This is a genomic window from Paenibacillus vortex V453, from assembly GCF_000193415.1.
In the GTDB taxonomy this organism is placed as follows: Bacteria; Bacillota; Bacilli; order Paenibacillales; family Paenibacillaceae; genus Paenibacillus_AQ; species Paenibacillus_AQ glucanolyticus.
On sequence record NZ_ADHJ01000042.1, the window covers coordinates 1 to 57,671 of the forward strand.

At 50.6% G+C, this 57,671-nt stretch carries 47 protein-coding genes and 2 pseudogenes (1 of these 49 running past the window's edge); 11 read left to right on the forward strand and 38 right to left on the reverse strand.

What is annotated here, in order from left to right; all coding sequences use genetic code 11:
* Window positions 1-466: 466 nt before the first annotated feature.
* From PVOR_RS22720 to uvrA, 7 genes and pseudogenes are all read right to left on the reverse strand, one after another.
* A complete protein-coding gene (locus PVOR_RS22720) occupies window positions 467-1,036 on the reverse strand; it encodes a helix-turn-helix domain-containing protein (protein WP_006211849.1) in 570 nt (189 codons plus the stop codon).
* Between the two features lie 33 nt (window positions 1,037-1,069).
* Window positions 1,070-2,038, reverse strand: coding sequence for an NAD-dependent epimerase/dehydratase family protein (locus PVOR_RS22725; RefSeq protein WP_006211850.1), 969 nt, complete (start codon window positions 2,036-2,038; stop codon window positions 1,070-1,072).
* Between the two features lie 18 nt (window positions 2,039-2,056).
* On the reverse strand, window positions 2,057-3,247 hold the full coding sequence (locus PVOR_RS22730) for a glycine C-acetyltransferase (protein WP_006211851.1): 1,191 nt from the start codon (window positions 3,245-3,247) through the stop codon (window positions 2,057-2,059).
* Between the two features lie 373 nt (window positions 3,248-3,620).
* Entirely contained in the window at window positions 3,621-4,523 is a 903-nt protein-coding gene (locus tag PVOR_RS22735) for a LysR family transcriptional regulator (protein ID WP_006211852.1), read from the reverse strand.
* A gap of 487 nt (window positions 4,524-5,010) precedes the next feature.
* Complete coding sequence (locus PVOR_RS22740; RefSeq protein ID WP_006211853.1) at window positions 5,011-5,400, reverse strand: tautomerase family protein; 390 nt, start codon at window positions 5,398-5,400, stop codon at window positions 5,011-5,013.
* A 164-nt stretch (window positions 5,401-5,564) separates the two neighbouring features.
* A pseudogene (locus PVOR_RS22745) lies at window positions 5,565-7,333 on the reverse strand (ABC transporter ATP-binding protein).
* A 30-nt stretch (window positions 7,334-7,363) separates the two neighbouring features.
* Entirely contained in the window at window positions 7,364-9,865 is a 2,502-nt protein-coding gene (gene uvrA / locus PVOR_RS22750) for an excinuclease ABC subunit UvrA (protein ID WP_006211857.1), read from the reverse strand.
* A gap of 303 nt (window positions 9,866-10,168) precedes the next feature.
* Here uvrA and PVOR_RS22755 point away from each other — a divergent pair, with 303 nt between their 5' ends.
* Complete coding sequence (locus PVOR_RS22755) at window positions 10,169-10,870, forward strand: MerR family transcriptional regulator (RefSeq protein ID WP_006211858.1); 702 nt, start codon at window positions 10,169-10,171, stop codon at window positions 10,868-10,870.
* Between the two features lie 125 nt (window positions 10,871-10,995).
* On the opposite strand, the gene PVOR_RS22760 is transcribed toward PVOR_RS22755, so the two are convergent.
* The 4 genes from PVOR_RS22760 to PVOR_RS22775 all read right to left on the reverse strand — a co-directional run bounded on the left by PVOR_RS22760 (window position 10,996) and on the right by PVOR_RS22775 (window position 15,201).
* Window positions 10,996-11,889, reverse strand: a complete 894-nt coding sequence (locus PVOR_RS22760; protein WP_006211859.1) for a DUF4097 family beta strand repeat-containing protein — start codon at window positions 11,887-11,889, stop codon at window positions 10,996-10,998.
* 126 nt (window positions 11,890-12,015) lie between these two features.
* Window positions 12,016-13,377 carry an ABC transporter substrate-binding protein gene (locus tag PVOR_RS22765; RefSeq protein WP_006211860.1) on the reverse strand — a complete coding sequence of 454 codons (1,362 nt, stop codon included), beginning with the start codon at window positions 13,375-13,377 and terminating at the stop codon, window positions 12,016-12,018.
* Between the two features lie 76 nt (window positions 13,378-13,453).
* Window positions 13,454-14,278 (reverse strand): carbohydrate ABC transporter permease, encoded by an 825-nt coding sequence (locus tag PVOR_RS22770; protein ID WP_006211861.1) that lies wholly within the window; start codon window positions 14,276-14,278, stop codon window positions 13,454-13,456.
* Window positions 14,275-15,201, reverse strand: a complete 927-nt coding sequence (locus PVOR_RS22775; protein WP_006211862.1) for a carbohydrate ABC transporter permease — start codon at window positions 15,199-15,201, stop codon at window positions 14,275-14,277. Before PVOR_RS22775 ends, PVOR_RS22770 begins: the two co-directional genes overlap by 4 nt.
* A gap of 304 nt (window positions 15,202-15,505) precedes the next feature.
* On the opposite strand from PVOR_RS22775, the gene PVOR_RS32305 reads away from it, so the two are divergent.
* Window positions 15,506-15,694, forward strand: coding sequence for an HXXEE domain-containing protein (locus tag PVOR_RS32305; RefSeq protein WP_006211863.1), 189 nt, complete (start codon window positions 15,506-15,508; stop codon window positions 15,692-15,694).
* Window positions 15,695-15,931: 237 nt separating this feature from the next.
* Here the strand turns inward: PVOR_RS32305 and PVOR_RS22785 are convergent, their stop codons facing one another.
* From PVOR_RS22785 to PVOR_RS22815, 7 genes are all read right to left on the reverse strand, one after another.
* A complete protein-coding gene (locus PVOR_RS22785) occupies window positions 15,932-16,591 on the reverse strand; it encodes a class II aldolase/adducin family protein (protein ID WP_006211864.1) in 660 nt (219 codons plus the stop codon).
* A 104-nt stretch (window positions 16,592-16,695) separates the two neighbouring features.
* Complete coding sequence (locus tag PVOR_RS22790; protein WP_006211865.1) at window positions 16,696-17,976, reverse strand: TRAP transporter large permease; 1,281 nt, start codon at window positions 17,974-17,976, stop codon at window positions 16,696-16,698.
* Entirely contained in the window at window positions 17,976-18,476 is a 501-nt protein-coding gene (locus PVOR_RS22795; protein ID WP_006211866.1) for a TRAP transporter small permease, read from the reverse strand. Before PVOR_RS22795 ends, PVOR_RS22790 begins: the two co-directional genes overlap by 1 nt.
* 29 nt (window positions 18,477-18,505) lie before the next feature.
* Window positions 18,506-19,492, reverse strand: a complete 987-nt coding sequence (locus PVOR_RS22800) for a TRAP transporter substrate-binding protein (protein WP_006211867.1) — start codon at window positions 19,490-19,492, stop codon at window positions 18,506-18,508.
* Window positions 19,493-19,568: 76 nt separating this feature from the next.
* A complete protein-coding gene (locus PVOR_RS22805) occupies window positions 19,569-20,594 on the reverse strand; it encodes a zinc-dependent alcohol dehydrogenase (protein WP_006211868.1) in 1,026 nt (341 codons plus the stop codon).
* Window positions 20,595-20,649: 55 nt separating this feature from the next.
* Window positions 20,650-21,306, reverse strand: a complete 657-nt coding sequence (locus PVOR_RS22810) for a GntR family transcriptional regulator (RefSeq protein WP_006211869.1) — start codon at window positions 21,304-21,306, stop codon at window positions 20,650-20,652.
* 22 nt (window positions 21,307-21,328) lie between these two features.
* Window positions 21,329-22,720, reverse strand: a complete 1,392-nt coding sequence (locus PVOR_RS22815; protein WP_006211870.1) for a four-carbon acid sugar kinase family protein — start codon at window positions 22,718-22,720, stop codon at window positions 21,329-21,331.
* A gap of 243 nt (window positions 22,721-22,963) precedes the next feature.
* Here PVOR_RS22815 and PVOR_RS22820 point away from each other — a divergent pair, with 243 nt between their 5' ends.
* The 3 genes from PVOR_RS22820 (at window position 22,964) to PVOR_RS22830 (ending at window position 27,958) form a co-directional block, all read left to right on the forward strand.
* Window positions 22,964-24,157 (forward strand): oxalate decarboxylase family bicupin, encoded by a 1,194-nt coding sequence (locus PVOR_RS22820; RefSeq protein WP_006211871.1) that lies wholly within the window; start codon window positions 22,964-22,966, stop codon window positions 24,155-24,157.
* A 183-nt stretch (window positions 24,158-24,340) separates the two neighbouring features.
* Window positions 24,341-24,772 (forward strand): MarR family winged helix-turn-helix transcriptional regulator, encoded by a 432-nt coding sequence (locus PVOR_RS22825; RefSeq protein ID WP_006211873.1) that lies wholly within the window; start codon window positions 24,341-24,343, stop codon window positions 24,770-24,772.
* Between the two features lie 18 nt (window positions 24,773-24,790).
* Window positions 24,791-27,958: an MMPL family transporter gene (locus PVOR_RS22830; RefSeq protein WP_006211874.1), complete on the forward strand. Its 3,168-nt coding sequence runs from the start codon at window positions 24,791-24,793 to the stop codon at window positions 27,956-27,958.
* 272 nt (window positions 27,959-28,230) lie between these two features.
* Here PVOR_RS22830 and PVOR_RS22835 read toward each other — a convergent pair whose 3' ends face one another.
* Complete coding sequence (locus PVOR_RS22835) at window positions 28,231-28,905, reverse strand: O-methyltransferase (RefSeq protein ID WP_006211875.1); 675 nt, start codon at window positions 28,903-28,905, stop codon at window positions 28,231-28,233.
* A gap of 132 nt (window positions 28,906-29,037) precedes the next feature.
* Here PVOR_RS22835 and PVOR_RS22840 point away from each other — a divergent pair, with 132 nt between their 5' ends.
* Window positions 29,038-29,925, forward strand: coding sequence for a LysR family transcriptional regulator (locus tag PVOR_RS22840; RefSeq protein WP_006211876.1), 888 nt, complete (start codon window positions 29,038-29,040; stop codon window positions 29,923-29,925).
* 468 nt (window positions 29,926-30,393) lie between these two features.
* Here PVOR_RS22840 and PVOR_RS22845 read toward each other — a convergent pair whose 3' ends face one another.
* The 15 genes and pseudogenes from PVOR_RS22845 to PVOR_RS22910 all read right to left on the reverse strand — a co-directional run bounded on the left by PVOR_RS22845 (window position 30,394) and on the right by PVOR_RS22910 (window position 49,829).
* Window positions 30,394-31,647, reverse strand: coding sequence for a right-handed parallel beta-helix repeat-containing protein (locus tag PVOR_RS22845; RefSeq protein ID WP_006211877.1), 1,254 nt, complete (start codon window positions 31,645-31,647; stop codon window positions 30,394-30,396).
* Between the two features lie 871 nt (window positions 31,648-32,518).
* Complete coding sequence (rhaS, locus tag PVOR_RS22850) at window positions 32,519-33,568, reverse strand: rhamnose ABC transporter substrate-binding protein (protein ID WP_006211878.1); 1,050 nt, start codon at window positions 33,566-33,568, stop codon at window positions 32,519-32,521.
* Between the two features lie 85 nt (window positions 33,569-33,653).
* The gene (locus PVOR_RS22855; RefSeq protein WP_006211879.1) at window positions 33,654-34,643 is read right to left on the reverse strand and encodes an ABC transporter permease; all 990 of its coding nucleotides are present in this window, start codon (window positions 34,641-34,643) and stop codon (window positions 33,654-33,656) included.
* 4 nt (window positions 34,644-34,647) lie between these two features.
* Window positions 34,648-35,700 carry an ABC transporter permease gene (locus tag PVOR_RS22860; protein WP_006211880.1) on the reverse strand — a complete coding sequence of 351 codons (1,053 nt, stop codon included), beginning with the start codon at window positions 35,698-35,700 and terminating at the stop codon, window positions 34,648-34,650.
* Between the two features lie 17 nt (window positions 35,701-35,717).
* Window positions 35,718-37,232 (reverse strand): sugar ABC transporter ATP-binding protein, encoded by a 1,515-nt coding sequence (locus PVOR_RS22865; protein ID WP_006211881.1) that lies wholly within the window; start codon window positions 37,230-37,232, stop codon window positions 35,718-35,720.
* Between the two features lie 320 nt (window positions 37,233-37,552).
* The gene (locus PVOR_RS22870) at window positions 37,553-38,311 is read right to left on the reverse strand and encodes a DUF899 domain-containing protein (protein ID WP_006211883.1); all 759 of its coding nucleotides are present in this window, start codon (window positions 38,309-38,311) and stop codon (window positions 37,553-37,555) included.
* 230 nt (window positions 38,312-38,541) lie between these two features.
* Window positions 38,542-40,170 (reverse strand): response regulator transcription factor, encoded by a 1,629-nt coding sequence (locus tag PVOR_RS22875; protein ID WP_006211884.1) that lies wholly within the window; start codon window positions 40,168-40,170, stop codon window positions 38,542-38,544.
* A gap of 18 nt (window positions 40,171-40,188) precedes the next feature.
* Window positions 40,189-42,009: a cache domain-containing sensor histidine kinase gene (locus PVOR_RS22880; RefSeq protein WP_006211885.1), complete on the reverse strand. Its 1,821-nt coding sequence runs from the start codon at window positions 42,007-42,009 to the stop codon at window positions 40,189-40,191.
* Complete coding sequence (locus PVOR_RS22885; RefSeq protein ID WP_006211886.1) at window positions 41,999-43,051, reverse strand: autoinducer 2 ABC transporter substrate-binding protein; 1,053 nt, start codon at window positions 43,049-43,051, stop codon at window positions 41,999-42,001. The genes PVOR_RS22880 and PVOR_RS22885 overlap by 11 nt, the downstream gene beginning before the upstream one ends.
* Before the next feature lie 203 nt (window positions 43,052-43,254).
* Complete coding sequence (locus PVOR_RS22890) at window positions 43,255-44,184, reverse strand: carbohydrate ABC transporter permease (RefSeq protein ID WP_006211887.1); 930 nt, start codon at window positions 44,182-44,184, stop codon at window positions 43,255-43,257.
* Entirely contained in the window at window positions 44,184-45,095 is a 912-nt protein-coding gene (locus tag PVOR_RS22895; protein ID WP_006211888.1) for an ABC transporter permease, read from the reverse strand. Before PVOR_RS22895 ends, PVOR_RS22890 begins: the two co-directional genes overlap by 1 nt.
* Window positions 45,096-45,105: 10 nt before the next feature.
* Window positions 45,106-46,723 (reverse strand): annotated as a pseudogene (locus PVOR_RS22900) (ABC transporter substrate-binding protein).
* 338 nt (window positions 46,724-47,061) lie between these two features.
* A complete protein-coding gene (locus PVOR_RS32310) occupies window positions 47,062-48,393 on the reverse strand; it encodes a helix-turn-helix domain-containing protein (RefSeq protein ID WP_234973073.1) in 1,332 nt (443 codons plus the stop codon).
* Window positions 48,394-48,431: 38 nt separating this feature from the next.
* Window positions 48,432-49,337: a cache domain-containing protein gene (locus PVOR_RS32315; protein ID WP_234973074.1), complete on the reverse strand. Its 906-nt coding sequence runs from the start codon at window positions 49,335-49,337 to the stop codon at window positions 48,432-48,434.
* A gap of 147 nt (window positions 49,338-49,484) precedes the next feature.
* Window positions 49,485-49,829: a winged helix-turn-helix transcriptional regulator gene (locus PVOR_RS22910; RefSeq protein WP_006211889.1), complete on the reverse strand. Its 345-nt coding sequence runs from the start codon at window positions 49,827-49,829 to the stop codon at window positions 49,485-49,487.
* Window positions 49,830-50,028: 199 nt separating this feature from the next.
* Here PVOR_RS22910 and PVOR_RS22915 point away from each other — a divergent pair, with 199 nt between their 5' ends.
* The 4 genes from PVOR_RS22915 to PVOR_RS30810 are packed head-to-tail and all read left to right on the forward strand — an operon-like array spanning window position 50,029 to window position 52,228.
* On the forward strand, window positions 50,029-51,198 hold the full coding sequence (locus PVOR_RS22915; RefSeq protein WP_006211890.1) for an MFS transporter: 1,170 nt from the start codon (window positions 50,029-50,031) through the stop codon (window positions 51,196-51,198).
* Window positions 51,199-51,206: 8 nt separating this feature from the next.
* A complete protein-coding gene (locus PVOR_RS30805; RefSeq protein ID WP_006211891.1) occupies window positions 51,207-51,344 on the forward strand; it encodes a hypothetical protein in 138 nt (45 codons plus the stop codon).
* Window positions 51,345-51,359: 15 nt separating this feature from the next.
* Window positions 51,360-52,106 (forward strand): cupin domain-containing protein, encoded by a 747-nt coding sequence (locus PVOR_RS22920; protein ID WP_006211892.1) that lies wholly within the window; start codon window positions 51,360-51,362, stop codon window positions 52,104-52,106.
* Window positions 52,088-52,228, forward strand: coding sequence for a hypothetical protein (locus PVOR_RS30810; protein WP_160164029.1), 141 nt, complete (start codon window positions 52,088-52,090; stop codon window positions 52,226-52,228). Before PVOR_RS22920 ends, PVOR_RS30810 begins: the two co-directional genes overlap by 19 nt.
* 72 nt (window positions 52,229-52,300) lie before the next feature.
* Here the strand turns inward: PVOR_RS30810 and PVOR_RS22925 are convergent, their stop codons facing one another.
* The 4 genes from PVOR_RS22925 to PVOR_RS22940 are packed head-to-tail and all read right to left on the reverse strand — an operon-like array spanning window position 52,301 to window position 56,973.
* Window positions 52,301-52,999, reverse strand: coding sequence for a metallophosphoesterase (locus tag PVOR_RS22925; RefSeq protein ID WP_006211893.1), 699 nt, complete (start codon window positions 52,997-52,999; stop codon window positions 52,301-52,303).
* Window positions 52,996-54,075, reverse strand: a complete 1,080-nt coding sequence (locus PVOR_RS22930; protein WP_006211894.1) for an ABC transporter ATP-binding protein — start codon at window positions 54,073-54,075, stop codon at window positions 52,996-52,998. Before PVOR_RS22930 ends, PVOR_RS22925 begins: the two co-directional genes overlap by 4 nt.
* Window positions 54,076-54,129: 54 nt before the next feature.
* Window positions 54,130-55,842, reverse strand: a complete 1,713-nt coding sequence (locus tag PVOR_RS22935; protein ID WP_006211895.1) for an ABC transporter permease — start codon at window positions 55,840-55,842, stop codon at window positions 54,130-54,132.
* A gap of 9 nt (window positions 55,843-55,851) precedes the next feature.
* On the reverse strand, window positions 55,852-56,973 hold the full coding sequence (locus tag PVOR_RS22940; RefSeq protein WP_006211896.1) for an extracellular solute-binding protein: 1,122 nt from the start codon (window positions 56,971-56,973) through the stop codon (window positions 55,852-55,854).
* A 164-nt stretch (window positions 56,974-57,137) separates the two neighbouring features.
* On the opposite strand from PVOR_RS22940, the gene PVOR_RS22945 reads away from it, so the two are divergent.
* Window positions 57,138-57,671, forward strand: partial view of a LysR family transcriptional regulator gene (locus PVOR_RS22945; protein ID WP_006211897.1) — the 5' portion only. The gene runs 390 nt beyond the window's last position; only the first 534 of its 924 coding nucleotides appear in the window; it begins with the start codon at window positions 57,138-57,140; its stop codon lies off the right edge, out of view.

Genomic DNA, 57,671 nt, shown 5'->3' on the forward strand with positions numbered 1-57,671 from the left:
CCGCTGCTGCCACGGTAGTCACCTTGACGCTGGTGGATGAACATACCACCGAGGCTTAACGGACCTCAGGTACGTTATTCACCCGATTTATGCCCATCCGACTTTCTAACGGACTCCACAGTCGCAATTCAGCTTGAAAACGGCCAAAATGACGTCTGTTTTAGAGAATAACGGCTCTCGTGTCCATTAGATCCGCCGAAACCTCTTTTTCCAGGAAATAGGGTGTCCTGGGTCCGTTAAACTGCTGGAGTCATCCGATTACCTGCTACCCCCGCGCACTGCTCGGACAATTGCCTACCTTCTGACCCATCACGCTACCCGGACACTCGTCCACTATCCTGACCCAGCAACATGCCCGGATACTCGCCTACCAGTTGAGCCACCAAAAGGTTGAACAGCACCCTGCAGGTCCGCTTGGTCATTCACCGCCCCCGAAGGAACGGCTACCCCAAGCAGCACGTGGTGATCACCCCCGGGCTGCGGCGTCCGCGTAGAAAATAATGGTGTAGAACTTCGTTGTCTCTTTGCCTGGATTGACGTAACGATGCGGCCGGTTGGCAGAGAAGTGAACGGAACTTCCGGCAGGAACGGTATAGCTCTCGTCTTCGCGCCAGAGTTCCAACTCTCCCTGGTGGACAAAAATATACTCCTCCACGCCTTCATTATGTGCTTCAGATCCATGGTCGCAGCCCGGATCCATCATAACCATATACGACTCGAATTTAGTGCGCAGGTTGTAAGAGAACAGCGGGTACACCCGGTACGCGCCCTCTGCCTCGTGAAAAGGCTCCAGGTCATCCGGAGATACCACGGTCACCTCGGTTTCCGTCTCTTCAATGAGTGTGGTGAATGAAATGCCAAGACCGCTAACGATGCGCCACAGCACGGAGATCGTCGGGTTGGAATCACCGCGCTCGATCTGTCCCAGCATGGCTTTGCTTACGCCGGTTAACTCGGCTACGTTATCGAGGCTGAGGCCTCGGGATTTACGAATGGCTTGCAGATTTCTCCCTACCTTTTTATGAATGGGTTCCAAGTGTAACAATATCCTCCTTCTGATGCTAAGCCGTTAACTGATCTTGCTCTGATCAGCCTGCGACTTCTCCATAAGCTTTGACACCATATCATCGGTCATATGGTTCAAATCATATTGTACATCAAAACCCCATTCTTCGCGTGCTGCAGTTGCATCGATTGAATCCGGCCACTCGTTTGCAATCGCTTGGCGGACAGGATCCACCTCATAGCCAAGGCTAAAATTCGGTATATGACGGCGGATGCTGGCCGCAATACATTCAGGATCGACACTCATCGCCGTTACGTTGAAGGCATTGCGGTGCTTTAATTTTGCTGGATCGGCCTCCATTAATGCAATGACAGCCCGAATCGCATCCGGCATATACATCATATCAAGGTACGTCCCTTGATTAATGTAGGAGATATAGCTGCCTTTATGGATGGCGGCACCAAACATCTCAACCGCATAATCCGTGGTACCTCCTCCCGGAGGCGCGGAGTGGGAGATCAGTCCCGGAAAACGCAACCCCCGGGTGTCCACTCCATATTTGTGATAATAGTAGTCACACAGTAGTTCACCTGACACCTTGCTGACTCCATACATCGTGTGCGGACGCTGCAGGGTGTCTTGCGGTGTTGCGCTTTTTGGGGTATCTGCCCCGAATGCCGCGATAGAGCTAGGCGTAAAGAATTGGCAGGATAATGCGCGAGCCGTCTCCAGGGCACTTAACAGTCCGCCCATGTTCAAGTTCCAGGCAAGCGCCGGATTGGATTCAGCTTTAGCCGACAACAGGGCTGCGAGATGAATGATCGTATCGGCCCGATGCGCTTGAGCCGCCTCGTGAAATGCATGATGATCGGTCACATCCAGTATTCGGAACGGTCCTGACTGTACCGTTTCATGCTGGATCTGTCGTATGTCTGTTGCAAGAACCGCCTCTTCGCCGTAAATCTGCCGCAATGTTGCTACCAGGTCTGAACCAATCTGACCGAGTGCACCCGTTACCATAATTCGTTTCATTGTTCGTGCCCCCTTAAGTTAGATCAGACCCAGTTCGCGTCCGATGGTTTCATATGCCGAAAGTGCACGGTCCAGCATCTCCTGTGTATGGATAGCGGTCGGCATGTTGCGAACTCTTCCCGTGCCCTTTGGCACCGTCGGGAATACAATCGCTTTGGCATACACGCCTTCTTCGTACAATCTTGTGCTGAATTTCTGTGTCGTTGCTTCATCTCCAATGATGCACGGTGTAATCGGGGTTTCCGTCCGTCCGACAGAGTAGCCAAGATTCTTGAGTCCTTCTTGCAGATACCGGGTATTCTCCCAAAGCTTCATTTGAAGCTCTTTGCTGTTCTGCAGGATGTCGATGGCCGTAATGCAGGCCGCTATGCTGCCTGGGGGCAGCGCTGTTGAGAACAGGAACGGCCGACTGCGGACCTTGAGCCAATCCACCAAATCACGGGATCCTGCAACATACCCTCCGACAACACCAACTGCCTTGGACAAGGTTCCAATCTGAAAATCCACTCTATCCGACAACCCAAAATGCTTCACTGTACCTGCACCGCCGCCAAGAACGCCCGAGCCGTGCGCATCATCCACATAAGTGATCAGATCATAGCTTTCGGCGATTTCCACGATTTCAGGAAGCTTTGCAATGTCGCCATCCATCGAGAATACACCATCCGTAATAACCATAATTTTGCTGTATAACCCGGACTCTCTCGCTTCTTTTGCTTTTGAACGCAAATCTTCCATATCCGAGTGGTTAAAACGAATCACCTTCGCCTTGGTCAAGCGACAGCCGTCAATGATGGAGGCATGGTTCAATTCATCCGACAGGATAGCATCTCCTGCTCCCATCACCGCTGAGATCGCCGCCATATTACAATTGAAACCGGATTGATACGTAAGCACCGCTTCCGTTCCTTTGAATTGAGCAAGCTTCTCTTCAAGTTCAATATGAAGCGCAAGCGTTCCGTTGATGGAGCGAACTGCCCCGCTTCCGGTTCCGAAATCGGTTGTTGCCTGAATTGCAGCTTCCTTCAGTCGCTCATCATTTGCTAGACCAAGATAGTTATTGGAAGATAAATTCACAAATTCACGGCCCTGAATAGTAATAATCGGACCATTCGGACTTTCAAGAGGCTGGATGGTATTATAAAGTCCTTGCTGCTTGAGTTCTGTTAGATTATCCTGTAAGAAAGCGCTTAACGAGTTGCTGGCCATATAAATTCCTCCCGTGGATCCGAAGTTCTGAAACGTACATAACATTTACCATTCCATTGTATGCAAAAAGTCACACCTATGCAATATCCCGCACATAAATATGCTATATTAGATTTTTCGGTAAAAAAAATCCCTTCAGCATTCATAGGAAAACATCTGCCTATGATTAACTTGAAGGGGCAATAAGTCATTACGATTTTCAGATCTGGTCTGCTATTTCTTTAATTAAAACTCAGTTTTTTCTGCCTCTATGGTTTCTCTACCTCACCCGAAAATAATCTCTCTGTTAAGATAGGTATACCATATGGATGCTGCTCTATAGTAAATCCAATAAACTATAGCCAGTTATAGTAAGAAGCTATATCGTACAAAATCAAGTTGTTATCGCTTGATGGAGCGCCTCCACATAAGCTGTTGCCAGCTTGGACAGCGATGCATTTTTATGGCTGATCCAGCCCACCTTGATCGTCTCATCACAATCGAGCGGAACCGGAATAATCTCATTCCCGTTCAGGTCTGCACTTAGCACCCCGGTGGAGATGGTATAACCGTTCAGCCCGATCAGCAGATTGAACAGCGTCGCGCGGTCATTGACCCGGATGCTCTTTTTGTGCGACAGTGTGCTGAGGATCTCCTCGGAGAAATGAAATGAATTATACTCCCCCTGCTCGAAGGACAGATACGGATAATTCTGCAACGCATCAATCGTGACGATGGACTGCTTGGCGAGCGGATTGTTGATGCTTATAAAAATATGCGGCTTCGCGGTAAACAAGCTGGTGAACTGCAAGCCCGCGTCCTTCAGCAGCTTATTGATTACCTTCGCGTTGAATTCATTGAGATAGAGAATGCCGATTTCACTGCGCAGCGTTTTGACGTCCTGAATGATTTCGTAGGTCTTCGTCTCCCGCAGAGCCAATTCGTATTCATCCTGACCGTATTCCTGAACGAGGTTTACAAAGGCGTTCACCGCGAATGCATAGTGCTGGGTCGATACGGAAAAATGCTGCGGGGACGGCTTGGCGTTCAGGTAACGCCCTTCCAGAAGCTCCGCCTGTTCTACTACTTGCCGTGCATAACTCAGAAACTCGGCTCCCTCTTTGGACAGTGAGATGCCTTTATTGGTTCGCTCGAAGATCGTGATGCGCAGTTCCTCTTCCAGATCCTTTATCGCATTGGACAGGCTGGGCTGGGAAATAAATAATCGTTTGGCCGCCTCATTCATGGAACCACGGTTGGCTACCTCGATGGCATATTTTAATTGTTGTAAGGTCAATGTGATCCCCCTCATCAAAACTTCATGCTTCTCTATGAAGCTGGTCGTTCATGTTTCTATATCTCTATTATACAGTCTACAGCATGAAGGAATCTGATTCATTACCTGAATCGCTCACCTTATACAAGCCCATTAGGGACAAGCCAAGATCAGATTACTCAAATTTCAAGCTGCTCCTGTCTCCCAATTAACATAGAACTGTACACAAAAAAAGGACAGCCGTATTGACTGACCTTTAAGTGTCTTCCGTGTCTTCCGTGTCTTCCGTGTCTTCCGTGTTTTCTATGCCTTATGTGTCTTCCGTGTCTTCCGTGTTTTCTATGCCTTACGTATCTTACGTGTCTTATCGTGTCTTACTTGTCTTACTTGTCTTATTTATCTTACCTATCTTCCATTTATTCCGTTTAATCCATGTATTCCATGCTATTCCGTGTCTTAAAAACACTCACACGTCTTCCATTCTTGCGTATCAGAAATAGCTGCACTCTTAAATATTCACCTGATACCCTAATGTCAGTTCATCGCCGGGAAGGCCACGGATTCCCCAATTGTGCTGCGGCGTTTCGAATATCGTGATCTCCACATCCCGGGAAGAGATGTGCAGCGCATGCTGAATCCGTTCGAACAACAGTCGAATCAACTGTTTCTTGGCTTCCACGGTCCGGCCTTCAAATATGCTAATCTCGATCACGGTGTAACGATCCGTCCTCCCCTCAGGAAAGTAGAAATCCTCCCGGTTCATGGGGAAAAAGCGATGGAATTTTTTATCAACGGGAAGTCCAAACGCTTCAACCACACACGAATGGATCACTTCCGATAATTCTTCCTTCACAGGGTTCAGGCGCTCCCTGACGCCATAAATCTTAATCTGTGTCACGCTCATCTCATCTCCTCTGTTCTCATCTAAGCTCAAGCTATGTTACCTATTATTTCTATTCGTTCGGGCTGTCCGAAAGCCCTTCTTATATCGGTGAATTTGTTGAATACGGTATACGGATCATTCTCCCCAATCCGGTTGTTCCCCGATTTCTATTACTACCTCTATTCACCGGTCTGGAACTGCTTCTTCGCCCATTCCACATAGGATGGGTGGCTCTCGATTAATTCCTCGTGCGTACCGCTCCCCGTAATATGACCCTTCTCAAGGACGATAATCTGATCGGCCTCAACAACGGTAGATAACCGGTGGGCGATGACCACGGTCGTGCGCTCCACCATCAGATTATTCAAGGCCTTCTGCACTTCATGCTCGGAATCACTGTCCAGACTTGCCGTTGCCTCGTCCAGAAGCAGAATATCCGGCTTCCGCAAGAGTCGCCCTGGCAATTGCAATCCGTTGACGCTGGCCTCCCGACAACTGGATGCCTCTCTCGCCAACCTCCGTGTCATACCCTCTTGGCAAAGCTTCGATAAATCCCTCGGCATAAGCCAGTCTTGCCGCCTCAGCTATTTCTTCCTCGGAGACTGGCTCCTCCCTTCCATAAACGATATTGTCCCGAATCGTTCCGGTCATCAGCGGGCTGTCCTGGGAGACATACCCGAGCTTTCGCCGCCAGGAGTCCAGCGTATAATCGCGAATCTCGTCCGAACCAAACCAAATCTCCCCGCCGGAAGGCGTATAAAAACGTTCAATCAGGGAAAAAACCGTCGTTTTTCCGCTGCCGCTCGGCCCAACCAGGGCGGTTACCTTCTTGGCAGGTATCGCGAACGAGACGTCGGACAGGATCGTCTCCCCTTCATGATAGGCAAACCCAACCTTTTTAAATTCAATGTTCCGATGCCCTTGCGGTGCAAGACGTATGGCTCGATCATCGGTTTCCGGCTTGAATTCGAGAATAAGCCGCAATCTCTCGGTAGCTGCCATTACCTTCTGCAGCTGGGAATAGAACGTAGCGAATTGGCTGAACGGAAACATGATCTGGAACAGCAGCAGGATAAACGACACCAGTTCACCTGCGCTGAGCGCACCGGAAGAGACGCGAACGCCGCCGTACCCGATAATAACGACCAGCAGCACGACCATAGACCATGGACATCAACGGGATCAGGACCGAGTTGATTTTGGCTTCCTTCATACCGAAGCGGTACAGGCTGTCCATGTCGTCGTAGCCGCTTTTCTCCTCCTTCCGCTCGGCATTGGATGCCTTCACCAGTCGGATCTCGCCGATCACCTGGGTCAGCATGGCCGACAACTGGGCAAGCTGTCCATACATGCTGATGGAGATTTTGTACATTTTACCGCCGATGGGCATTAAGATTCCGAACCCTACCGGGACTGCGATGAGGATAATGAGGGTCATCCGCCAATCCAGATAAAACAGGATCGCAACGGCACCGATCACGGTCAGCAGATTCGAACAAAAAGCGATCAGATGATCCGTGATCAGCGTCTTCACTTCATTCGTATCGTTGGCCACCCGGCTCATCGTATCCGCCGAGCGATGCTTGTCAAAGAACGGAACCGGCAACGCCAGCACTTTGCTCCAGAGCCGTTTGCGAATCTTGTTCACCGTCTGGTTTCCGACAAAGGCAAGCATATAATACGAGAGTCCGCTTGCTACGGCTTCCAGCAGGAACAGAATCGCCAGAAATCCGACCGTGCGGACATTAAACGAATCCGCTGCAAAATTATCGATCAATTGGCCGGTGATGAGCGGGACGACCAGTCCGGTCACCGCCCCGACCATACTTAGCAGAATGGCAAGAAAGAGCACCAGCTTCGGAATACCCGCGGAACGCAGCAGTTGGATAAAATAGCGAATCGTGGTCTTCGTTACCTTGCCTTTCTCTTCTTCTACGGTTTGCTCCATATCGAATCCCTCCTATCTCTTTCGCTATGATCACATATAGATTTCTTGGATGAAACGGCCGGTAAACGATGCTTCCACTGCCGCCACTTCCTCAGGCGTTCCCGCTGCAACCACCGATCCGCCGGAGGCTCCCCCGCCAGGACCAATATCAAGAATCCAGTCGGAGTTCCAGATCAGGTCCAGATTGTGTTCAACCAGAATGACGGTGTTTCCCGCATCCACCAAGCGGTTCAACAGAAGCAGCAATTGCAACACATCTCCTGGGTGCAAGCCGGTTGAAGGTTCATCCAGCAAATATAGCGTGTGGTTCCTCGTCTTCTTGCTCAGTTCCTTCGCCAGCTTAATCCGCTGACCCTCGCCGCCGGACAACGTTCGAACCGATTGACCCCACTTCAAATAACCAAGTCCGACATCGCAGAGCAGTTTGGTCAACTCCATGATTTTCGGCCGCTCCTCCAGCAGCGTCAGGCTCTCTTCAATTGTCATATCCAGAATATCGGAGATCGTATAACCGTTGTAAGTCACGCGCAGAACCTCTTCCTTGAAGCGCCTCCCTCTGCAATCCGGGCAGCGCACTTCCAGCTCCGGCAGAAAATGCATATGCACCGAGACCACGCCAAGACCTTGGCAGGTCTCGCATCGGCCGCCTGGTGTATTGAATGAAAAATGCTTCGCTGTCAGCTGGCTTTGTTTGGCTTCCGTCATAGCGGCATACCAGTTTCTAATATGGGTATACACATCCGTGTAAGTGGCAATGTTGGAGCGCTGCATGCGGGATACCGGAGATTGGTCAACTGTAATGAGTTGTCCCACGGAATCCCAGCCCGTAATCGCTTTGCAGCCGGTTGGAGTTGATTGATCGCTTCCGGATTCCGCCAGAAGGTCAAACAAGAGCGTGGATTTGCCTGATCCCGACACACCTGTCACCGATATGAGACAGCCGAGCGGGAACGATGCGGTTATGTTCTTCAAATTCCTTAAATGCGCCTCCTCGATCGTAAGCAGGCTGCCGTTGCCTGTCCTGCGCCGGCTCGGTGCCGCAAGCATTCCATTCTCGCGGAAATACGATCCGGTAACGGAGTCGGAGCTGTGGATTAATTCCTCCAGTGTTCCCTGACCCACCACCGTACCGCCCATCGTTCCCGCACCCGGTCCGATGTCGATGATATGATCTGCGGCACGCATGACTTCTTCGTCATGTTCGATCACAAGCACCGTGTTGCCCAGATCCCTCAGTTGTTTCAGAACCTGAATGAGTCCACGGGTATCTTTGGGATGAAGCCCGGTCGTCGGTTCGTCCAAAATATACAGGACCCCCGTAAGCCCCGATCCCAGAATCGATGCCAGTCTAAGCCTCTGGGCTTCTCCGCCCGACATCGTCACTACTTGTCTATCCATGGACATATAGCCAAGGCCGACATCCATAATGCGTTTCAGTCTCACTACGGAATCATAGATGAGTGGTTCCACGATCATTAACTGATCCAAGGATAGCTTTCCGAGTAATGCTTCCATCCAAGCGAGTGCATCCCCAATCGACCAGGCATTGACCTCATGGATAGCCGCCCCGGCAACAAGGACCCGGCGGCTGCCTTCTTTCAGTTTCGTTCCATGACAATCCGGACATTGCTGCTCCTGAAACAGAACCGCCTCACCGGATTCGCTCCCCTTCTCCCGGTACCTTCTCCATATTCCGGTTACAACACCTTCGTATTTGCCTTGCCCTACGGACTTCGGCGGCTTCACTTCCGGAAAATGCCGAATGAACTGCTCACTCTCAACGCCGTAATACAGAAGATCACGCTGAACTTCGTTATAGTCCCGCAGCGGCAAATGATCATCGAACATGAAGCCATAATGTTGCGCGGCTGCTTTCATCGTACTCGTGTGATACTCAACTAAAGCGTTGAACCATGGCTTGACCGCACCGTCTCTTATACTCAGTTCCTGATTGAACACGGCATCCATATTCAGGCTGACCGTTTGGCCGAGTCCGCTGCAGGTTTCGCAGGCGCCTTCCGGCTTGTTAAAGGAAAAATGCGACATCGTTAACTTATCAAGACTGTGACCGCATCGCCTACAATGAACCGTCTCGTGGGAGTCGCTGATCTCTTCCGCGTCCGACGGACCTCGACACGTTTCCCCCTCCACATTCGGCGTGACCGTGTCCCCGCAGGAAGGACAGGTACGCTCACCAAGCTTGGCAAATAAAATCCGCAGCAGCGTGTAGATATCCGTCACCGTTCCGATGGTCGACCTCGGGTTCCGGTTCGTAATGTGCTGACCCACGCTGATCGACGGGGAGAGACCTTCAATCGAATCCACCTTCGGCTTGCTGACCGAGTCCGACACCATGCCCATGGATTCCATATACTGCCGCTGGCATTCACGCTGAAGAGTGTCCATTGCGAGTGTGGACTTACCCGATCCTGAGGGGCCCGTCATGACAACCAGTTTGTACTTCGGGATTTCAAGCGAGACATTCTTCAGATTGTTCTCCCGCGCACCGCGAATCTTAATCGTTCCATTCATAATTCCAACCTCCTTCGATTTACAAACCCATCTTACAACATTGATGCAAGTCTAAAATTCCACAATTAAAAAGGTTGATCCATCACCGTTTTCAAAGGCGTAATCCGTCACATCACTTTAAGGTTTATGTATAATGTTTGTTGGCGGTTTATCCGTGTACCATCGCACGGACTAGATAATGGGCTATAAATAGTTCGTTTCGTTATTTTCCCATCAGGCTTCTTTTCTTTGACCCTTACTTCATGATACAATCCCCCAGAAAAAAGGATTATGGCAGATCCGCGTAAGGCAAGGGGGACCATTATGGGCATCAGACCGATTGATATAGCAAAAAAGCTGGGGATTACCACAAGTGCACTAAAGCACTATGAGAAATGGGGAATTGTCCCTCCTGCTGAACGTGCCCCGAACGGATACCGGGTATATACCGAGGAGCATGCCGCTTATTTTGAATGCATCAGGGCCATGTTTCCCGGTTTCGGTGTAGATGTTACTAAGAAAGTGATGGTCAAACTGCAGGAACAAGAAGTGGATGAAGCGCTTTGGATCGTAAGCGAGGTACAAGCCCGCCTTCAACAGGATAAAATCCTTGCAGAGCGGACGATCCGCATTCTGGATACCGAGCAGCTTGATATTGTAGATGCCCGTGGCCGGAAAAAAGAGCTGACGATCGGTGATGTTGCCGCTGAAACCGGCGTTCCCACCTCGGCCATCCGCCACTGGGAGAAGGAAGGCATTCTTAACCTGCCTCGAGATCAGGACAACGGTTACCGGAAATTCGATGATGCTCAGATCCGGCAGATTATGATCATTCGTATTCTCCGCTCGGCCAATTACCCGCTGGAGGTCATCAAGGATGTATTACAAGAACTCGAGCACCATCATGTCCATAACGCCAGGCGGGTACTGAAGGACACGCTGGTGTATCTGAATTACCGCAACCACAACCAAATGCGCGGCGTACACTACCTATACCAGTTATGCCGAGTATTGAAATTAGTGTAATTCCAGTTCCCTTTCATATTGTGGTGTACACATACAACAAACCAGCACGGATGGAACACATCCGTGCTGGTTTGTTTCTTGCATTCTATGACCTTATGATTCCTGTGACCGTATGCACACGATTTCTATGGATTAACCTTAATGGAGCCCACCGAGGTCGATAGGGATATCGCAGCTCCGCCACCGTTCACGTCGCTCTGACCCCGGCTTGCGCCTGTAATCTGCCCAAGCTCGGTTTGGGTATCCAGCGTATACTTCATCTGCGGCGCAAACGTGGTCGTGATGCTCCCTGCCGACGTGTTGACCGCCAGGGTGCTGTCCTTATCGATCTCCTCAAGCAACATCTTGACGCTGCCGGCTTCGGTTACGATTTTGGAATTCCCCGTAATTTCCGTTTTGTTGAGCTGAATCTCCCCGGTCCCTAATCGAAGATCAAAAGCCCCCTTCAAATCGTTCACAAGGACCTTTCCGACATCATTATTCATGCGAACCTCTTGAAGGGCTTCCGGCACTTCGATCACATAATCAATCATGAACCCGGAGTCGCCAAACTGCTTCTGCGACCAATCCCACAAACTCGTGCTTGAGTCCTCTTTAGGATGGGTTCTTAATTCCAGCATGCCGTCCTTGAGTGTAAAGGAGCTGGCCGCCTGCTCTGTAACCTGGGTACGGATGTTATCGTTCTTAAAGAAAGCTTCGTTAAACCACACGGTTGTTTTTACTTTGATCTCGCTGTCGGATGCTGCGATGAGCTCGATATTGCCCACGGCATGGTCAACAACTAATCCCTCGGCTGTGCCGATTTCCTGGGCCGCCGTCAATTCGAATTCTTTCCCCTCCCGCTTGACATGATCGCTGATTGCCACCGCGGAATCTCCTGCAAGGTTCCCAACCTGTGCTAATTTATCAAGCTCCTGAATGACGGCTTCATCTGCGTTGTTGGCTGCATCACACCCGACCAGCACGGCAAAAACCATTAGCGATGCGATTTTAACCGCCATCGTTCTTTGCTTTTTCATGTTATGATCCTCCCAGTCCATTCCTGTTTATGTATAAATCCATTATAACTGGATGGCAGGATTTAACACGCTTCCCTGGACTGGTTGCTTCCTGGACTTTAGTCGGGGGCAAATGATTGAAAGTACCTACTTCACGGTTCGATTATAGTCCTGAATTTTAGCCGTGATTTCTTTGGCGGCATCATCTAGTGCCTGCTGCGGAGACTTTTTGTTGTTAAGCACTTCTTCGATTGCACCTTCCACGATCTGCCTCGCTTCCGGAAAAACCCCCATCACCGCACCTTGTGTCGCCTTGACCAGTTTCGTCTGATGCAGCTGATCAATCGCGGTTTGGAACTGCGGGAATTTCTCCAGATTTTCCTTCACGCTGTCCTCCTCATACGCCTTCGTTGTGATCGGAAAATACCCGGTATTGATATGCCAGTACGCTTGCTGAGATGGAGAAGTCAGAAATTTAATAAACTCCCATGCGGCCTTTTGCTCTGTGTCAGGACGACTGTTCATCATCCACAAGCTTGCTCCGCCAACGATTACTCCTCCTTCAGCCGAGCCTGCAGGCTTGGGAAGGAACCCCGTTCCCACCTCGAATTTCCCCTCCGCACTGTCAACCAGTCCTTTCAATGCCGCAGTCGAATCCAGAATCATGGCAACTTGGCCCGCCGAGAAAGCCTTTTTGGAATCGTCGGTCTTGCGTCCCAGATTGTTGGCAGCCTTCGAATCAATCAAATTCTTCCACCAGGTTAACACCTTTACTCCAGGTTCCGTGTTTACTAGTGATTCCGTTGCCAGATCATCACGGCCATTCCCATGATTCACGTATTCAGCACCTTGGCTCGCGAATAGCTGCTCCATGAACCAGCCGTAAATCGCGAAATTAGCGCCCACGGCTTTCCCCTTTTTCGATATCGTTTCGGCCGCAATCGTCAACTCTTCAAACGTCTTCGGAGGATTCTCCGGGTCTAGTCCGGCATCCTTGAACAAGTCCTTGTTATAATACAATATAGGATTGGATGAGTTGAACGGCATCGAGTACAGTTTGTTCTCGAATGTATAATAGCCGCTGATATTCGGTTCAAGTTGAGCCGCATCCCATTGGTCCGCATCAATGAAGTCCTGCATGGGGGTAATCAGTTTGGAATCAATCATAAAACGGCTGCCAATCTCGTACATCTGCACAACGGACGGCCCCTCGTTTGTACCCATCGACGCCTTTAATTTGCTTAACAAATCATCATAAGTCCCCTGATACACCGCTTCAACCTGTACCTTATCCTGGGACTCGTTAAAGTTGGCGACAAGCTGGTCAACCACCTTGGTTGTCGCTCCACCCATCGCATGCCAGAACACAACCTTTTGCACGCCAGCTTCTGTCTTGCTGCCAGTATCCGTCCCCTTCGCCGGCTCCTCCCCCATATTAACGTTGCATGCACTCAGCAGCACCATGACCGCAGCCAGCACCACACCAATCATCCTGATTCTTCTCTTCATCACACCAATGCCCTCCCTTTTCTATTCAAAATGACAACCTATGATAAGCCTGCATAAGTGCAAGCGCACCACTTCATTAGCCCTTCAACGCACCTGCCGTAATTCCGCGAACCAGTTGTTTTACTCCAAAAGCGAGCAGCACAAACGACGGGATCAGCACAATCGTCACGCCCGCCAAAATCAGATTCCATGACATCACTTCGGCATGCTGGAGCATGGCGACCCCGATCTGTACCGTGCGCATCGATGCCTTGTTCGTAATGAGCAGCGGCCACAGGAAGTGATTCCAATGGGTAAGGAATGTATACACTGCCAGCGTGGCAATGGACGACCGGGACAACGGGAGCACCATGGAGAAATAACAACGAATATGACCGCATCCGTCGATCTTGGCCGCGTCAAACAGCTCGCGCGGAAGCTGCAGGAAGAACTGACGGAGCAGAAACACCCCAAAAGCACCCGCCATGAAAGGTACGATCAACCCTTGGTAGCTGTCCATCCATCCCCAATCCTTAATTGTCAGATAGTTAGGAATAATCGTCACTTCCCATGGAATCATCATCGTGGACAGGAAGAGTCCGAACAGCACGGCCTTCCCCTTAAAATTCAAAAATGCGAATGCGTAAGCCGCCAGACTCGAAGTAATAACTTGACAGAGCATGATAGCGGTAGAAACAATAAAGCTGTTCAGAATAAAGCGGACGATGGGAAACCCTGAAATGGCTTCCGCGAAATTGCCCAGGTAGAAGCTCGACGGGAACAACGGCGGCGGAAAATTAGCTACCTCCTTCTCCGTCATAAAGGAAGAGAACACGGTAAAGATAAGCGGATACAACACGACCAAAGACAAGAGCAAAAGCAGCAGATACGTGAATGCGGACGCAGCTCTTCGCAGGATCATTGATAATGCACCTTCTTCTCCAGTACTTTGAACTGCAGCAGAGTCAAGAGCAGAATAATCGCAAACAGAATCAAAGCCTGCGCGCTGCCAATGCCAAATCGGAAATTAACGAACGCATCCTGATAGATGGAGTAAACCATCACATTGGTGGAATTGATCGGACCGCCCTTCGTCAAAATGTGAATTTGCCCAAACGCCTGAAATGCACTGATAACCGAAACGATCAAGGCGAAGAAGATGGTCGGTGACAGCAGTGGCAGCACAATTTGCAGAAATGTCCGAATCGGCCCGGAGCCGTCCATTCTAGCGCTTTCGTAAATCTCTTCCGGCACCCCTTGTAATCCGCTTGACAGCAGAATATACAGGAATCCCATGTTCATCCAGATGGTCATGATGGAAATGGAGATAAGCGCCCACGAAGGATCGGTTAACCAGGGAATCGGCCCGACATGAACGAGACTTAGAAAATAATTCAGCATCCCTGCCGTGGGATGGAACAACAGAAACCAAATGATCGAGCCGGTTCCGACCGAAATCACGATGGGCAAGGAGAAGATAAACTGAAACACCTTCATGCCGCGCAGCTTGTTGTGGGTAATGGCAGCCAGGAATAGCGACCAGATTAAGGAGGTAGGGACCGTGAACAGTATAAACATCAAGGTGACACCCAAATTTTTATAAAATTGTCCTGTCGATAAGAGCCGGATAAAGTTCTCCAGCCACACAAATTCGACCACTTGACCTCGGGGATCGGTAATGGTCATGCTAAGATAAACTGATTTCAACATCGGATAGAACAGAAACATCATAAATACGATGACGGAGGGTGCCAAAAATCCATAGGCTAAAGCTTGCTCTTTCCAAACTCTTTTTCTTACCTCCTTAGATTTTCTGTCATTTAAAACGCTTTCATAATTAGGCAATTGCCATTCCCCTTTCTTTGGGATATTCCCCTCAAACCGAAATGGAAAGCAAAATTCCGCAAAAAAAGAGAACAAAAAAATCACAAAACTGCATGCCTAAACAGACAAGCAATGATGTGATTCTCCTGTTCTCCATCACATATGTAGCTGCTCCTATATTACAATCGGCTCTCAAATATTGTCAACGAATATTCACATATGCATATAATCCCATGTATTGTAATTTTCGGTGGGACAAGAACATCACCCTGCAATTTACATGGGCTGTACTTCTGATCGGCTCTGACTCACCAGTATTACCTTCGTGACTGCCTTGCACTTTGAACCCGACAGCGGCCTAAATGCCCTGTTTACCGGCTTTGTTGCAGTATTCCTGCTGGACGGAGTGAAGCAGGTAGGAGCTTCTATCGCGCTTAAAGCGTATACGCCCGGTGTCATTACGGCAGCGCTTCTGGAAATCCCATATGGCATTTATACCTTTATCGCTTCCTGAACGAAGATTTCGTTGAACCTGCTGCACTCCCAATTGGAACTATGATTTCCTTACCCGTCGTACTTTGTTTGGTATGGTTTGGTCTAACGCTTCCGGAAGCAGATTGCGCCCATTCGCAGAGATTGTTAAACGTTCGAAGTTGATGCCTACTGGTGTTTTTTTAAAAAAAATGCCGCCGGATCTCATCATCCGGCAGCATTACATTACTTATTCATCATGTTATCCAAAGCTCTGTGTTTAGCTCCAGTTACGTCTAGGCTTGTATCCGGCTTTCTCCAGGAATTCCAGCTCCGTCTCCGGGCCAAGTCCCTGGATGCCCACCTTCGCGCTCATCGAAGTAATCAACATACGGCTGGCAACCTCCAGCGTCTGCAGTGCCATCCGGGCTTCGCGGATGGTGGTATCATAAACAACCACGCCATGGTTCTCAAGCAGCAGCACATTGGCAAGCTTGGCCTTTTTCCGGACGCCTTCACCCAGCGCATCACTTCCTGGATGGCAATACGGCACTCGTTCTATTCGCTCCAGGTAATACATCGTCTCAACGAACATGTTCGAAGGAATTTCCAGATCTGAACACGCAATAAGCGTCGTATAGAACGGGGAAGCATGGAGCACGGCTCCGATCTCCGGACGACTTTCGTAAATCGCTCGATGCATGGGGGTTTCTTTGGACGGTTTACGTCCCTTGGCTCCATACACATTCCCGGACAGATCGCATTCGATCAAGTCCGCCTCCTCCAGTTCTCCGAGGAAGGTACCGCTGGCCGTGACCACGTAACGATCACCTTCGCTCCTGGCAGAGATGTTGCCTGCATTTCCCCAAGCCAGATCGTATTGCATCATATATTTACCGGTATGCTGCAGTTCTTTTCTAATCGTCTCCACGTTAGCCATGAGATCGACCTCCTGAATCAGTTTATATTTTTCACTTGAGATTCCCTTACTAGTACACGTTGACTTCTACACGTTGACTTCTACACGTTGACTTCGTGAGTCCCTTATTTACCGCCCAACAAGTTTGGCAGGAACATCGACAATTGCGGAAGAAACGTAATCAACAGTAAGTCTATAATCAGCACAATATAGAACGGCACCATGCCTTTGCTGATCTGATCCAGCCGGATTTTTGCAATCTGCGCGGATATAAACAGGTTGATGCCAAGCGGCGGCGTACACATCCCAATCGCCAGGTTGACGATCATGATAATCCCAAAATGGGTTGGATCAATACCGAACTCGGCAGCTACTGGAGCCAGCAGCGGCGCTAAAATAATAATCGATGCATTGGACTCCATGAACATTCCTACGATGAGCAGGAATACGTTAACCAACAGCAGGAATACGATTGGATTATCGGATATGTTCACGAAGAAGCCAGCAACTGCCTGTGGAATTCCTTCGCGCGTCATAATCCAGCTGAACAATCCGGCGCTTGCAATGATGAACATAATGACAGAGGTCGTAATCGTAGATTGCGTCAGAATGTTAATCAGCTTGGAGAATTTAATCTCTTTGTAAACGAATACGCCAACGATGAAGGCATAGGCTACAGCAACGCCCGCGGCCTCCGTTGGCGTGAAGATACCGCCATAGATTCCGCCAAGGATAATGATTGGCATAAGAACTGCCCAGAACGACTCCTTGAAAGCCTGCCATACCTCTGCGCGCGTCTTTCTTTTTTCCCGTGCGTAGCCTTTGCGCTTAGCAATCATGTAAACGGCTATCATCAGCGACAATCCAATCATCAGTCCCGGAATAAGTCCCGCCATAAACAGATCACCGATTGAAGTCTCCGCCGCTACCCCATATAGAATCAATGGAATACTTGGCGGAATGATAACCCCCAGCTCACCCGATGTTGCCTGAAGGGCGCCCGTGAAGTTCTTATGATATCCTCGGGAGATCATCGCAGGAATCAGAATGCTGCCAAGTGCTGCCGTTGCAGCAGCGGAAGAGCCTGATATCGCAGCAAAGAACATCGACGTTACAATCGTTACAAGTCCAAGTCCGCCGGGTAAATGACCTGTCAGTGCATTGGCCAGATTCACGAGCCTTCTTGAAATTCCGCCAAATTCCATTAATGTCCCTGCAAATACGAAGAATGGAATCGCCATTAAGGGGAATGAATCCGTTGACGTGAATGAACGCTGAACCAGAACAAGCAGCGGCGTGCCGCCTTCCCACCAGATCGCCACCGCCGAAGCCATTCCCATTGAGACGGCTATCGGTACGCTGATAGCGAAGAAAAGGATCAGACATCCGAATAGTATGATAGGCATTATAATCCTTCCTCCTTCGCTGGCGGTAGTTTCTCGGAAACAATCGTTTCCAGAATGACCGCTACCGCATTGATAATGAGCAGCATCGCCCCGACAGGAATCGCCGCATAAGGGATCGACATGCTGAGTCCCATGGCTGCCGACGACTGCACGGATACCCGATTCAGAATATCAATGCCCTGGACCAGCAAAAGAACAAAGAACACAATGCATATCACCATCACGGTAATGCGGATAACCTTCTTGTTTACTTCACTCACCAGCTCCGGCAGCAGCTCGATCGCAACCAAACGGTGATGCCGCAGTGCAAGCGAGGAACCCAGGAATACGAGGTAAACCATCAAATATCTCGCAAGTTCCTCGGACCAGTGAAGTGGATAACCGATAATCCGGTAAATAATCTGCATGATAATCAGGATGGACATTACACCCAGGATCATGGCCACTGCGATGCCCACGAGTTTGTTGAGCGCGTCGATCGCTTTTAATGTCTGCCGCATGGCTTATCCCCCCTATTGAGAAAAAATGGTTATGGCGTATTAATAATTTTGTCGTAAAGCTCTCTTCCGTACATGTTGGCAAAGCGTTCATGCACGGATTTGGCAGCGGCCTCGAATGGGCCTTTTTCAACCTCAACGAACTCGGTTCCAAACTCCTTCAGTTGATTGATGATCTGCTCTTCCTGTTCAAACACCAACTGATTCTCATATTCGGTGGCTTCCTTGGCAGCCTCTTCAACCGCTTGCCGCTGGAACTCATTCAAGCGTTGGTACGTCACTTCACTCATAGCAAGCATCACGTAGCCGTATACATGATCCGTCATCATCATATATTTCTGGACTTCCTGAATTTTGGAGCTTGCCGTAAAAGCAACCGGATTCTCCTGTGCATCGATGACTCCGGTTTGAAGCGAGGAGTACACTTCTCCGAAGGCCATTGGCGTCGGCGTAGCGCCCATCGCTTCCCAAGCTGCAATGGAAGCCGGAATCTCGGGCACGCGGATTTTCAAACCGCGCAGATCGCTTGGCGTTTCAATTTTCTTGTTCGCGGTCAACTCGCGCGGGGTTCTCATCCAGAACTCCAAGCCACGGACCTCGGCATTATCAAGCAAGCTCTGCTTCAGTTCGTCTCCGACATCGCCATAGAGCACATTCTCCAGATGCTGCTTGTCGCGGAACAAATATGGCAGCTCCAGAATTGCATAAGGACTATAGAAATTGGATAATACGCCGGCCGGCAGTGCAAAATCCACCGACCCTATCTGCATGCCTTCGATCAGGTCTCGGTCATTCCCAAGCATGGAGCTGGCATAAACTTCGACCTCAATCTCTCCGTTCGTTTTCTCCTTGACCAGTTCCGCAAATTTAAGCGCACCGAGATGCCATGGATCGGATTCGCCCGTAATATGGCCGAGTCTCAGCTTGATCGGACCATCGCTCGTATTGGGCTTGGTTATAAATAAAGCGCTTACAATGAGCAGTGCAACCACCATGACAACTGTGATTCTTTTCCACATTTGCCGTTCCCCCAATCTGATATGAAGTTCCTGCGGCTTCCGTCCCTAGAAGCAGAAGCCGCGGGGAATATGCTGATTATTCAAAGGTGACAATGACTTTCAGAGATGAATCTTCTTTCTTGTCCACTAGACGGAAGCCTTCCGCCGCCTCTTCATAAGGCAGACGATGGGAAATGACTGATTTGACATTCACCGCCCCGCTGGACAACAAATCAATGGCCGAAATGGTATCTTCACGCGTATAGGTCATGCAGCCCACAATTTCTTTCTCTGTTTGCTGCAAATTTACGATATCGAAGGTTTGCGTGCCATGGAACATCGCAATCGTTACGCAGCGGCCGCCTTTGCGAAGCAAGGAAAGGGCATCATCCACGATTCCCGGAACGCCGGCCGCAATCAGCACCTTATCAAATTCGCCTGCAATGTCTGCCTTGGCTTCCGCTGTCCAATGATCCTTGCCGTGAATATTTAAGGTGTGAGTCGCTCCCATCTCCTTAGCGGATTCAAGCGCGTAATCCATCACATCGGTAACCATCAGCGTTGTAGCCCCTGCCGCCTTGGCTGCCGTCATGGCGAGCAGCCCGATCGGACCGGCTCCAAGAATGGCAACTTTGTCTCCAATTTCAATTCCGGCTTTCCTTACCGCATGAACCCCTACCGCAAACGGTTCAACGAGCACACCCAGCTCATGGTCCAGATGATCCGGCAGTTTGAACACACACGTCTCCGGGGCGGCAAAATATTCAGCCATCGAGCCATACCAGCCCTTCAGGCCAGGCGCTCCCCGCTCCGCGCAATAATTCGTTCTGCCGGTAAGGCAGTAATCGCATTTGCCGCAGCCCACCTGCGGCTCAACGGTTACCCGGTCCCCCGGCTTGAAGGAGGTGACGTCCTTGCCGACCTTCACGACTTCACCGGACAATTCATGTCCGATAATGACCGGCGGCTTCCGAAACAGATGCAATCCCTTATAAGTATGAATATCCGAACCGCAAATACCGGCAGCTTTTACCTGTATCAATACTTCCCCCGTCCCGATCTCCGGTATATCCACGTCTTTAACGACAACTTTGTATGCATCCTCCACATATACAGCCTTCATTGTCTCTCCCCCTTGTTGTAATTCAAGCTTCACGGAATGATTTCGTATCTCTCTGTTATATAAAAAGCGCTTGCTTTGATTCCTGCAAATGACGGCGCATCACGTCCGCACTGCTCTCCTTGCCGGTCTTCAGCGCTTCGTAAATCTTCCAATGATCCTCCAGGAACTTCTCCATCCGATGCGGATCCTTCCGCAAATGTCGGCGCGTGATCCGCTGCAGATGATCATGGTAGTTCAGCAGCACCCGGTGAATCTCCTGATTGCCCGTGCATTCGCAGATAATCAGGTGGAAGTCATGGTCGGCCTGGGCAAAATTCTTCACATCAAGTCGGCTGACGATTTCTGCCGTTTCTTCCAGATTGCCTTCCAGCTCCTTCTCCTGTTCAGGCGTGAGTCTGGTTTCGATCTGCTGGCAGTTGAACGTCTCAAGCGCAATCCGCAAATCATATATATCCACAATCCGGTTCACGGACAGATCATTAATGATGATGCCCTGCTTCGAGGAAACGGTGACAAACCCCTCGGTCTCCAGCCGTGTCAGTGCCGCTTTAATCGGCGTCTTGCTCATCCCTAGCAGCTCAATCAATTCCCTCTCGGACAAAAATCGGCCCGGCTCAAATTTCTCATTCAGAATGCTTTCCTTGATTTCATTGTAGGCCACATCCTTTAACAGAAGAGAAGATGCTGCCCCTTTGCTTTTATCCATCGTCATTCGTGTATTCTCCTATCTTGGGCTATTCATCCGGTTCAAGCGAACCGGCATCCCGCACGTTAATAAAATAATCCGGTGATCCCAGCTGCCCACCCTTAAGCGCCAGTTCCAGACCGGCAAGTCTGGCATCGTCTGAATATACCCTGCACAGTGGAGCGCCCGGTGAAACATCCCATATCATCTCCAGCCCGTATACACCCATTTCACTGGTGACAAAACCGGAGGTATCTCCTCCAGCAATGACAACACGGCGAAGGCCCGGGTTCTGATCCATGATCCGTTTGGTCAGCTTGCCAAGCCGTCTCCCGATAAACTCACCGGTTTCCGCTCCGGACAGCCCAAGCGAATTCAACCTGCTGCGTGTCTCTCCGATGGCTTCATCCTCAGGACCAAGTGCAGTGTACAGCACCACGCTCTGTCCTTCAGCGAGCTTGTCCGCTGCTTGATGGATCCATTCCGACAGGGTCGTTTCATCCGTATTCTGCATCATGTCCGGCGTTATGCGTATTCCATGAAAACCTTCGGCTATCGCCCGCTCAATCTGAAGCTGAGTGACAGGCGATGCACTCCCTGACATAACCAGAATTGTATCGGTTGGCTGAATACGGGCATCAGGTCCGTTGTTCTCCGATGAGTGCGAGCTAAGTCCAAGCTCATCCCAATGAGCAGCAAGAGCATATTCAACGCCAGAGGAACCGACAACAAACGTTCCCGCCCCTTCCGGCTTATCCTGAATGAGCTCCCCACATCGCTTGAGCCTGTCTTCATCCAGAGCATCAAATAACAGAATTCCCGGTTTCTCTACCAGTTTATCATGATATCGGTGATGAACCGTATCCTGGTCTCCGTCAAGCTCTACGATATCCATCAAAGCGATCACTTCCGAGGTCTGCTCGGCAAGGTGAAGACGCAAATCCGCCTCATGCATCGGAGTGGAAGGATGCTGCGACATCACGGGATGCCGATCCAAACGGTACACCGTATCATGCATTTTCGCAAAATGCTGGCCAAACAGCGTATAACGTCCGAGACGGGGCGCGCCGACCAGCAGCGGAACCGTAACCTGGTCAGGAAAATAGTCTCTTGCCACCCTAATCGCATGGCCTATGCTGCCAACCTCTGGAGAAGAATCGAAGGTTGAACATGTCTTATAGTGAACGAGCGGTGCGCCGCTCATGGACAGCTTCTCGAATACAGGCCGAAGCTCGGCCTCCATATCCTCTGGAGATTTGGCTCTGCTTGTACCTGCTACACCTACACAGCGAATGCCTTCAAACTTCTTCAGCCGCTCAAGCGAAGGTGCTTCCAGAAACAATACCGTGCGGAAACCGCTTCGGGCCAGTGCCTCCATCGCATCCGTCGAACCGGTGAAGTCATCACCATAGAAAGCAAGCAGCAGCTCATTGTTGTTCATGCTTGTCCCTCCTGAATCTATGATAGATCTATCATAGATCTATTTGAGACCTATTGTATGTGCAGCGCTTTCAAAAGTCAACAATCTTTTCGTTTGCAAGTGATAAACATCATGGCATAGGGGTTCATCGTGTGCCGCATTTAACCCTCATATTAGTCAAGCACCCCCTCATAATCATAAAAGATAGCAGTTTTAATCGGATGTTCGTAGATAAATGAACACGTGGAGGGAGAAACAAAATTCATGGGGAATCAGAGCCATAACCAAAAGAATCAGCATCATGTGCCTCAGCCAATACGCAGTGACGGAGCCGGCGGGCCTGACTATGGCCCGCGGGACGTGATGAGGGATATCGAGAATCCCGACTTGCTTGTGCCTCCAGCTACGGATGCGGGCTTAATGCCCAATCTGAAAATGTCCTTCTCCGACACGCATATGCAGCTCAATCATGGTGGCTGGTCGCGGGAAATTACGGTGCGGGACCTGCCGATTGCCACCACACTTGCCGGCGTCAATATGAGCCTTACGCCCGGCGGCGTGCGGGAGCTGCATTGGCATCAGCAGGCGGAATGGGCCTACATGATCTGGGGCAGCGCCAGAATTACGTCCGTGGATCAAAACGGAAGAAATTTCATCGCAGACGTGGGTCCAGGCGATCTGTGGTATTTTCCCGCCGGTCTCCCCCACTCCATCCAGGGACTGGAGGAGGGCTGTGAATTCCTGCTTGTGTTTGACAACGGCCACTTCTCGGATCTCAATACCTTGTCGATTTCCGATTGGTTTGCCCATACCCCCAAGGATGTGTTGTCTGCCAACTTCGGCGTACCGGAGAACGCATTTGACCATATCCCGGACAAACAGGTCTACATTTTTCAGGATCAGGTTCCGGGCTCGCTTGAAAGCCAGGAGGTCCAGTCGCCTTACGGGAACGTGCCGCTCAGCTTCAAGCACCGCCTGCTGGCGCAAGAACCGATCGTAACCCCTGGCGGAAGTGTAAGAATCGTGGACTCCAGTAATTTCCCGATCTCCAAAACCATTGCTGCTGCCCTCGTCGAGATTAAACCAGGCGCCATGCGGGAGCTCCATTGGCACCCGAATCAGGATGAATGGCAGTATTACCTGTCCGGACAGGGACGCATGACCGTATTCGCGGGCCACGGCACGGCACGGACCTTTGATTACAGAGCCGGTGATGTGGGATATGTTCCATTTGCTTTTGGCCACTACATCCAGAACACAGGCACGGAATCGCTATGGTTTCTGGAAATGTTCAGAAGCGACCGGTTCGAGGATGTATCCTTGAATCAATGGATGGCATTGACTCCTCGGGACCTAGTCCAGGATAACCTGAGAGTCGGACCCGATGTAACCGATGCTTTACGTAAAGAAAAATGGCCTGTTGTAAAATATCCGGGATTCTCGTATTACCCAAGGTAAAGTTCTAACTCCTGTTTGAACGGGGCCGGTTCTTCAACAGTTACATAATACAGACCTGCCAAGGAGACTCCTTCATGGCGGTCTGTTTGCTCCCATTCTGACATTTGACTTTTCTTTCCTTCTGCCATATAGTTCATTAATGAAACTATTTCACACGTGAACTATTCGAAAGGAGAACTATTCTTGAACGATAAGGCAAAGCAATGGATCGACCGGTATGTGGACGTCTACCTGCTGGTAACCCGCCGGATCAACGCCCAGATTCGGGAGCATCTCGGAGAGGATCTGACCCATGACCAGTTTCAGGTTGTGCGTTTGATCAACAGCATCGATCACTGTACTTCATCCCATTTGGCTGAGACGCTTGCCGTTGGTAAGAGCTCGATCACCGCCATCGTCAATCGTCTGGTGGATGCAGGCATTATTGACCGAACCCGGGACGAAGCGGACCGAAGGCTGGTGTATTTGTCGTTAACGGAATACGGCAATTCCATTTTTGAGTCAGCCCAGGAGCAGGTGCGGGAGATCATCTCCCCTTACTTGCAGCATTTTGAAGAAAAAGATATTGAAATGTTCATCGTCGATGTTCGAGAAGCTGGGGCAGTTGATGTTTGAATCAGGAGGGAGAAAAAATTGAAAGCCATACTGAAAGCAAGATGGGCAATCATCGTTCTATGGCTGGCAGCAGCTGTTGTGCTGTTTATGCTCGCGCCTTCCATGTCAGACCTGGTTCGGGAGAAGGGTCAGCTATCCGTACCTGACGGATACAGCTCGTCGCGGGCCACAGAAATTCTCAAGGAAGCATCAGGCGGAGAAGGCGGAGAAACCCTGCATCAGGTTGCACTTGTCTTCAACAAGCCCGACGGGCTAAGCACCGCGGACAAGGATAGTATCCGGCAAGGCGTTCAAGCCTTAAACGACAATAAAGAAAGCCTCCACATCGATTCCATCAATGAACCGTTCACGCAGACGGAGCTGGAAGACACCCTGATTGCAAAGGACGGCAAGACCATCATGGTCGCACTGCAGGTCAGCGGGGGCCAAGAGGCTGTAAAGGCACTTCCCGATAAGGTCAATGAGGTGCTGGAGGGCGTTCAAGCCGATCATTACCTGACAAGTGAAGGCCTCATTAATGAAGATACCATCGTCAGCTCCGAAGAAGGCCTGAAGAAAACGGAATATATTACGGTTGTCTTTATTCTCCTCATTCTATTCGTGGTATTCCGTTCCTTTGTAGCGCCATTCGTTCCACTGTTGACCGTAGGACTCAGTTACATTGTGTCACAATCGGTTGTATCTTTTCTCGTGGACCAGTTTAACTTCCCGATATCGAGCTTCACCCAGATCTTCATGGTCGCCGTCATGTTCGGGATCGGAACCGACTACTGCATCCTGCTGATCAGTCGGTTCAAGGAAGAACTGACGGCATCAGAAGATACGCAATCGGCTATCATCGAGACCTATCGGAAAGCCGGAGGGACCGTGCTTTATTCCGGGCTTGCCGTATTTGTCGGTTTTGCCGCCATCGGTTTATCGAAATTCATTCTCTACAAATCCGCGGTTGCGGTTGCAATCGGCATCGCGGTTATGCTTCTAGCGTTGGTTACGGTCGTACCGTTCTTCATGGCGGTGCTTGGCAAGAAACTGTTCTGGCCGTCACGCGGCAAGCTTGAGCACAGCGAGAACAAACTATGGGGAGCAGCAGGCTCCTTCTCTCTCAAGCGTCCTTGGGCTGCACTGCTGGTCGTGGCTGTCATCGTAGCCCCTTTCCTTGTTACGTACAGCGGCAAGCTGTCGTTTAACAGTCTGGAGGAGATCGGTCCAAGTTACGCTTCGGTCAAGGGCTTTAACATTATCTCGGACAGCTTCGGTCCAGGGCAATCGCTGCCCTCCACGATCGTAATCAAGAATGATGATCGAATGGATACGGCGGAATATATGGGACTCGCGGAGAAAATCAGCCGTGAGGTGGAAAAGGTTGATGGGGTATCCAGCGTCCGCAGTCTCTCCCGTCCAACCGGCGAGCAAATTAATGATTTCCTCATCCCAACGCAGGTCAAAACGTTAAATGAAGGGTTGGGAGAGTCCAAAGACGGACTGACTCAAATTCAGAATGGATTATCCGAAGCGGGCAAACAGCTCAGCGAAAATACGCCTAAACTGAATGAAGCCGCAGCGGGGGCCAAAGAACTGACCAAGGGAACCGCCGATCTTAAGGACGGCATTACCGAACTTGGTCAAGGTCTCAGCGCCATTCAAAAAGGTATTCAGAGCGGAAGTGCGGGCGCCGGCGAACTTAAATCCGGACTTGCGCAAGCTGCGCAGAGCGCTAAAGAGTTAGCTGCCGCAAATGCCCAGCTGCTCCAGGGCTATAAACAGCTTGATACCGGATTAACAGCTCTTGACGGCGGCGTTGCCGGACTTCAGGAGCAGCTGGGTGGCGTAGCTGCTGCACTGGGCGGACTTGACGGTTCCTTCACAGGCCTTGAGAGCAACTATCCGGAGCTAATTCAAGATACCGACTACCAAACCATTAAGGGAACCGTAACACAAACAGCAGCAGGTACTGCCGAGTTGGCTGCGGGTCTTGGACAGATCTCCCAGCAGCTCAAGGGCGCATCCGCCGGCTTATCGGAAGCGAACACCGGATACGCTAAAGCGGCCGCCGGGCAAAAGGCGCTTGCCGACGGACTCCAGCAGCTGGTGTCCGGTATCGGTGAGCTTCAATCCGGCCTCTCCCAGGCAGCTAGCGGGCAAGGCCAGATCATAGGTCAAATCCCTTCCATTACAGGTGGGCTGGATCAGCTTCAGGGCGGTCAGAAGCAGCTTGCCGACGGATTTGGCGATCTGACCGGGCAGATCGGAGAGCTGACCGAAGGCCTGAATTCCAGTGCCGACGGGCTGAAACAAATCTCGGACGGACTGCATTCCGCCCAGGATTATCTGCAGCAGATTCAGGATGTTCAGGATGAAGAGCTCAGCGGATTCTTCATTCCGCAGGAAGCGCTTGAGAATGAAGAATTTCAGACCGTATTTGATACCTACTTGACCGATAACCGCAAAGTGATGACGCTGGATGTTGTCTTGGCTACCAATCCATACAGCGAAGAAGCGCTAGGCAGCGTCGAGCAGATCCAAACTGCAGTCGATCGTGCCGTGAAGGATACGAAGCTGGAGAACGCCGAAGTTGCCATCAGCGGCATCACCAGCACCAACAACGACCTGCAGAATATTTCGAATGAAGACTACACGCGGACCGTGATTCTCATGCTGAGCGGGATCTTCATCATTCTGGTCGTGCTGCTGCGCTCCATCGTGATGCCGATCTATCTGATTGTTTCATTGGTCATTACGTACTTTACCGCAGTCGGTGTTACGGAGATGATCTTTGTCCACGGCTTCGGATATTCCGGCATCACCTGGGCCACGCCGTTCTTCAGCTTTGTCATGCTGATCGCGCTCGGGGTGGACTACAGCATCTTCCTGATGGCACGCTTCAACGAGAATAAGAGCTGGGATGTTCAGGACGCCATTCTTCATGCCATGCGCAATATGGGTACGGTGATCCTGTCTGCCATGGTCATCCTTGGCGGTACATTTGCAGCAATGTATCCATCCGGCGTACTGTCGATGATGCAGATCGCAACGGTGGTTCTGGTTGGCCTTGTGCTCTATGCACTGGTATTCCTGCCATTCTTCGTACCGGTCATGGTACGCATCTTCGGCCGGGCCAACTGGTGGCCCTTCACTCCCAAAGAGCGGAGCGAATCCTCTAGTAAAGGACATGATCTGAAGATGTAATTCAAGCGCACGAACATGCATGCTGATCTGCCTTCTTTTATGAAAAAGAAGCGCCTTGCATGGGAGCGGCAGTTTCTCTTTCTCCAGGCTTATCCGGTGCTTCACACGGACCGTGCATGCTGGTTAAACACAACAAAGGGCTGCACCAGGGTATAACTTACCTTGGGTGCAGCTCTTTTTTTCCTGCGTTCCGATACATGGCTTCTCCTGGTTTGCCTTTTCAGCGTATGTCTTATTCCGTTTAAGGGCTTAGTGCGATCTCATATTGCTGCCTACTGTACAATACCAATGTAGAATCCGTCATACCCTTTGCTTCCCACGGTTTGAATCGCGGTCCCGGAAATGGCCGGCTCGCCGGAGAGCATATCCATGAACTTGCGGATGCCTTGCACCCGAGGATCCGTGCTGTGATGGTCGATCACTTCTCCATCCCGAATGACATTATCGCTTATGACAACGGTACCCGGACGCGAGAACTGTAACGCCCATTTCATATAATTCGGATTGCTCGGTTTATCGGCGTCAATGAAGACCAGATCGAACGGCTCTGCCTTCTCCTTAGCCAACTGCTCCAACTGCACCAACGCATCGCCTACCCGGATTTCGACTCTATCCTCAAGCCCTGCCAATGCCACATTGGATTTGGCAACCTGAGCATGAAACGGATCGAGCTCCAGTGAAATCAGTTTTCCCTCCGGTCCGATCGCTCTTGCCATCCAGATCGTACTGTATCCGCCAAGCGTTCCGATCTCCAGAATGCGCTTTGCTCCCTTGATACGGGCGATGACATTCAACAGCTTTCCCTGAGCCGGGGATACGTCGATTTCGGGCAAGCCAGCCTCCCGGTTTGCGAGCAGCACCTGCTCCAGCACCTCATCGTAAGGGATCAAGCGCTCCGTAACGTAATCGTCCACTTTTCCCCACGTCGTGACATCATTCGTTTTCATTTTGATTTCCTCCTCTTGTTCATTAATCATGGTTCTTACAAATTCATTGTATGTGATTTATTATTATAGATATAATATATCTTTTATTAGTTTATATAACTTAAATATATAAATGGAGGGAGAGCACTTCACATGAACTTACACGCGCTAAGATTATTCCATGTCATAGCAACGACAGGCAGTGTTACCCGCGCTGCCGAACTGTTAAATATAAGCCAGCCCGCCATTACCGCCCAAGTCAAGAAATTTGAGAGAGAACTTTCCATTACCCTGCTTCAACCGCAAGGTAGAGGCATCGCTCTGACGGAAGCCGGAAAGGAGCTTGTCCAGCTTGCCAAAAGACTCTTCTCCGTTGAGTTGCAGATCGAGCAGTTTTGTCAGGATTTTCGAAGCGGTTCGAGAGGACATATCCGGTTGGCCGCCACTTATCTCCCTTCCCACTTCCTGCTGCCGGCCTGGTTAGCGAGATATAAACAGCAGTATGAAGGCGTGGAGATGAGTATCACAACGACCAACTCCAGCGATGCGCTTAAGCAGCTGCTGAATATGGAAGTCGACATTGCCATCTATGGAGGGCTGCCTGAAGAATCTCCAGATGAGATTCAGACCGAAGAATTGTTTCGGGATGAGCTGTGGTTCGTGGTATCACCGGATCACCGTTTTGCCAATCTGCATATCTCGCTTGATGAGATGATGAGGGAGCCTTTTGTAATGCGGGAGGAGGGAAGCTCAACCCGTGAACGGTTACTGGCCTTATGCCGTACCCATAGCGCCCCTTCGCCGCGCATCGCGCTGCAATTCAATGGTCTGCATGAAGCGATCACCGCCGTCATTGCCGGATACGGTGCCAACTTCGTATCTTCGCTTGTTGTGCGCGAATACGTGGAGCGCGGAGAGCTTAGCCGGGTGTATGTCGAAGGAATCCAGCTGCAAAATATCATCGCGGTCTGCACCCGCAAACAAGAGCCTTTATCCGCCGCAGCCATGAACTTCGTGGATATGATTCGGGATCAGTCCTGACGCCTGATGCGCGAGAATGGTCTGGTTGCCTCTCAGCCTGCTAAATTACCCACGAAATTCATCTGCGATGGTAACCAGTATGTTACGGCAACGATAGACCCGCATGCCGATTCATGGCATACGGGTCTGTCATTGTTGTCGTTACCTCGGGTGATTTTTCCCCAGTTTACTAAACTCTGCGTATGCCGTTTCACAGATACAGACCATTGTTTTTGTCGTTACTCGGGTGCTTCCTCCCCAGTTTACTGGACTCTGCGTATGCCGTTTCACAGATACAGACCATTGTTGTTGTCGTTACTCGGGTGCTTCCTCCACGGCTACTAAACTCTGCGTATGCCGCTACACAGATACAGACCATCGTTGTTGTCGTTACTCGGGTGCTTCCTCCACGGCTACTAAACTCTTCGTATGCCGCTACACAGATACAGACCATTGTTTTTGTCGTTACCTCGGGTGCTTCCTCCACGGCTACTGGACCGTTACGTTCCCCTTGTACATGTTCCCTGCCGGACTTCTCGTATTCTGAGAGGCCGTAGCTGAGGTATTATTATACGCACCGATTACGTACACAGCTGGATCGCTCAAGTAAACGGTATTGCCCGTAAAGGTATTATTGATCCCCCATCCTGGAACGATCTCATGCAGCTGAAACGCATCTACAATGACACTGTTGCCATTCTGATAAGCCGCATTATTCCGAATAATCGCGTTATTCCCCTTCACATCGATGAAGCTGTCGGCATAATTGGCGCCGCTAATTCCCTCGCCATGGAAGGTGCAATTCTCCACCAATGTCCCGATGGATCTCTCCTTGATATCGATGTGCTCTGCCGTAATATTTGGACCGAAAGTGACATTACGAATCGTATTGTAGTGGGTGTTCTGGTTGTAGCTCGCTCCCTCCGCGGAACCTACGTATACGCCTTCTCCGAAGCCCGCGCCTGTCTTGCCGGTATTATGAATACGAGAGTTCTCAATCGTGCTGTACGAGGTGCCGTCCCGAAAATGCACAGCTTCATAACCGATATTGTAAACCTCCACACTCGTTATGCGGCTGTAATTGGAATTATCCAGCAGAATGCCCTTCTGTGCATTGGTAAACTTCAAGTTTCGGATGATCCAATAGTCACCTTGAACCCGTAAGCTATACCCCGAGCCCGTAGAGTAACCAGAAATAATGGCCGGATTCGCCGAATCCTGGCTCTCAATGACAACCGGTTGCTGTGCAGTCCCTTTAACCGTGGACGAGAAGCTCCCTGCGTATGTACCCGGCGCCAGAACGATGCGTTTACCAGGAACCACATTCTTCAATGCACTCTGTAGACAGGATGTTGTGGAACATGCAATCGCATCAGAAGGCACCTCCGGCGGAGCGCTTCCTCCGCCATCCCCTTCACCCGGTCCGCATGGCCCCTTGTCTTCCCATACTCCCCATTGTCCGGTTGTACCTGGCTCCTCGCCTGTCGTCCACCACTTGGCCCTCCATAGCTTGCCTGCATGTGATACCTCGGCCCCGCTGCTATAGGCGCTTCCTGTACTCCATGGTACGGCCGCACACTCGGCAAGCACCGCAACTTCACCGGCTGACGCCTCACCGGGCGAGGTTTGCGGTTCGGCGCTCGCGGTGCCCCATGTAACAAACGTGCCCAGCAACAGCAGCAGTGCCATGACAGTCATGGTCGTTTTCTTCAGCCTGCGCGAACGTGAGCGTGCCTTCTTCATAAATCTCATCATCCCCTTTATGAATTCGTTCACCATCGTAACCGATCAGCGACATTATCATATTAATGAGATCGAGAACCAAAATATTCTATGGATGTCGAAACAAATGTTATGATCCAAATCTGAATCCCTAACGGACTGAGAAGGCGCTATTCGAAAGAAATGCTCCATTTGAAAAAGATAACGGACCTGAAGAGCGTTATTTACACAAAAAAGAGGCAAACAAGCGATGAAACGACTTCATAACGCCTGCTGTGTCCGTTACATTTGGAAAAGAGGCTTATTCACGAAAATAACGCCTCTTGTGTCCGTTATATTTGCAAAAGAGGTTCTCACGACTATAACGCCTACTGTGTCCGTTGTTTTTGGGATAGGAGCTTTTGGCTACTGTCTTCATTGCATTGGGATCAGAGGTTTTTCACAACAATAACGGCTACTGTGTCCGTTGCTTTCGAATGAGAGGTTCTAATAACGCCTACTGTCCGTTACAATTGTGATAGGAGCTTTTCGATAATACGCCTGCTGTGTCCGTTAGAAATCACTCCATGTCCTCGCCGGTGAATACATTCTGAAATCCGATCAATCGGCGCTTCATACAGCCTGACGATCTGTTCAACTTTAAAAAGCCGATCCGGCTGGATCGGCTTCCTCGCTCATTACTTACATGCTCATCATTTTACTTGCTCTCTACTTTACTTGCTCACTACTTCACTTACTTATTACTTTACTTGCTCTCTACTTTACTTGCTCACTACTTCACTTACTTATTACTTTACTTGCTCTCTACTTTACTCGCCCATCACTTAACATGCTCAAGCTGCGCCCCTAATGCACAGAGCGCCTTAACTTATCAGCTTTACGCGGCGTGCTATTAGTACACGTCTTTCCACTCGGCAATATTCGAGGCGTCGAATTTGAACGGGTCGCCCAGCATGATCTGCGTACCCTCACCGTCGGCGACAATCTCCTTCTCACCCAATTCGCCGGCCGTAAACTTGTTGCCTACGGCCCCGGTAATATCGCCTTTGACCAAAGCATCCGCCGTGTAACCCGTCATATAACCAACATCAATCGGGTTCCATAAATACATCCACTGGCTGACACCGCTCTGAATGTACTCGGCCATCTCGCTTGGAAGCCCCAGACCGGTCAGCTGCACCTTGCCTTTCAGGCCTTTATCAGTCAGCACTTTGCCTGCCGCAGCGATACCGACAGTGGTGGGAGCGATGATCCCCTTGAGATCCGGATACGATTTCAACAGAGCCTCCGTCTCGGACACACTTTTATCACGCAGGTCATCCCCGTAAGCCACTTTGACAAGCTCAATGCTGCTGTATTTCGGATCTTCCAGTTCCTTCTTCATCCATTCGATCCAGATGTTCTGGTTTGATGCTTGGGATGTCGCACTCAGAATGGCAATCTGTCCCTCATTGCCAATCATTTCGGCTACCCCTTGAATCAAGGTACGACCGATACGCTCAGGGTCGGCTTGGTTGACATGGACCTTGCGGCTGGCCGGATTCAGTGCCGAATCCAGAGACAGCACTTGAATTCCCGCGTTCATCGCTTTTTTCAGCGCTGGCTGCAAGGCATCCTCGTCGTTGGCAGCCACGGAGATGCTGTCGACTTTTTGTGAGATCAGCTCTTCGATCATCTGAATCTGCGCTTCAGCTGTCGGTTGATCCGGAGCCTTCAGAATAGCTTCATTCCCTTGCTCCTCCACCGCATTCTTGAAACCCTCCATCATTTTCTCACCGTATGGATTTCCTGTGTTTTTGAAAATAATGGCGTGTTTCTTCTTACCGTCCTTGTTGCCATCTCCCGCAGAAGCACTGCTCTCTCCAGGCGCTTTCGTGCTGCATGCCGCCAGCAAGCTCATGACCATAACCGCTGTCAGTATGGTGGATACCCACTTCTTCATCCGTCGTTCCTCCCTTTTATATATCATGTTCTATGCGTATCACCGACGCTTGACACGCCAGCAGCTACCAACATGTAAATCCGTACTAGCCCTTACGTGATAACCCTTTGCCAAATTTCAGCTTGGGAACAGCTACGGCAACGATAAGCAGCAGTCCGATAATAACGAGCAGCACCTGGGCCTGTACGTTAACAAGTCCGAGTCCGTAGCGAAGGAAGCCAATCAGGAATATCGCCAAAATCGCACCGATCATGCGCCCCTTCCCGCCTGCTGTACTGATACCGCCAAGTACTACCATGGCAATGACGTCCAACTCGTAGCCTGTCGCTACATTCGGTCTGGTGCTGCCCATTCTGGAGGCAAGGAACAAGGCCGCAATTGCCGACATGAGCCCGGTCAAGGTAAACACCATCATCTTGATCTTATTCACCTGAATACCTGAGAAACGGCTTGCCGTCGAATTGCTGCCCATCGCATACACGCTGCGCCCGAACTTCGTTTTGTGGAGCAGCCAGCCGAACCCTGCGGCAAAGATAGCAAATACAATCAGAATGAAGGGAATCGGGCCCACGTAACCCCAGCCGAGGAAGCTGAACCATTCCGGGAACGAGCCTGCAGCCTGATCCTCCAGCATAATGTAAGCAATACCCCGATAAATGATCATGGTGGACAAGGTCACAATGACCGCTGACAGCTCTTTAAACTTCACGATCAGCAGACCGTTAATGAAGCCGCAGAGGATACCGACACCAAGACAGACCAGCATGGCAAAACTCATGGGCACACCATGGTTATACAGATCAGCCATCACCGTCGATGACAGAGCGATGATCGAAGCTACCGAAATATCGATATCCCCCAGAATCATGATGAACACCATCGGGAGTACAATGAACGCTTTATCCAAAAACCCCATGGTGGCATCACGCAGATTTGCCGAATCCCAGTAATACTCGGACAAATTCATGTTCATGACATGGATTGCGATAAACAGAAGAACCAGCATCCATTCCCATTGGAGAAAGAAGCGTTTCCAGGAAAAATCCTGTTTATGGATGAGCACTCTTGTTTCCATCGTCTTAAATTCTCCTCCTCATCAAATGACTTCGGTCTACCCCGCGCTTCACAAACGCATTCACCAAAATGGCAATCAGAATGACGCCTCCCTGAATGCCCATCTGCCAGAATGGCGATACGTTGATTAGCGGCAGAGCATTATTCAAGATGCCAAACAGGATGGAGCCTAAGAGAATGCCGGATATTTTGCCCGAGCCGCCAGCGATGCTGACACCGCCAAGCACGCAGGCTGCGATCACGCTTAGTTCGTACCCGGATGCCGTGTCCCCTTGGGCGGACGCGAATTTGGATACCCACAGCACCCCTGCCAGACCGGCCAAGGAGCCCATAATGGCATAGACCAGCCAGATAATGCGGTCCGACTTGATCCCGCTGATCTGGGCGGAATCGGGGTTACTGCCCACCGCATAAATTTGTCGACCTGTACGAGTATGCTGAATGAAATAATACGCAACCAGATAAATAACAATGGCAATGAGAATCAGGTTGTTCACGCCGAGGAAGCTGGCGGTGGCAATGCCTTTGAAGCTGCTCGGCATTTGATGGGCGCTGACCCATTTTCCCCCGCTGATCATATACGTCAACCCTCGGAACACATTCATCATCCCGAGTGTCGCAATAATCGGCAGAATGCCCACCTTCGCCACCAGGAAACCTACGACCAACCCGCTGATCCAACCTACCGCCGTTCCCAGCATAATGACCAGTGCCGGGTGCAGGTCCGGGAATGCCCCGACTGTGAGTGCTGCAGTCATACCGGACAGCGCTAGAATGGCACCAATGGACAGATCAATGCCCCGAGTGACAATAACCAGCATCATCCCTACTGCCAAAATGCTTAATATAGCCGTATTGGTTGCCATATCGCTGATGTTCTCAAGGGTCAGAAAGCTCGGGTTCCTGATCTGCACCGCAATCGATAACAGCACGATGAAACCGAGCAACCCCACTTCCCTGAACTTCGAAATATTCGATGCAAAAGATCGTGTCTTGACTGTCCCTCCCGTAGCGGGCTGTGAAGCTGCGATTGTTGCACCTGTGCCCTTGTCTTCCATAGGTTCTCTCCCACCTTCTATGCTCGTTTATTCAAGGGAGCTTCATCCGCCATCGCATGTTGTAAAATCGCCTCTTGCGAAATTGAAGGACGATCCAGAAATGTATTGATTCGTCCCTCGCGCATGACAGCAACTCTGTCGCACATGCCAATAATCTCCGGCATTTCAGAAGAAACCATGATAATGCCGTAACCTTGCGCGGCCAGATCGCTGATCATCTCATAGATAGATGATTTGGCGCCGACATCGACCCCCTTGGTCGGTTCATCCAAAATAATGACGTCCAGCTCGCTGGTGAGCAGCTTGGCGAATACCACCTTCTGCTGATTGCCGCCGGAGAGCGAGCTTGCCAGATCGAATATACTCTTGGCTTTCACACCGACCTTCTCGGCAATTCGCTTGGCTATATCCGCTTCCGCGGCCGTATCGATCGTCCCCCGCTTGCTCACATGCTCCAGCGAGGACAAGGTAATATTACGGGCAATGCTCCAGTCCAGCACCAGCCCTTGCTTCTGCCGATCCTCCGGCAGGTATCCGATTCCCTTGCGCATCGCATCAAGCGGACTCCGAATTCGAACAGGCTGCCCTTTGAAGAAAACGCTGCCCTCATCATAGGGTTCGATTCCAAACAACGCCTGGCATACCTCCGTCCTTCCCGCTCCTACGAGGCCGGTCAAGCCTAATATTTCGCCCCGACGGAGCATAAAGCTGATGTCCGCAAAATACCCCGTCTTCGACAGCCCTTCTACCCGCAGCAATTCTTCCCCTAGGGCTGCTTCTTTTTTGGGGAACAGCTGGGTAATCTCCCGTCCAACCATTGCTACAATCAGATCCGAATTGGAGATCTCATTCACATTCCAGGTTCCGATATATTTGGAGTCGCGGAACACGGTAACTTTGCTGGCAAGCCGGTACATGTCCTCAAACCGGTGGGAAATGAAGATGATGGCAGCTCCCTTATCCCGCAGTTGTTCGGTTATCCGGTACAACTCCTCGCTTTCGCGGTTGGTCAGCGCTGCGGTCGGCTCATCCATGATGATGATCTTGGCATTGGAGGACAGCGCCTTGGCAATCTCTACGATCTGCTGTTCTGCAATGCTGAGCGCCCCCATCAGCGTCTTGGCACTGAAGGTTGCCCCGAGCTCGGATAGCAGCCGCTGCGCCTCCTCATGCATCTCTTGCCAGAGAATCCGCTTCGTTCCCCGCTTTACTTTTTCATGCCCCATAAAGATATTCTCCGTCACCGACAGATCCGGATAACAGGTAACGTGTTGATATATGGCAGCGATGCCCTGATCCTTGGCAGCATTGGGTGTCTTAAACTCTACATGCTCTCCATTCAACAAAACCTCGCCTTCGTCAGGCTGATATACGCCGGTAATGACTTTAATGAAGGTGGATTTACCCGCGCCGTTCTCTCCCATCAATGCGTGAATCTCGCCTGGCTTGAGCTTGAAATAAACGTTATCCAGCGCCTTGATGCCGGGAAAAATTTTGGTGATTCCTTTCAATTCCAGAATGTACCCAGCCATCGCTCACCCCTCCGAATCCTGTTTTGTTGGCTGTTTCGCAGTTTACTGTACTGATCCTAGGTTACTAATTAAAGCGCTTTCCTTGTAGTAGACAAACCGGTTATGAAGGGGGTCATTTCTGACTACATTTGCGTTTTCTTCATTCTCTTTGCGTTGTTTGCATTCACTCCCCATAAAAAAAAGCCCCTCATCAATTCATCATTGACGGGAAGCTTTTTTGGATCAAACATAACTGGAGCATTGAATAAAATCAGTGCGTGTTCAAAAAGGTCGGTTTTCAGCACCGAGGCTTGCTAGTTGGGAATAACCACGCCGCAAAGTCAATCCAAGAAGTTAGGGACTGCGCCTCTTGGGGCGACCGTACGGCCCTTGGGCTCCTCCCAAAACTCTTGCCGACCCAGCGCCGTCTCATCGAGAAAGTAGTACGAGCCGCCAGCTTGCTCGAGTCCGCGGGCATAGACCGAGTAGGTGTGAAAGATTCTGTCACCGTCCCGTAGGAAGGAGCTGCGACCGGGCATTTCCATCGGCTGCTTACCCTCAAATATGGATTCGCCGACCTGAGCGTGTTCGATTTTGCTGCGGTAATTGTACACGAGCGGAGTGACGGATTCGTCCAGCGTGACATGGAAATCGTAGTTGAAGTCGCTGCCGTACGAGGAGTACCAAGGGAACGTCCATCCCTTGCGTTCTTTGTACCGTTCAATCTTCGCTAGCGTGGCAAGGGAGACATACACAAAAGACGTATCACGGGCGTGCAGATGCCGGAGGTGGCCGCTTGACATTTCATCAGCTCCGGCCGAGCAGCTCGAGCATCCCTGCTCCCAGTCAGGAGCGAACATGAAATGGCCGACAATAAGCTGACTTCGGCCGTCAAACAGGTCGCGCAAACTTGCCTTGCCGTCCGGCCCCTCAAAAATGTATTCCTTGTCAATCTCGACCATCGGCAGTCGGCGGCGTTCGGCGTTCAGTGCATCCCGCGCGCGGGTAGCTTCCTTCTCCTTGGTCAGCAGCTCTTTGCGGGCCGCTAGCCACTCGTCTCGTGTCACGATTTTCGGTAATTCTCCTTTGATCCTGTTCATAATGCTTCCCCTTCCTAGGTGAATAAAGTAGTTTCCTTTAATGGATGAGAATGAGATTAGACTAACCTTAGTCTACCAATTACAACATGTCGTCATTTCTTATCAATTGCTATTATGCCGGTATCCACTCCATGAATATCTTAATCGACAAGCGCACCACACATGTCGGTACTACAACAGCCCCCATCACAAATGACAGGGGCCGCCTCGCTTCTGCACGATATTCATTCTTAATCTGCTCCTTCCAGCCGCTCCCTGTACTTCGAAGGCGTCTCCCCGTACCGCTGCTTAAACTGCCGGCTGAAGTACTTCACATCCTGATATCCGACTAAACTGCATACATCCGAAACCTTATGTTTAGCGTCAGTCAGCAGCTCTTTGGCCCTCTCCATACGCAGATTTGTAATGTAATCCAGCACCGTGACACCGGTTTGCATCTTGAAGGTTCTGCTGAAATAGGAAGGATTCATGTACACTCGATCGGCAATGGATTTTATGCTAAGATCGCTCCCCAAATGGGCAATGATCCAGGATTTCGCCTGCTCCACCGGCTTAAGGCTGCCGCTCTGGCGGGAGTCGCGCACCAGGGATATGACATCAAGAATCAGCGTGTCCAGCTCCTTTTTCAACACATGTAAATGTGCCGCCCGGGATAATGACTGAATCCCCTTCTCGAGCGATACCGGTACGGTATCACCGCTGACATATTCAATACCTACGGAATGGATTTGAATATAGGCGTTCTGTACCGCATATTGAATCGTCATCGGGGAGCTGATCTGACTGAGCCTCCGGAAAAATTGCTGCGACAAGGCAGCGGCTTCCTCCGTATTGGCTTGCTCCGCCACCGCCCGCAGCCGGTGGGCGAAATGGGCAAGCTCACTATCCATCCGCTCCACCGCCCAATCGGCCATATCATCGTGAAAGGTCCGGTTACTGCCGTAGAGCAAGCGGTAATTCATCAGCGACAGGGATCGCTGCCGCGCCTCTGGAAGCATATACAGATCCTCCATTCGATTGCCGTAGGACACCGACACACTAAATGGCGTATGCAGCGCGATGGCTGTACGAATGCTTGCAGATAAATCACTAGCCGATTGCTCGATTTCAGTGGCTTCCGGGTTTCCATTACTGTGAAGCATCACCCAGTAGTCGGAATCACCGCCCTTCCAGCACCATTTTTCCATCCGCCCCTCGTATTGCTCCTGCATACGGTCCGCTACCTCGATGATGATATTTTCCATCGCATAATCAAAGGCCTCCCAATCCTTGGAGGTATAACTTCTGGACTTGACCGGTACCGGATCAAGACTTATATATAACAGCACATACAAGCCCTTCGGAAAATCCTCCACCCAGTAACCGAGCCTTCCCATATCCAGTCCCGCGGAAGTGACGTAACTCAGCATTTGCGTTTGCCGCGTTAATTTCAATTCCCGCTCCATCTTATGGAGATGCAGGCGGTTTCGCTTATTCTGGAGAATGATCGCACTGATCTCCTTCATCCGTCGCCGGAACTGCTCCCGGTCAACCGGCTTCATAATATAATCCACCGCTCCTTCACGGATGGCGGTCTGCATATATTCAAAATCGTTGTACCCGCTGATCATAACCGGGTAGAAGGTGTATCGGCGCTTCGCCTCCTTCACGAGAGTCAGCCCGTCCATATCCGGCATTCTGATATCTGTAATCAACAGATCGATGTCGCCATGGCTTTGATCCATATACTCCAGCGCCTCCAAGCCGCTTGAGAGCACAGCAACGACTTCCCAATTTCCTTCGCAAGTAGACAATAACCGTCCAATGCCTCTGCGGATCCGTGCCTCATCATCTACGATGATCGTACGTATGGCTTCCATCCCCTTGTCCCTCCCTGCTCAATCTTGTTCAAGATCAGATACATCCTCTAAACGGATCATTGGAATTCGAAGGGTGACCTCGGTCCCCTTCCCTTCAACGCTGTGCAGCTGCATGCCATAATGAGGCCCATGCATCATCACAATCCGGGTGTTGACGTTCCCCAGTCCGAACTCTGAATCTTTGCCTGTGAGGGTCTGCTGCCTGAGCGACTCTTCCACCTCCAACAGCCGCCTGGAGGGAATCCCGGGCCCGTTATCCCTGACCTTGATCACGATATCCTCCATACCGCTTCGCAGACCAAGCTCCCTGCTTACAAGGATTTCGACAATCAGCTTGTCACGGGACTCGAGTCCATACTTGACGGCATTCTCCACAATCGGCTGCACGATGAATTTCGGCGTATAATACAACTCCAAATCGTGAGGCTCCAGGATATCAAACGACAGCCGCTGTTCAAAACGAAACTTCTGGATCGTCAAATAGTCCATGACATGCTGCAGCTCCTCCCGAACAGGGACAAACCTCGATTTGTTGCCTACCGAGAACCGCAGCATTCGTCCAAGCTGTGTCACCATGCCCACAACGGCTTCCTTCTCTCCCTCCTCTGCGGCCATGCTGATCGTCTCCAGCGTGTTGTACATAAAGTGGGGATCAATCTGCGATTGCAGCGCATACAGCTCTGCCTCTTTCTGCCGGATTTTGATATCATAGTTCTTCTCAATCAGCTCCCGAATGGTCGCAATCATCGAATTAAAGCTGCGGACCAGAATGCCTACCTCATCCTGTCGCTGCATGTTCAAGCCAACCTGGAATTTCCCGCGCTCGACCTCCTTCATCAGATGAATCAGCTTCTTGATCGGGCTCATCACACGCAGCACAAACACAACCGTCAAACAGGTCGTCACGATCACAAATCCGCTAAAAATCATAATGCTGAGTGTTCTTGTCCAATCCGTTCTGGCTGTCAGATCCTCAAGGGGAATGCTGTGAACCAGAATTCCGTCAAATGTCTGCGATTCCGTTACACTGATCAGCTTCTCGCTCCGGCTTTCCCTGAAGCTCCCGTTCCAGATCGGATACTCATGAACCGCCATATCCATCGATCCGATAAGCTCATGACGGGTGTGGTAGATGACCTCGCCTTTGAGACTGACCATGGCAATCTCGGCATCCTCATTCTGCTCGAAGTCCAGCAGGATCCGATCGATGAATGTGAGCTGCACCGCTATAAACATGGTACCCAGGTCCTTGCGGTTGTCCGTGTCCTGAATCTGCTTCATGATCATGACATAAGGGATATCCCCGTCAAACCGGAGTTTGATCTCGCTGGGAAGAATGATTTTTTCCTTCCCTCTCAAATCCATGTCCTGACCATACGGCGTAAGCATGCTCTCCCAATCCAGACCGGTAAACGGGATCCTTGAGGTGTGGAACAGCCGGTTCCTGGATAATACAAATACGCCTAGAATGTCGCTATTGCTCCCGTTCAGGTACGTCCGCGTCAAATAATTATTCACCGCATACTGGTCTTTGTTCTGATCCGCCTGGCTCTGGTAGGAATCCTTGCGCAGGATCGCCAGTGTATTCTCCGAATTCAGCAGCAGCTTGGGCATCGCCATCACATCCGCAATATGATTGTCGATATTGGCGTTCGCCTGTCTCAAAAATCGCGGCATGTATTCCCCGATCTGTTCCTCGATGGATTCCTTATATTGGATAAAGGAGAAGATTCCGAGCACAGCCATCGGAATCACGGTTAACACGATATAGGTCAGAATCAGCTTCGTGCTCAGCCTGTAATGGTTAAACCTTAACCGCCGCCGTCTCTCAGAAGTCATATTGGCTCACGTTCTCTCTTGTGAAATCAAGCGGCTCGCCCATAATGACTACATCCCCGTTGAACCGGATGCTGCCTACATTCTCGATTTCCTGGCCATGGACAGGGAGATTGCCTTCCAGCAAATTCTTGGCAATTACCACCGTCAGATACCCCAGTTTCTTCGGACTCCATAGTGTCGCCATCTGGGCGGAGCCGTCCTGAAGATAGGATTTCATCAGATTGGGTGTCGACAGGCCAACCACCTTGATATCGCCCTTCTTGCCCGTCTCGCTGACCACCTGTGCGGCCGCCGGCGGTCCTACCGAGGAATTGCCGATGATCCCCTTCAGATCAGGATGCTTGTTCAGCAGCTCCCGGGCGACCTCGTATGCTTGTTGCGGATTATCATCCGTTGCCGCAATTTCCACCAGCTCCATGCCAGGATAATAATGCGTCTGCTGATAACGAATCCATTTGATCCATTCGTTCAGGTTTGAAGCGGAAAGAGCGCCGGTCATGATGGCATATTCCCCTTCTTCTCCCATCGTCCAGGCGAGCGTATCCAGCAGATGGCGGCCGAGTGTCTCGGGATCCACCATATTCACGAACAGCTCCCTGACCTCAGGCAGGGTATCGGCATCCCAGGTGATAACCCGGATTCCCTGTTCCTTGGCCTGGGTCAGCACGGGCACAAGCCGCTTAGGATCATTAGCCGATATCGCAAGCAGATCGACCTTTCGCTTGATCATGTCTTCGATGACTTTGATCTGCTGCTCGGCATCGGCAATCAGCGGACCATCGTAGATTACGTTCACGTTCAAATCCTTGGCCGCTTCCACAGCACCGTCTTCCACCACGTTAAAGTAAGGAATGCCCGTCACCTTGGGAACGATGCCGATCGTAAAGGGACGGGGCTCTTTATCCTCAATGGAAGAAGATGAGCTCGCTTTTACCGGTTCCATTCGATAGATGACATCATAACGGTCCTGCTTTTGATTGTAGCAAGCGCTTACAAAAAAGAGTAAAAACATCAGCACCATCGTCATCGTTTTGCGGGTCAAACTTCCCACTCCTTATCGCGTCATCAATTTGGATAGATTGTAACAAATGTTTCTGCTGTTTTGAAGGTGACATTTGTTATATCGAGGGTGCTAATCGTTACCTGTACGTCCCTTGTTCGCAATTTCCGTGATTCTCATGAACGACAAAGATCCCCCGAAGGGGATCTCTGTCCTTATCAGCAGCTGCAAGTATTCGTAACCAGTTACCCTTTGATAGAGCCGATCATAACGCCTTTCTCGAAGTATTTTTGCATAAACGGATATATAAGCAGGATCGGAAGCGTGGATACAATAATGACGCCATACTTAATCTGGTCAGCATATCTTTGAGCGTATCCTCCTGCATCTCCCCCTGTTCCCGCACCGCTCGAGAATACTTGATTCGATAGCAGAATGTCCCGCAGAACAATTTGCAGCGGCTGCAGTTTCGTATCCCGAATGTAGATCAGAGCCGTGAAGAAATCATTCCAGTGCCCAACCAAATAATAGAGCCCGATGACGGATACCAAGGCTTTGGACAGCGGCAACGCCACTTTGAAAAAAAAGGTGAAGTGCGAGCAGCCGTCCATGACGGCCGCTTCGTGCAGCTCCTGCGGCAGCGAGTTCTCAAAAAACGTCCGGGCAATGATCAAATAGAACACATTCACGGAAAACGGGAGAATAAACACCCATATCGTATTGGTCAGACCAAGCCCCTTCATCAGCAGGTATGTGGGGATCAGCCCTCCGTTGAAAAACATCGTAATGACAAAAATCAACATGATAATCCGCCTTGCACGAAACTCTTTTCTGGACAGCACATACGCTGCCGGAAGCGTAAACAGCATATTAATCAGGGTGCCGAAGACCGTATAAAACAACGTATTTCGATAGCCGGTCCAGATCCGCATATCCTTGAAGATTTCCTGATAACCGAAAAAACTTATGTTTTTGGGGATAAACATGACCTTCCCCGTCGACACCAGCGTGGAATCGCTGAAGGAAGCAATCACGATAAAATAGAGCGGGTACGCGACCAGAAGAAAAATAAAAGCACACAGAAATGCCAATGTTATTCTGAACATCAATTCCTTGCCAATGACGCGCTTTCTGGTATATTCATGTTCCACAACCGTTTCTCCTTTCCCAAGCATTAGAATAGGCTCGTTTCGGACATTCTCTTCGAGATGGTGTTCATCGCATACAGGAATACAAAATTGATGAGTGTATTAAACAAGCCGATGGCCGAGGCCAAACTGAATTGATTCGATATGATCCCAATTTTATAAACGTATGTTGCAATGACCTCAGAGACAGGAAGGTTCAGCGGATTCTGCATCAGGAATATTTTCTCGAAGCCGGTGCCAAGGATATTCCCCATGCTGAGAATAAACAGGATGATGATGGTTGGTATGAGCGCAGGTATGTCGACATACCGGATCGTCTGCCACCGGCTGGCTCCATCGATTTTGGCGGCATCATACAGCTGGGGGTCCACGGTGGACAGGGCTGCGAGATAGATAATGCTGTTCCATCCGCAGTGCTGCCATATGTCCGAGAGCACATACACCGGGATAAAGGTCGAGGTGGAGGCCAGCAGATTAATATGACCGAGTCCCAGCGCCTTCATGAAATGGCCGACAACCCCGGTCTCAGAGGATAACAGCACATTCAGCATGCCGACCAGCACGATGATGGATATGAAATGGGGCAAATAGACTGTTGTCTGCATCAGCTGTTTCATTCTTTTTCTGCGAATCTGATTAAGGATCAAGGCCAGCAGGATCGGTGCCGGAAAACCAAGCACGATCGTTGCCAGACTGATTAGAAACGTATTTCGCATCAGATCCGTGAACAAGTAGCTGTCGATGAATTGCTGAAAATAGGCAAACCCCCTCCACTCGCCTCCGGTCAAGCCTTGGCTGAAGTCATAATCTCGGAATGCAAGCTGGATTCCGTACATGGGAATATAGTTGAACAGCAGGATGACGATGATAGCCGGAAAAATCATGATCCACAGCTGATAATCACGTCTGAAGGTGTTCCGTCTTTTTCGGGATTCCATATCCTCCCTCCTAGTTTTGATTCATGTAATCATCATAATATTTCTGCATAATCTCAAGATTCTGCTTCAGGCCAGCCTTCTGGCTCTCCTTGATATACGAATCCCACTCCGCTTCAACGCCGCCCTTGGTTACCCATTTCGCAAAGCTGGATTCCGCCAGGTTCATCACGTTGGTGTTGTTCAGGCTCATGGTGTTGTTGTCGATGGTGGAATATTTGATGAACATGCCGGGGAATACATCCTTGTCAGGGTCAACCTCTAATGCAGGCTCCAGTGGCTCCGATTGTCCCAGCACCTCCTGCATATCGGTACCGAGTGTCAGCTTTAAGGAATCCGGTATATAGAAAGCGCCGTTATCCGCCATCGTCGAGGTCCACTTCCATGTACCCGGGTCCATCTTGGCATCAGCTGGAGGCAGAACGGCATATGTACCGTCACCGTTATCTTTAATATTCGGACCGATGGAGCCAAACAGCACCTGCATTCCCACCTCAGGCGCATATAACTCATTGATGAATCTCATGGCCGCTTCCTTGTTCTTGGTCTTGGAGGACATGACGATATGGTTCGGCCCATAATTCAGGGAGTAATAGTCATAGCTCCATGACAGCTTCCCGTTGTAATCCGCGGATGCTTTGAGCTGCGGCATAGAAGCATACTGCGGTGCCAGCTGCTCACCGAAACGGTCGGAGGCAACCCATCCCCAGGTGAAGCCGACCTTGGCCGTGTCTCCTTCACCGCGGGCGATAGATTGATATTTTGTATAATCATGGGTGAACACTTCCGGATTGATCAGCCCCGCCTTGTACAGCTTGTTCAGGAACAAAACCATCGTTTTGTACCGATCATCGGTCAGAAAATTCTTCACTTGCCCATCTTCCACAAAATAGCCCTGCCCGCTGCCGTCCGTCAGCGTGATGCCCATGCTTCCGAGAAGAACAGCAGGATTAAAGTATCCGCCGATGCCTCCCGGCCAATCCATCGGGATCTCGTCATTCGGGTTGCCATTGCCGTTGGCATCCTTCTCTTTGAATGCCACGAGCACTTCATACAATTCATCCCACGTTGTCGGCATGCCAAGTCCGAGGTTATCCAGCCACTGCTGGTTAATGAATTGCCTGCTGGCCGAGGCCGGCCAGAACCGCTGATATTTCGGGAGACCGTATATTTTGCCGTCAGACTGCGTTGCAATCACTTTGGTATCCGGTTTTTCATTAAACATAGTCTGTACGTTGGGTGCCTGATCCAGCATACTGGACAGATCCTGGAACACGTCCCTGGAACTGGGCGAAATCGGCATCTGTAATGACGTTCGGCCCGATGAACAGATCGGGGGTATCGCCGCTGGCAAGCATCGTTCCTTTTTTCTGTCCCCAGTCGGCCGTGATTTCCTGCCATTCGATCTCCACGCCTGCCGCTTCCTCAACCTTCTGCAGCCATTCCATTTCAGCAAGAGGTTTCGTAAGGGGATGCTTGGTAATAAGAGCTGTCAACTTCACTTTCTTGCCTGATGCGTCTCCGGGCGATTCCGCCGATTCGTTATGGTCGTCTCCGGCTCCGCTGCATCCCGTTAACAGCAGTGCAGTGATGACGATAAAAGAGATGAAAACGTTTACCTTTTTCTTCATTTCATTACCTCCTGGTTTGGTTTGTGGGTCTGATCCATAGGGATTGCAGCCTTGAATTTCACCTTGCCTGCGGACACATTTCACTCTAATTGGAGGTGACGAGCTGCGTAAACGCACAGTTTTTTAAGGATCTTCATTTTTTGAAAGCGCTTATATTTATCGGATCAACAACCGCACCCGTTGCCCGTCGGCCAGAAGGATTCAAATATTGCATATATTCAAAAATTGAAGCTCTTTCATCTTCGAAAAGAAATCGTGCGAGGCGGAATATAAGGGCATAAGTTTACAAAAAGACCGCTTGGAGGCTGCCATGGATCTCGGCATCAACGGTCTTTCGTTCAGGCTTTATGTGTATTCCGATATTGTCCGGGCGTTGTACCCACCATCTTCTTGAAGGAGCGGATAAAACTCGAGGTGCTGGTGTACCCCACCTGTTGAGATATAGCTTCAAGCGTCTCTTCGCTGTCTCGCAGAAGCTGAATGGATTTTTGAATCCGAAGCTGATCAATGTACTCTTTAAAATTTTGCCCCATCGTTTTCTTGAAATGATGGCTGAAGTTGGAGACCGACATATCAAAATAATCGGCCATCATCTGCAGCGAGCAGTTCGGATCCATTCCTTTTTCCGCAATGATGGATAGAATCGCCTCTTGGGTAGCCGGACGGGCAAGCGGCAGCGTCTCGCTGATCATATCGCACAGCTTGGTACAGCTTTCCCGGATGATTCCGATCATCTGCTCCAGCGTATAGCGATGTTTGAACGCGGCATCGGTCAGCCGCAAGAGGCTCTGATCATCATGACGGAACCGCTGGAGCCCGTTGAAGATAACGGTAACCGTGTTCAGGTATACACTTCGGATCATATGCGGCGGTAAACTGTCATTGCTTAAATACCCGATCATACGCTCCGACAAGGAAGCCAGCATCGCGGCATCATTCTTCAGAATCGAGAGCTCAAGCGACTGCAGAAATTCGGCAAAATAGGATACGGCGCCAGATTGGGGAATTTCCATGTCATCAAATATCAGCACCGAACCGGTTTTGCGTATCCGCAGAAACTCCGCCGTCCGAAGCGCCTGCAGGTACGACACATGAATATCCACCGGTGATCGTGCTCGTACAGGTTTGCCGATGCCAATCACCGTTCGCAGTCCATTGTGCTTCAACAATGACTCTTGCATGCTTTCAAGACAGGATTCGAGGGGGAAATCACTCTCATGGGAGCTTGCCAGAATCAGCTCATGCTGATAGATGCTCTTGAAGAAGAAGGTCTGCACCCCGTCCGGCAGCAGCTCTTCGTATTTGCGGCAGCACGCCAAGATCTTCTCGGTTGCTCCGGCATCCGATTCACAGCATACCACGGCAACCGTAAAGTGTTCATATTTAAACCTAATGCCTATCCTTCCGGCTTCCTGTTCCCATTCCTCCCAGTCTGCATAATGCCCGCTCACCAGCTCGAACAGCAGGTTGTCCCGCATGATCGGCAAGGATCCCTTCACATGCTCGTCCAGCTTGCTATTCGCTTGTGAAAGCTCCTCCAGCGTGTACTTGATCGTATCAATTTCATTCATCGGCCTTCGCTCCTGCGGCTCGAAGACATGAACAGCGAGGTCAACCAGACGCCGAATCGGCTGATAATTTTTACGGATGGATACATAGATGATGAACACTTCGAGCAGCAGAATCAGTCCGACAAGAACAACCGTGTTCAGCTGTATCGTTCGAATGCCCTTACACGAGATTGAGATACAGGCAGCAGACTGACATATTTCCAGCCGTTCTTGTCTGAAACCGAGTGGGATACCAGATAGTCCGATCCACTGATCGCGTAGATGCCGGAGGTGGGAGAACGTTCCTCCCCTATGCCCTGCACAAGCGCCCGAAAATCATCGGAAGACTGGTAGGACGTCTCATTGGAAGAGACCAATCTCCTTCCCTGGCCGTCAAATACAAAGAAATCGCCGCTATAAATCTCTGAAACAGACTTCATCATGCGGACAATCGTATCTTCCTTTACCATAATCATAACGGCTCCGGGCGAATGGGTGCCTCCTACCGGAAGCGGCTGCACAAAGGTCAGCATTCTGACACGATTGTTGCCAGGCACAACCACATTCTCTACCGGCCGGACGACAGGGGCTTTGAGATCATTTAGGGTCTGTATCATATCTTGGTGCTCCCAGTTTTCATAATAATAGCCGACCCCAGGAATGGAGAGATCCTCCGTACTGTATGCGCTTCCAGTTTTGGAAAACAAATAACCGATGTTCTTCACATACAGCAAGGTGTTGTAAATAAACGCATCGGTTGCATTGTATTTTTTCATCTCATTGGCGATGATGACCCGCTGGTAGTCGCTTTCCTCCGCTTTGTACATCTTGAACTCCCGATTCTGTACCAGCTCAAACGGCAGATTGTACACATACCGGGTAAAGGTATCCATTGATGTCATGAACTGTTCCGTAATATGCGCATTCCAGTCCATCTCCTTCTCTTTCACTACGTCTGCTGAATAGGGATAGTAATAACACAGGATGACGATCACGGGAAACATCAGGACAAGCAAATAGGAAATCAACAGCTTGGTCAGCAGGTTTATCTTATGGATTCGCAAGCGGCAGCCCCCTCCCCATCACTTCATTCCAGATCTGAAAATGTTATCTATAAGAATACGAAATTCTACAAAAAAAAGAAAACTCATTTCCTGTCATCAACAACAAGAAATGAGTTTTTAAACTCCGTATCGTTTCACTTATCAACCTTATGAGGATTGCTCCACGCCCCATTTTTCCGCCCACTTCTCCATTTCCTTCAAAGAGTCCAGAAAATCCATCCCCTTCTCCGTCAAGGAATACTCCACGGACACGGGCACCGTAGGGAAAACCTCGCGCCTTACGATACCGCTGCCTTCCAAATGTCGAAGCACATCCGTTAAGGATTGTGTCTTGATGATAGCTGCATCCCGATGAAGCTGGTTAAAGCGTTTCGGTCCTTGGGATAACTGCGCGATGACAAGAAACGCCCATTTGGCACCAAGAATTTGCAGCACCGAACAGATATGATTGAACGCTGGCTTTTCCTGAAACTCTTCCCTAACGGGTTCCACAGCCTCACCCCACCGCTTATGAATAGTAAGTTAATCAAAATGTTTGGATAATGTCCAATTGCTTTGCCTTCTTACATAATAAATGTGCTCTGCTTATAATACAAACACAACGAGATCTCGAGCATTTCCTCAACCGGCTGCAGCATGTGCTAGCCATGATTCGCAAGACCGGATGCCATAACCGAAGGGATGAATTTACATGAAACCATTCATGATATATTTATTAGCGCTTGGTGTCTTTCTTACCGCCACCTCTGAACTGATCGTTTCGGGTATCCTGTATGCAATCGCAGACGATCTCCATATTTCACTGGCGCTTGCCGGTCAGTTAATCACCGCGTATTCACTTGCCTTTGCCATCGGGACACCGTTTCTGGTTTCGCTCACATCGCGAATCAACCGTAAAAAGGTGCTGCTCGGCTCGCTTCTGTTGTTCATTGTCGGCAGTCTCGCATCCTATGCCAGCAGCCATGTATGGCTGCTTATGGGTTCTCGCATCATCCTGGGGATAAGCTCAGGGGTGTATCTCGTTGCTGCAATGGGAACCGCAGCCAAATTGGTACCCCCGGATAAATTGGGCCGTGCGATCGGTACCATCGTTCTCGGGTTCAGCAGCGCCATGGTGCTTGGAGTTCCGCTTGGCATCACGATAACCAATATGCTGAACTGGCAATCCATCTTCCTGCTGCTGGCTCTGCTCACTCTGTTGGTTGCCTTTGTCCTTGCCAAGCTCCTGCCGGATGTCGAAGGGGACGCGGCCGTTCCCTTTCATCAGCAGTTCAAAGTGCTGGGAAGTGTAGTGATCCTGAGCGCCCTGTTTCTCACCTTCTTCCGGGAATCCGGCAATTCGGTGCTGTTCACGTACATTACCCCGTTTATCCAGGATATTTTTCATATCAAGCCTTCAAGCATCAGTCTCATGATGCTGGTATTCGGTCTCTTTGGGGCTATCGGCTCCAAGCTGGGTGGGTATGCTATCGACCGGTTTGGGCCATCCAGAGTGATCACCCTCAGTACACTCATTCATATTGGAGTATTTGCTCTTCTCCCGCTGCTCTCGGGCAAGTCGCTCATTGGACTCATGCTGATAAGCATCATGGTACTGTCCATGTTTGCGGCAGGTCCCGCTGTCCAGAGTTATTTTATCCAGCGGGCACCGGGCTCTTCCAATTTGATTCTCAGCCTGAACACCTCTGTTGTTCACTTCGGGTTAGCTGCAGGAGCGGGTGCAGGGGGCTTCATGTTAAACACGACATCCACGCTTCAATACCATCCATGGCTCGGAGGAGTTGTGCTCGCTCTTGGTCTCGCAGCCGGACTTATCAGTTTCGCTGCCGGTAAAAGAGAGCTGCTGCCACAATCGACCTGACAGGTAAGGTGCTTCCCCCTTCCTATTACATTATTGCAAGCCACCCGGCTAACGGGTGGCTTGCTGCCGCCTTGTCGAAAATGGGCTCACGGATGTTTGCCCATCCGAATAACGTATCCTATGGGTCAACGCCTATTACATTATGAAGGGCAGGAATCACCGTGGCAGTCTCTTATATGGATTTCACCTCTCCATCTGTTCGTTATACTTATGATCTGAACAATAACCAAATTTTCAAAAAAGACAATCAAAACTATATTAATTCACTCTCGGTAAAAGAATTGAACACGCTCGGCAACGCTTCTCTGCTGGATATTCATCTCAGCACCGGAAATGTGGTCGAACCGCATACTCATCAGAATGCATCCGAGTTGGTGTATGTCATTTCCGGAGCGGCCATCGTCTCCATCATTAATCCGTTCACCAAGGAGCTGCTGAACTTCCCGGTCATGCCGGGTCAGGTCGCGCTTGTGCCTCAAGGCTGGTGGCATTATGAAATGGCGACGGCTGACAATACCCATCTGATAGCCATCTTTGATGCGCCTGTGCCTGAATTCATTCCTGGCTCCGACCTCTTCAGATTAACCCCGGCCAATGTCTTCGCCCATACGTATTGCCTGGATGAAGCCAAAGTGAAAGAGACTTTCGCTCCTATTACCGATACGGTTGTAATCGGGCCGCCTAAGAACTGCATGCACCAAGGGGAGGTGCAGGGCCAGACGATGCATCAGCAGCAGCACCCGTCACATCACAACCAGCACTACTACCATCAAGGAAGCCCTGTGAACCGTGACTATGAGCTGCTGCAGCAACAGCAGCAGCAATATCAACAGCAGCAACAGCAGCAGTTGTTCCAGCAGCTAATTTCAGGCACAGGAACAACCGCAGCATGGAGCGTATGCTGCTGATCCACAGCGAACGCAGGCTCAAGAGCAAGAGCAGCTTCGCTCGCAGCAGCAATTACGAGAACAGGAGCGGCAACAATTCATCCAACAGCAGCAGCAGCTGCCCTTCTTGCAGCGTCAACTGATCGGAAACGGCTGGGATCAATTCTGATCCATGCTGCAGTGATCTAGGTCTTCCATTGTCAAACGCAGCATCACTATTCGTCCGTGATGCTGCGTTTTTCTTCTTGAAATGGAGTAATATATTCAGGAAGGCCGAATGCTCCCGTTATTTTCATCTTCCGGCACGTAATGCTCCCAGGTTGTTTAACCGATATGGACCACTGTAAGCCAGAGGTCAGATTCACCAGGCTTAAATAGTATCCGTGGCCTGCACCTGTATCGATTCCCAGCTTACCGTCTCCATGCCAGAGCTCCTCTGGCGGTACACCCAAACGAAACGTAGAAGTATGACCAAACACAATAACTTTGTCCATGCATCGGGGGGACAGAAGAAACGGCTCACGAATCTCCGTTAATTCTACCGGGCTCTGTGCATGAAGCGGAATGCCCGGCCGAATCCCTGCATGCACAAACACATATTGTTTATACTCGGTCCATAACGGCATGGTTCCAATGAACTGCTGATACTTCATGAAACGGGAAGCCGCAAGCCCAGCTTGTTCCGGCCGTTGATGCAGCCATTTGCGTTCGTTGTTTCCCTGAAGCGCAACGGCACCGGAATCACACAGCTCCTTCACATAATCCAGTGTCCCTGCTGAATCCGGTCCCTTGTTTACATAATCCCCAAGCAGGAACAAGCGGTCCACCTTCGGATCATAATGCACATGCAGCAGAAGAGCTTGCAGCAGATGACCGTAACCATGAACATCCGAAACTGCGTACACCTGGCTCATGGGGCTAGCATGCTGCTGTCTGCATATATCATGGTTTGATCCGGAGACAGTCGTATCCACAATTTGCTTCCGGCATCCACCGTGCAATCATGGAATAAATGAATGGGCTGCCGATCTGCCGTTTCCACAATGACTCTCCATCTTGTCCCTTCGTACACCGTCTGTACCACCGTCACCTTCAGCAGGCTTCCTGCTGCCGAAGTTTCTTCGCTGCATATCCGGATGGATTCAGGATGGATCATTATCACGGCTCTGCCGTCTCCCATATCCCCGCCTGAGCGAAGTCCGGCAATGGGACGCCCGGCAAGTATGGCTTCAGGCTGCCCATTCCGGGCCAGCTCGGCTTCCAGCCGGTTGTGATATCCCATGAGCTGCGCAACCCAAGGGCTTGCCGGTCTCTCAAACAACACCCTCGGCTCCCCGAATTGATCAATTCGTCCATCCCGCAAAATCAGAATCCGATCCGCCACCGTGAATGCCTCCATACGATCATGCGTCACATACAAGGAAGCGATGGATAACTCCCCCAGCAGTCTCGCCAGTTCACCGCGCATGTCCGTTCTAAGCTTAACGTCCAGATTAGACAACGGTTCGTCCATCAACAGCAGCTTGGGCTCTGTTGCCAGGGCCCTTGCGATGCCGACGCGCTGCTGCTGTCCACCCGACAGCTGGGCGGGAAGGCGGTCCAATAAGCCCTCCAGCTTCAGAAGCGACTGGAGTCGTTCCAATTTATCCGCCCTGTCGTTAGTGTCCAGCTTCCGGCGCTTCATCCCGTACTCCATATTCTGTTTCACCGTCATATGCGGCCATAGGGCATAATCCTGAAACACCATATTGATAGGCCGATTCTCCGGGGGAACATAGTGCCTTCCCCGTTCCACGGTGACACCCGCCATCTCCACCTCGCCTGAATCTATGCGCTGAAGTCCGGCAACCATCTGCAGCAGCGTCGATTTCCCGCAGCCCGATGGACCGAGAATGCAGATGCGTTCTCCTTCCCCCACTTCAAACGTGATCGGCTCCAATACTTGCTGTGAGCCGAATGATTTCGATACGCCTTTTACCCTTAAGATCATTCCGCTCTCCATCCCTTCCAAGTCTGATCACACTCTATCGACAACCAATTCCATCTACCGCGATTTCTTGCCATCCAGCCATCGAAATACAAGACGCCCCACTGCTTGAAGCAATACGATGATCAGCACCACGGTACCGCAGCTTACCACGGTAGCAGCCGTAGCATAGCCATAGCGCGAGAATTCAAAAGCTCTATCGATAACCAGCGGCATCAACGAATAATTAGCCGGTTTCAGCATCGAGGCCAGGGCCAAATCAAACACGCTGGTTCCAAACGAAGCCAGAATTGCAATAAGCAACGACTGACGCACCATGGGCAGTACGATATCCCGCATCCGCTCGAATACACTTGCCCCTTGGATAGCGGCTGCCTTCAGCATTGTGCTGGACAAATTGCCGAACGCTCCAAGCTGGACCCTGACCGCGTAGGGGATGGCACCGGCTATGCCCGCAATCACGAGCAGCGAAGGCTTTCCGTACAAGTGCAAACCGAGCGGTTCCAGCCATTTTTGATTCCATATAAAGATATAGCCAATTCCCAGAACAACACCGGGCACTGCCAATGAAACGATAGAGAACAGCTGAAGCAGCGGTTTTAGCCTCGACTCCGTGAAGGTCAGCATATAGGCAACAACAAACCCGATCAGCATGCTAAACAATGCGGCAGCGGCAGCAATGGCAAGTGAATGATACATTCCTTCCAGATAACCCAGCAGCCGGTGGTCCCCAGCCTGCCCTGCAAATAATTCACGATAATGATCGAGCGTAAAATTACCCACATTCAGGCCGCCGCCTGCCTGTTTCAGCAGAGATACCGCAGCACTCGTCCCAATCGGAATCCCGAGGCTCACAACAAGAAAAACCGTAATCGACAGATTGTAAATCCACGCAAAACGCGGCTTCACCTTCTCCAGCTTGACGGCTCTCGCATTCAGAAAGTCAAATCTGGATTTGCGAAGGGTCACCATAAGCAGAGTCATCGCCAGTGCCAGGATCAAGACCAGGTAAAAGGCCAGCACTCCCGCCATATCAAAACGAACAGGCGACTGGTAAATAGCCGAGTAAATGGAGTAGGTCAGCGTGGGGAATTTATACACCGTTGCCAATGCGGCAGGCAGCCCGAAATCGCCGATTGAATCCATAAAAACCAAGGTCCAGCCCGCTGCATATGAAGGCAGCGCCAATGGCAGCTCGACGGTTCTCCACACGGTGAACGGCTTGGCGCCGTTCAGTCTGGCCGCGTAACCAAACTGCCGGATATTCCATTCCGATGCGGCCATGATAGCCAGATAAGCCAGCGGAAACTTACTAAGCGACATGACAAACACTAGTCCGGCCGGTTGAAAAATGAACGAGGTAACCCACGTCAGACCCAGCCACTGATGAACCAGTCCATCCGCACTCGCAAACAATACCCAGCCCTGTGCAATCATGAAGGAGGGAGCGATCAGCAGCACCCAAGCTGTCATATCCAGCAACCTCGCTGCGGCAAAATTCCATCTTGCCCGTATAGTAGCCAGAACGCCTCCGATGATCGTACCAAACGTGGCCGTTCCCAGCGCTAATGTGACTGAATTCAGGAGGGATTGTTTCCACAGCGGACGATGAAATATTTCTCCGATCAAACCCAGGCTGCTGGACTGAATCTGCCCGAAAAAGAGTCCGGGAAATATCACGTTGATCAGAACGGCGAGCAGCGGCAAAAAAATAAAAACAAACAGGAGGAGGGTTACCCCGCCTCCATAGCGAGCTTCCGAAGTATTCATGTAATCTGCCTACCTTACGTTCTGATCCGCAAACCAGGTTTTGATCTCAACTTCATGCTCGGAGGCCCACTTTGCAGAAGGCAGCATAAAGGCACCGTTTGGTTCACGTTCACTTCGTGCCGGCACACCTTCAACCAGCGGCGTGAAGAAGCTGTCCGTTGAATCCAGCGCCGTTAACATCTGCTGTGTCTCGGGTTTCAGCATATATTCAACAAACGCCTTGGCCGCAGCCGGATTCTTGGCCTGTTTGCTGATCGCTACCACACGAAGGCTCCCGGGTGCCCCCTCCTCCGGCCAAATCACCTCAATGGGCTCACCTGCAAGTTTCAGTTCATAAGCATTGTGCTCTTGAAGTGCCGCAACCTCGATCTCTCCGCTTAACAAGGCTTTGCCTACCGGGCCGTTCTTGGGATAGACATGGAGTCCCTTCTCAAAACGCTGCGCATATTTCTGCTCCGCCTCCGCTACGCCCCACTGTTCAAAAAACGCAGATACGAGTGGATAGGCAGGCGCTGCTACAGCAGGATCTGCATGACCGACTGGACCGTCATAGTCAAAAAATTGTTCCCATGTGGTCGGAGCCTTCTCTGGCGATACCCGATCCGTGTTATAAGCAATCACGCCAGCTGCATGAATGCCGACCGGGAAATAGGCGAAATCCTCCGGCACATAAGCCTTCCCGTTCTCGGACAGATTCCCCAGATTCTGGGGCTGCCAGCCTGTCATCAGAAAATCGCGGTCAGCTAAATTTCGCACCGATCCGTGACCGTCCATCATCAGCACGTCCCACTGCGGGTTCCCCTGCTCGGCCTCTATTTTGGCCAATGCTTCTCCCCCGCCATAATGCACGGCTTCAATCTTGAAGCCTGTCTCTTCCATAAACTTCGGAGCAATGAAATCCACAAAATCATTTCCGTATAAATAGATCGTTTCCCCGGTGTCTTCAACCTTGTCGTTACCTGAGGACACCTCCGATTGCCCCGAAGCCCCACTTCCGCTGGCGATGGGTACGGTGGTTTCTCCCGATCGGACCGTTTGCTGTCCATCGGATTGCGCGCATGCCGACAATAGCCACATGAGTGCGGTTAATGCAAACAACATCCCATATTTGAAACCTGTCTTTTTATTCATGTCACCCTCCTGTTTCGAATTGGCCTTCTTGATTCCATTTCAGCATAACGCCCCAGATTCAATTAAAAATTATCGCTGCGTTAACAAAGAGTTAAATAATATCTATCAAATAAAGGATAAGATTAATAGTATCGATGATGAAACTGGAAGAAAGGATGTAATCCATGAACTTACAGCAATTAAAAGTGTTTGTGCTCACCGTGGAGCTGAAGAAGCTGTACCTTGTAGCTCAAGAGCTTGGCATCACCCAGCCAACCGTCACCTTCCATCTGAACAAGCTGCAGGAAGAGCTTGGCATCGCTCTGTTTCATACCAAGTCCTATCATGTCATCAAACTTACGGAAGCCGGCCACGCCTTCTATCATTACGCATCACAGATCCATTCCCTGTCCGAGCAAGCTGAATCGACAATGGACGTATACCGGGGAACGGCCGCGGGGGTTCTCGCCATTGGCAGCACCCATACGCCAGCCACCTATCTGTTGCCGCCGCTCTTGCAGCAGCTGAAGCTCAATTATCCAGGGCTGTCCATCATGCTGGATGTCCGACCGGCAGCCTATATCCTCGAAAAAATCAAAAAATATGAGCTCGATGTCGGCATCATCTCGAACACGCAAGTGGAGGACCCTGAATTCATCGCCCAGCCGCTGATTCATGATGATCTCGTGCTTATATTCGCGCCGGACCATCCCTTCGGG

Bases quoted from the DNA above. Each gene is read 5' to 3' on its own strand.
- PVOR_RS22725 (WP_006211850.1), bottom strand. From the start codon at position 2,038: ATGAAACGAATTATGGTAACGGGTGCACTCGGTCAGATTGGTTCAGAC.
- PVOR_RS22730 (WP_006211851.1), bottom strand. From the start codon at position 3,247: ATGGCCAGCAACTCGTTAAGCGCTTTCTTACAGGATAATCTAACAGAA.
- uvrA (WP_006211857.1), bottom strand. From the start codon at position 9,865: ATGAATGGAACGATTAAGATTCGCGGTGCGCGGGAGAACAATCTGAAG.
- PVOR_RS22755 (WP_006211858.1), top strand. From the start codon at position 10,169: ATGGGCATCAGACCGATTGATATAGCAAAAAAGCTGGGGATTACCACA.
- PVOR_RS22760 (WP_006211859.1), bottom strand. From the start codon at position 11,889: ATGAAAAAGCAAAGAACGATGGCGGTTAAAATCGCATCGCTAATGGTT.
- PVOR_RS22765 (WP_006211860.1), bottom strand. From the start codon at position 13,377: ATGAAGAGAAGAATCAGGATGATTGGTGTGGTGCTGGCTGCGGTCATG.
- PVOR_RS22770 (WP_006211861.1), bottom strand. From the start codon at position 14,278: ATGATCCTGCGAAGAGCTGCGTCCGCATTCACGTATCTGCTGCTTTTG.
- PVOR_RS22785 (WP_006211864.1), bottom strand. From the start codon at position 16,591: ATGGCTAACGTGGAGACGATTAGAAAAGAACTGCAGCATACCGGTAAA.
- PVOR_RS22790 (WP_006211865.1), bottom strand. From the start codon at position 17,976: ATGCCTATCATACTATTCGGATGTCTGATCCTTTTCTTCGCTATCAGC.
- PVOR_RS22795 (WP_006211866.1), bottom strand. From the start codon at position 18,476: ATGCGGCAGACATTAAAAGCGATCGACGCGCTCAACAAACTCGTGGGC.
- PVOR_RS22800 (WP_006211867.1), bottom strand. From the start codon at position 19,492: ATGTGGAAAAGAATCACAGTTGTCATGGTGGTTGCACTGCTCATTGTA.
- PVOR_RS22805 (WP_006211868.1), bottom strand. From the start codon at position 20,594: ATGAAGGCTGTATATGTGGAGGATGCATACAAAGTTGTCGTTAAAGAC.
- PVOR_RS22810 (WP_006211869.1), bottom strand. From the start codon at position 21,306: ATGACGATGGATAAAAGCAAAGGGGCAGCATCTTCTCTTCTGTTAAAG.
- PVOR_RS22815 (WP_006211870.1), bottom strand. From the start codon at position 22,720: ATGAACAACAATGAGCTGCTGCTTGCTTTCTATGGTGATGACTTCACC.
- PVOR_RS22820 (WP_006211871.1), top strand. From the start codon at position 22,964: ATGGGGAATCAGAGCCATAACCAAAAGAATCAGCATCATGTGCCTCAG.
- PVOR_RS22835 (WP_006211875.1), bottom strand. From the start codon at position 28,905: ATGAAAACGAATGATGTCACGACGTGGGGAAAAGTGGACGATTACGTT.
- PVOR_RS22840 (WP_006211876.1), top strand. From the start codon at position 29,038: ATGAACTTACACGCGCTAAGATTATTCCATGTCATAGCAACGACAGGC.
- PVOR_RS22845 (WP_006211877.1), bottom strand. From the start codon at position 31,647: ATGAAGAAGGCACGCTCACGTTCGCGCAGGCTGAAGAAAACGACCATG.
- rhaS (WP_006211878.1), bottom strand. From the start codon at position 33,568: ATGAAGAAGTGGGTATCCACCATACTGACAGCGGTTATGGTCATGAGC.
- PVOR_RS22855 (WP_006211879.1), bottom strand. From the start codon at position 34,643: ATGGAAACAAGAGTGCTCATCCATAAACAGGATTTTTCCTGGAAACGC.
- PVOR_RS22860 (WP_006211880.1), bottom strand. From the start codon at position 35,700: ATGGAAGACAAGGGCACAGGTGCAACAATCGCAGCTTCACAGCCCGCT.
- PVOR_RS22865 (WP_006211881.1), bottom strand. From the start codon at position 37,232: ATGGCTGGGTACATTCTGGAATTGAAAGGAATCACCAAAATTTTTCCC.
- PVOR_RS22870 (WP_006211883.1), bottom strand. From the start codon at position 38,311: ATGAACAGGATCAAAGGAGAATTACCGAAAATCGTGACACGAGACGAG.
- PVOR_RS22875 (WP_006211884.1), bottom strand. From the start codon at position 40,170: ATGGAAGCCATACGTACGATCATCGTAGATGATGAGGCACGGATCCGC.
- PVOR_RS22880 (WP_006211885.1), bottom strand. From the start codon at position 42,009: ATGACTTCTGAGAGACGGCGGCGGTTAAGGTTTAACCATTACAGGCTG.
- PVOR_RS22890 (WP_006211887.1), bottom strand. From the start codon at position 44,184: ATGCTTGGGAAAGGAGAAACGGTTGTGGAACATGAATATACCAGAAAG.
- PVOR_RS22895 (WP_006211888.1), bottom strand. From the start codon at position 45,095: ATGGAATCCCGAAAAAGACGGAACACCTTCAGACGTGATTATCAGCTG.
- PVOR_RS22915 (WP_006211890.1), top strand. From the start codon at position 50,029: ATGAAACCATTCATGATATATTTATTAGCGCTTGGTGTCTTTCTTACC.
- PVOR_RS30810 (WP_160164029.1), top strand. From the start codon at position 52,088: ATGGAGCGTATGCTGCTGATCCACAGCGAACGCAGGCTCAAGAGCAAG.
- PVOR_RS22925 (WP_006211893.1), bottom strand. From the start codon at position 52,999: ATGAGCCAGGTGTACGCAGTTTCGGATGTTCATGGTTACGGTCATCTG.
- PVOR_RS22930 (WP_006211894.1), bottom strand. From the start codon at position 54,075: ATGATCTTAAGGGTAAAAGGCGTATCGAAATCATTCGGCTCACAGCAA.
- PVOR_RS22935 (WP_006211895.1), bottom strand. From the start codon at position 55,842: ATGAATACTTCGGAAGCTCGCTATGGAGGCGGGGTAACCCTCCTCCTG.
- PVOR_RS22940 (WP_006211896.1), bottom strand. From the start codon at position 56,973: ATGAATAAAAAGACAGGTTTCAAATATGGGATGTTGTTTGCATTAACC.